This window comes from Streptomyces sp. NPDC051909 (assembly GCF_040681095.1).
Taxonomy (GTDB): Bacteria; Actinomycetota; Actinomycetes; order Streptomycetales; family Streptomycetaceae; genus Streptomyces.
The window spans coordinates 1-54283 of sequence record NZ_JBFAYA010000001.1; the positions used below are offsets into that span (position 1 = coordinate 1).

The 54283-nt window shown below is 72.0% G+C and carries 58 protein-coding genes and 2 pseudogenes (1 of these 60 cut by a window edge); 31 read left to right on the forward strand and 29 right to left on the reverse strand.

Annotation, left to right across the window (positions count from 1 at the left end):
• The 5 genes from metF to AB0M18_RS00025 all read left to right on the forward strand — a co-directional run.
• Positions 1–794: methylenetetrahydrofolate reductase [NAD(P)H] (metF, locus tag AB0M18_RS00005; RefSeq protein WP_365754132.1), on the forward strand; the 794-nt coding region annotated here is incomplete at its 5' end.
• 13 nt (positions 795–807) lie between these two features.
• A complete protein-coding gene (gene ahcY, locus AB0M18_RS00010; RefSeq protein WP_365754134.1) occupies positions 808–2208 on the forward strand; it encodes an adenosylhomocysteinase in 1401 nt (466 codons plus the stop codon).
• Entirely contained in the window at positions 2208–2873 is a 666-nt protein-coding gene (locus tag AB0M18_RS00015) for a maleylpyruvate isomerase family mycothiol-dependent enzyme (protein ID WP_365754135.1), read from the forward strand. Before ahcY ends, AB0M18_RS00015 begins: the two co-directional genes overlap by 1 nt.
• 99 nt (positions 2874–2972) lie before the next feature.
• Positions 2973–3254 carry an antibiotic biosynthesis monooxygenase gene (locus tag AB0M18_RS00020; RefSeq protein WP_365754136.1) on the forward strand — a complete coding sequence of 94 codons (282 nt, stop codon included), beginning with the start codon at positions 2973–2975 and terminating at the stop codon, positions 3252–3254.
• A 206-nt stretch (positions 3255–3460) separates the two neighbouring features.
• Positions 3461–4087, forward strand: a complete 627-nt coding sequence (locus tag AB0M18_RS00025; protein WP_365754137.1) for a LysE family transporter — start codon at positions 3461–3463, stop codon at positions 4085–4087.
• Between the two features lie 51 nt (positions 4088–4138).
• On the opposite strand, the gene AB0M18_RS00030 is transcribed toward AB0M18_RS00025, so the two are convergent.
• A complete protein-coding gene (locus AB0M18_RS00030) occupies positions 4139–4711 on the reverse strand; it encodes a dihydrofolate reductase family protein (RefSeq protein ID WP_365754139.1) in 573 nt (190 codons plus the stop codon).
• Between the two features lie 124 nt (positions 4712–4835).
• Positions 4836–6227, reverse strand: a complete 1392-nt coding sequence (locus AB0M18_RS00035) for an FAD-binding oxidoreductase (RefSeq protein ID WP_365754996.1) — start codon at positions 6225–6227, stop codon at positions 4836–4838.
• Positions 6228–6243: 16 nt separating this feature from the next.
• Here AB0M18_RS00035 and AB0M18_RS00040 point away from each other — a divergent pair, with 16 nt between their 5' ends.
• Positions 6244–6918, forward strand: a complete 675-nt coding sequence (locus AB0M18_RS00040) for a hypothetical protein (RefSeq protein ID WP_365754140.1) — start codon at positions 6244–6246, stop codon at positions 6916–6918.
• Positions 6915–7163, forward strand: coding sequence for a hypothetical protein (locus tag AB0M18_RS00045; protein WP_365754142.1), 249 nt, complete (start codon positions 6915–6917; stop codon positions 7161–7163). Before AB0M18_RS00040 ends, AB0M18_RS00045 begins: the two co-directional genes overlap by 4 nt.
• Before the next feature lie 80 nt (positions 7164–7243).
• Here the strand turns inward: AB0M18_RS00045 and tpx are convergent, their stop codons facing one another.
• Entirely contained in the window at positions 7244–7744 is a 501-nt protein-coding gene (gene tpx / locus AB0M18_RS00050) for a thiol peroxidase (protein WP_365754144.1), read from the reverse strand.
• Positions 7745–7957: 213 nt separating this feature from the next.
• Between tpx and AB0M18_RS00055 the strand changes: the two genes are divergently transcribed.
• The 3 genes from AB0M18_RS00055 (at position 7958) to AB0M18_RS00065 (ending at position 10268) form a co-directional block, all read left to right on the forward strand.
• On the forward strand, positions 7958–8746 hold the full coding sequence (locus AB0M18_RS00055) for an MBL fold metallo-hydrolase (RefSeq protein WP_365754146.1): 789 nt from the start codon (positions 7958–7960) through the stop codon (positions 8744–8746).
• A gap of 25 nt (positions 8747–8771) precedes the next feature.
• Complete coding sequence (locus AB0M18_RS00060; RefSeq protein WP_365754148.1) at positions 8772–9572, forward strand: class I SAM-dependent methyltransferase; 801 nt, start codon at positions 8772–8774, stop codon at positions 9570–9572.
• A 66-nt stretch (positions 9573–9638) separates the two neighbouring features.
• Entirely contained in the window at positions 9639–10268 is a 630-nt protein-coding gene (locus tag AB0M18_RS00065; RefSeq protein ID WP_365754150.1) for an SMI1/KNR4 family protein, read from the forward strand.
• Positions 10269–10343: 75 nt separating this feature from the next.
• Here the strand turns inward: AB0M18_RS00065 and AB0M18_RS00070 are convergent, their stop codons facing one another.
• From AB0M18_RS00070 to AB0M18_RS00080, 3 genes are all read right to left on the reverse strand, one after another.
• The gene (locus AB0M18_RS00070) at positions 10344–10967 is read right to left on the reverse strand and encodes a histidine phosphatase family protein (protein ID WP_365754151.1); all 624 of its coding nucleotides are present in this window, start codon (positions 10965–10967) and stop codon (positions 10344–10346) included.
• Between the two features lie 199 nt (positions 10968–11166).
• Positions 11167–11721, reverse strand: a complete 555-nt coding sequence (locus AB0M18_RS00075; protein WP_365754153.1) for a GNAT family N-acetyltransferase — start codon at positions 11719–11721, stop codon at positions 11167–11169.
• Positions 11722–11807: 86 nt separating this feature from the next.
• On the reverse strand, positions 11808–12176 hold the full coding sequence (locus tag AB0M18_RS00080; RefSeq protein ID WP_365754155.1) for a hypothetical protein: 369 nt from the start codon (positions 12174–12176) through the stop codon (positions 11808–11810).
• A 112-nt stretch (positions 12177–12288) separates the two neighbouring features.
• Between AB0M18_RS00080 and AB0M18_RS00085 the strand changes: the two genes are divergently transcribed.
• Positions 12289–12705: a hypothetical protein gene (locus tag AB0M18_RS00085; RefSeq protein ID WP_365754157.1), complete on the forward strand. Its 417-nt coding sequence runs from the start codon at positions 12289–12291 to the stop codon at positions 12703–12705.
• Between the two features lie 12 nt (positions 12706–12717).
• Here AB0M18_RS00085 and AB0M18_RS00090 read toward each other — a convergent pair.
• Positions 12718–12819: pseudogene (locus tag AB0M18_RS00090) on the reverse strand (DUF397 domain-containing protein); the annotation flags it as partial.
• Between the two features lie 82 nt (positions 12820–12901).
• On the opposite strand from AB0M18_RS00090, the gene AB0M18_RS00095 reads away from it, so the two are divergent.
• On the forward strand, positions 12902–13258 hold the full coding sequence (locus tag AB0M18_RS00095; RefSeq protein ID WP_365754159.1) for a hypothetical protein: 357 nt from the start codon (positions 12902–12904) through the stop codon (positions 13256–13258).
• Positions 13259–13609: 351 nt separating this feature from the next.
• On the opposite strand, the gene AB0M18_RS00100 is transcribed toward AB0M18_RS00095, so the two are convergent.
• On the reverse strand, positions 13610–14005 hold the full coding sequence (locus AB0M18_RS00100) for a DUF302 domain-containing protein (RefSeq protein ID WP_365754160.1): 396 nt from the start codon (positions 14003–14005) through the stop codon (positions 13610–13612).
• Between the two features lie 144 nt (positions 14006–14149).
• On the opposite strand from AB0M18_RS00100, the gene AB0M18_RS00105 reads away from it, so the two are divergent.
• A complete protein-coding gene (locus AB0M18_RS00105; RefSeq protein ID WP_365754161.1) occupies positions 14150–14824 on the forward strand; it encodes a hypothetical protein in 675 nt (224 codons plus the stop codon).
• Between the two features lie 55 nt (positions 14825–14879).
• On the opposite strand, the gene AB0M18_RS00110 is transcribed toward AB0M18_RS00105, so the two are convergent.
• A complete protein-coding gene (locus AB0M18_RS00110) occupies positions 14880–15620 on the reverse strand; it encodes a PIG-L deacetylase family protein (RefSeq protein WP_365754163.1) in 741 nt (246 codons plus the stop codon).
• 161 nt (positions 15621–15781) lie between these two features.
• On the opposite strand from AB0M18_RS00110, the gene asnB reads away from it, so the two are divergent.
• The 6 genes from asnB to AB0M18_RS00140 all read left to right on the forward strand — a co-directional run bounded on the left by asnB (position 15782) and on the right by AB0M18_RS00140 (position 22948).
• A complete protein-coding gene (gene asnB, locus AB0M18_RS00115; protein WP_365754165.1) occupies positions 15782–17587 on the forward strand; it encodes an asparagine synthase (glutamine-hydrolyzing) in 1806 nt (601 codons plus the stop codon).
• 67 nt (positions 17588–17654) lie between these two features.
• Positions 17655–18566, forward strand: a complete 912-nt coding sequence (locus tag AB0M18_RS00120) for a hypothetical protein (protein WP_365754166.1) — start codon at positions 17655–17657, stop codon at positions 18564–18566.
• A 143-nt stretch (positions 18567–18709) separates the two neighbouring features.
• Positions 18710–19456 carry an SDR family oxidoreductase gene (locus AB0M18_RS00125; protein ID WP_365754168.1) on the forward strand — a complete coding sequence of 249 codons (747 nt, stop codon included), beginning with the start codon at positions 18710–18712 and terminating at the stop codon, positions 19454–19456.
• An 18-nt stretch (positions 19457–19474) separates the two neighbouring features.
• A complete protein-coding gene (locus tag AB0M18_RS00130; protein WP_365754170.1) occupies positions 19475–21040 on the forward strand; it encodes a class I tRNA ligase family protein in 1566 nt (521 codons plus the stop codon).
• Positions 21041–21273: 233 nt separating this feature from the next.
• Positions 21274–22563, forward strand: coding sequence for a D-inositol-3-phosphate glycosyltransferase (gene mshA / locus AB0M18_RS00135; protein WP_365754998.1), 1290 nt, complete (start codon positions 21274–21276; stop codon positions 22561–22563).
• A 217-nt stretch (positions 22564–22780) separates the two neighbouring features.
• Positions 22781–22948: a hypothetical protein gene (locus AB0M18_RS00140; protein WP_365754171.1), complete on the forward strand. Its 168-nt coding sequence runs from the start codon at positions 22781–22783 to the stop codon at positions 22946–22948.
• 102 nt (positions 22949–23050) lie between these two features.
• On the opposite strand, the gene AB0M18_RS00145 is transcribed toward AB0M18_RS00140, so the two are convergent.
• From AB0M18_RS00145 to AB0M18_RS00175, 7 genes are all read right to left on the reverse strand, one after another.
• Entirely contained in the window at positions 23051–24190 is a 1140-nt protein-coding gene (locus tag AB0M18_RS00145) for a LuxR C-terminal-related transcriptional regulator (protein ID WP_365754172.1), read from the reverse strand.
• Positions 24191–24469: 279 nt separating this feature from the next.
• A complete protein-coding gene (locus AB0M18_RS00150) occupies positions 24470–25528 on the reverse strand; it encodes a helix-turn-helix domain-containing protein (RefSeq protein WP_365754174.1) in 1059 nt (352 codons plus the stop codon).
• A 97-nt stretch (positions 25529–25625) separates the two neighbouring features.
• The gene (locus AB0M18_RS00155; RefSeq protein ID WP_365754176.1) at positions 25626–26069 is read right to left on the reverse strand and encodes a transcriptional repressor; all 444 of its coding nucleotides are present in this window, start codon (positions 26067–26069) and stop codon (positions 25626–25628) included.
• Between the two features lie 134 nt (positions 26070–26203).
• On the reverse strand, positions 26204–27061 hold the full coding sequence (locus tag AB0M18_RS00160; RefSeq protein WP_365754177.1) for a class I SAM-dependent methyltransferase: 858 nt from the start codon (positions 27059–27061) through the stop codon (positions 26204–26206).
• A gap of 271 nt (positions 27062–27332) precedes the next feature.
• On the reverse strand, positions 27333–27692 hold the full coding sequence (locus tag AB0M18_RS00165) for a GNAT family N-acetyltransferase (RefSeq protein ID WP_365754179.1): 360 nt from the start codon (positions 27690–27692) through the stop codon (positions 27333–27335).
• Positions 27693–27920: 228 nt separating this feature from the next.
• Positions 27921–28832, reverse strand: a complete 912-nt coding sequence (locus AB0M18_RS00170; protein WP_365754181.1) for a M56 family metallopeptidase — start codon at positions 28830–28832, stop codon at positions 27921–27923.
• Positions 28829–29203: a BlaI/MecI/CopY family transcriptional regulator gene (locus tag AB0M18_RS00175; protein WP_365754182.1), complete on the reverse strand. Its 375-nt coding sequence runs from the start codon at positions 29201–29203 to the stop codon at positions 28829–28831. Before AB0M18_RS00175 ends, AB0M18_RS00170 begins: the two co-directional genes overlap by 4 nt.
• A gap of 84 nt (positions 29204–29287) precedes the next feature.
• Here AB0M18_RS00175 and AB0M18_RS00180 point away from each other — a divergent pair, with 84 nt between their 5' ends.
• Positions 29288–29455: a hypothetical protein gene (locus AB0M18_RS00180; protein WP_365754184.1), complete on the forward strand. Its 168-nt coding sequence runs from the start codon at positions 29288–29290 to the stop codon at positions 29453–29455.
• Positions 29456–29522: 67 nt separating this feature from the next.
• On the opposite strand, the gene AB0M18_RS00185 is transcribed toward AB0M18_RS00180, so the two are convergent.
• The 3 genes from AB0M18_RS00185 to AB0M18_RS00195 all read right to left on the reverse strand — a co-directional run bounded on the left by AB0M18_RS00185 (position 29523) and on the right by AB0M18_RS00195 (position 32584).
• On the reverse strand, positions 29523–29804 hold the full coding sequence (locus AB0M18_RS00185; protein WP_365754185.1) for a metal-sensitive transcriptional regulator: 282 nt from the start codon (positions 29802–29804) through the stop codon (positions 29523–29525).
• Between the two features lie 25 nt (positions 29805–29829).
• The gene (locus AB0M18_RS00190) at positions 29830–32097 is read right to left on the reverse strand and encodes a heavy metal translocating P-type ATPase (protein WP_365754187.1); all 2268 of its coding nucleotides are present in this window, start codon (positions 32095–32097) and stop codon (positions 29830–29832) included.
• A gap of 196 nt (positions 32098–32293) precedes the next feature.
• Positions 32294–32584 carry a cation transporter gene (locus AB0M18_RS00195; protein ID WP_365754188.1) on the reverse strand — a complete coding sequence of 97 codons (291 nt, stop codon included), beginning with the start codon at positions 32582–32584 and terminating at the stop codon, positions 32294–32296.
• A 183-nt stretch (positions 32585–32767) separates the two neighbouring features.
• Here AB0M18_RS00195 and AB0M18_RS00200 point away from each other — a divergent pair, with 183 nt between their 5' ends.
• Together AB0M18_RS00200 and AB0M18_RS00205 are read left to right on the forward strand one after the other, a co-directional pair.
• Positions 32768–33754, forward strand: a complete 987-nt coding sequence (locus tag AB0M18_RS00200; RefSeq protein ID WP_365754190.1) for a hypothetical protein — start codon at positions 32768–32770, stop codon at positions 33752–33754.
• A gap of 59 nt (positions 33755–33813) precedes the next feature.
• A complete protein-coding gene (locus AB0M18_RS00205; RefSeq protein ID WP_365754192.1) occupies positions 33814–34518 on the forward strand; it encodes a copper homeostasis protein CutC in 705 nt (234 codons plus the stop codon).
• A gap of 80 nt (positions 34519–34598) precedes the next feature.
• On the opposite strand, the gene AB0M18_RS00210 is transcribed toward AB0M18_RS00205, so the two are convergent.
• The 5 genes and pseudogenes from AB0M18_RS00210 to AB0M18_RS00230 form a co-directional block, all read right to left on the reverse strand.
• Complete coding sequence (locus AB0M18_RS00210) at positions 34599–35357, reverse strand: alpha/beta fold hydrolase (RefSeq protein ID WP_365754194.1); 759 nt, start codon at positions 35355–35357, stop codon at positions 34599–34601.
• Positions 35358–35379: 22 nt separating this feature from the next.
• On the reverse strand, positions 35380–35886 hold the full coding sequence (locus AB0M18_RS00215) for a DinB family protein (RefSeq protein ID WP_365754196.1): 507 nt from the start codon (positions 35884–35886) through the stop codon (positions 35380–35382).
• Between the two features lie 54 nt (positions 35887–35940).
• Positions 35941–36651, reverse strand: coding sequence for a helix-turn-helix domain-containing protein (locus AB0M18_RS00220; protein WP_365754198.1), 711 nt, complete (start codon positions 36649–36651; stop codon positions 35941–35943).
• A 378-nt stretch (positions 36652–37029) separates the two neighbouring features.
• A pseudogene (locus AB0M18_RS00225) lies at positions 37030–37609 on the reverse strand (HD domain-containing protein).
• A gap of 25 nt (positions 37610–37634) precedes the next feature.
• A complete protein-coding gene (locus AB0M18_RS00230) occupies positions 37635–38972 on the reverse strand; it encodes a tetratricopeptide repeat protein (RefSeq protein WP_365754199.1) in 1338 nt (445 codons plus the stop codon).
• A gap of 111 nt (positions 38973–39083) precedes the next feature.
• Here AB0M18_RS00230 and AB0M18_RS00235 point away from each other — a divergent pair, with 111 nt between their 5' ends.
• Entirely contained in the window at positions 39084–40361 is a 1278-nt protein-coding gene (locus AB0M18_RS00235; protein WP_365754201.1) for a TauD/TfdA family dioxygenase, read from the forward strand.
• A 60-nt stretch (positions 40362–40421) separates the two neighbouring features.
• Here the strand turns inward: AB0M18_RS00235 and AB0M18_RS00240 are convergent, their stop codons facing one another.
• Entirely contained in the window at positions 40422–41195 is a 774-nt protein-coding gene (locus AB0M18_RS00240) for a glycosyltransferase family 2 protein (RefSeq protein ID WP_365754203.1), read from the reverse strand.
• 66 nt (positions 41196–41261) lie between these two features.
• Between AB0M18_RS00240 and AB0M18_RS00245 the strand changes: the two genes are divergently transcribed.
• From AB0M18_RS00245 to AB0M18_RS00255, 3 genes are read left to right on the forward strand one after another with little or no spacing between them, the layout of a single operon-like run.
• Entirely contained in the window at positions 41262–42518 is a 1257-nt protein-coding gene (locus AB0M18_RS00245; RefSeq protein WP_365754204.1) for a nucleotide sugar dehydrogenase, read from the forward strand.
• 53 nt (positions 42519–42571) lie between these two features.
• Positions 42572–43945, forward strand: coding sequence for a hypothetical protein (locus AB0M18_RS00250; RefSeq protein WP_365754206.1), 1374 nt, complete (start codon positions 42572–42574; stop codon positions 43943–43945).
• Entirely contained in the window at positions 43942–45078 is a 1137-nt protein-coding gene (locus AB0M18_RS00255; protein WP_365754208.1) for a glycosyltransferase family 4 protein, read from the forward strand. The genes AB0M18_RS00250 and AB0M18_RS00255 overlap by 4 nt, the downstream gene beginning before the upstream one ends.
• Before the next feature lie 114 nt (positions 45079–45192).
• On the opposite strand, the gene AB0M18_RS00260 is transcribed toward AB0M18_RS00255, so the two are convergent.
• Together AB0M18_RS00260 and AB0M18_RS00265 are read right to left on the reverse strand one after the other, a co-directional pair.
• On the reverse strand, positions 45193–45612 hold the full coding sequence (locus tag AB0M18_RS00260; protein ID WP_365754210.1) for a hypothetical protein: 420 nt from the start codon (positions 45610–45612) through the stop codon (positions 45193–45195).
• A 600-nt stretch (positions 45613–46212) separates the two neighbouring features.
• A complete protein-coding gene (locus tag AB0M18_RS00265) occupies positions 46213–46866 on the reverse strand; it encodes a DUF4232 domain-containing protein (RefSeq protein ID WP_365754212.1) in 654 nt (217 codons plus the stop codon).
• A 304-nt stretch (positions 46867–47170) separates the two neighbouring features.
• Here AB0M18_RS00265 and AB0M18_RS00270 point away from each other — a divergent pair, with 304 nt between their 5' ends.
• From AB0M18_RS00270 to AB0M18_RS00280, 3 genes are read left to right on the forward strand one after another with little or no spacing between them, the layout of a single operon-like run.
• A complete protein-coding gene (locus AB0M18_RS00270; protein ID WP_365755000.1) occupies positions 47171–47758 on the forward strand; it encodes a GNAT family N-acetyltransferase in 588 nt (195 codons plus the stop codon).
• A 45-nt stretch (positions 47759–47803) separates the two neighbouring features.
• Entirely contained in the window at positions 47804–48382 is a 579-nt protein-coding gene (locus tag AB0M18_RS00275) for a GNAT family N-acetyltransferase (protein ID WP_365754214.1), read from the forward strand.
• Positions 48379–49275, forward strand: a complete 897-nt coding sequence (locus AB0M18_RS00280) for an aminoglycoside phosphotransferase family protein (protein WP_365754215.1) — start codon at positions 48379–48381, stop codon at positions 49273–49275. The genes AB0M18_RS00275 and AB0M18_RS00280 overlap by 4 nt, the downstream gene beginning before the upstream one ends.
• 102 nt (positions 49276–49377) lie before the next feature.
• Here the strand turns inward: AB0M18_RS00280 and AB0M18_RS00285 are convergent, their stop codons facing one another.
• A complete protein-coding gene (locus tag AB0M18_RS00285) occupies positions 49378–51456 on the reverse strand; it encodes a UvrD-helicase domain-containing protein (protein WP_365754217.1) in 2079 nt (692 codons plus the stop codon).
• Between the two features lie 282 nt (positions 51457–51738).
• Between AB0M18_RS00285 and AB0M18_RS00290 the strand changes: the two genes are divergently transcribed.
• Positions 51739–51933: a hypothetical protein gene (locus tag AB0M18_RS00290; RefSeq protein WP_365754219.1), complete on the forward strand. Its 195-nt coding sequence runs from the start codon at positions 51739–51741 to the stop codon at positions 51931–51933.
• Positions 51934–51996: 63 nt separating this feature from the next.
• Positions 51997–53358: a hypothetical protein gene (locus AB0M18_RS00295; protein ID WP_365754220.1), complete on the forward strand. Its 1362-nt coding sequence runs from the start codon at positions 51997–51999 to the stop codon at positions 53356–53358.
• 90 nt (positions 53359–53448) lie between these two features.
• Here AB0M18_RS00295 and AB0M18_RS00300 read toward each other — a convergent pair whose 3' ends face one another.
• On the reverse strand, positions 53449–54283 hold the 3' portion of the coding sequence (locus AB0M18_RS00300) for a DNA repair helicase XPB (protein ID WP_365754221.1). Its footprint extends 812 nt past the window's final position; 835 of the gene's 1647 nt are visible here — the last part of the coding sequence; its start codon lies off the right edge, out of view; the stop codon is at positions 53449–53451.

Below are 54283 nucleotides of genomic sequence, written 5' to 3' on the forward strand. Positions count from 1 at the left end.
AGGCGATCCGGCGCGTGGAGGCGCTCGCCCCGGACTTCGTCTCCGTGACGTACGGCGCCGGCGGCTCCTCCCGGGACCGCACCATCGACGTCACCCAGCGCATCGTCCGCGAGACCACCCTGCGACCCGTCGCGCACCTGACGGCCGTCGGGCACTCGGTGGCCGAGCTGCGCGCCATCATCGGCGCCTACGCGGACGCCGGTGTCCGGGACGTCCTCGTCCTGCGCGGCGACCCGCCCGGCGACCCGCGCGGGGAGTGGACCCCGCACCCGGACGGCTTCACCCACGCGTACGAACTCGTCGAGCTCGTACGGTCGTTGGGGGAGTTCCGGATCGGCGTGGCGGCCTTCCCGGAGGGCCATCCGCGCTCCCCGGACGCCGTGAGCGACCTGGAGCACTTCGTCGCCAAGTGCCGGGCCGGCGCCGACTACGCGATCACCCAGATGTTCTTCGACCCCGAGGACTATCTGCGGCTGCGCGACCGGGTCGCCGCGGCCGGCTGCGACACCCCGATCATCCCCGAGATCATGCCGGCCACCGACGTGCGCCAGATCCGGCGCTTCGCCGAACTGTCGGACGCCGCCTTCCCCGAGGACCTGGCGCACCGCCTGGAGGCGGCGAAGGACGACCCGGCCGCCGCGTACCGGACCGGCGTGGAGCACGCGACGGCGATGGGCCTGCGGCTGCTCGCCGAGGGTGCGCCCGGACTGCACTACATCACGCTCAACAAGAGCACCGCGGCCCTCGAAATCCACCGATCGATCCAAGCCTCAAGGAGCTTCGCACGTGTCTGACTTCACCGATGCTGTGTTTTCTGACTACAAGGTCGCCGACATCGGTCTGGCGGAGTTCGGCCGCAAGGAGATCACGCTCGCCGAGCACGAGATGCCGGGTCTGATGTCGATCCGCCGCGAGTACGCGGCCGCCCAGCCGCTGGCGGGCGCCCGTATCACCGGCTCCCTGCACATGACCGTGCAGACCGCCGTCCTCATCGAGACGCTGGTCGCCCTCGGCGCCGAGGTCCGCTGGGTGTCCTGCAACATCTACTCGACCCAGGACCACGCCGCCGCGGCGATCGCCGCCGCCGGTATCCCGGTCTTCGCCTGGAAGGGCGAGACGCTGGAGGAGTACTGGTGGTGCACGGAGCAGGCGCTGACCTGGCCGGGCGCGCAGGGCGGCCCCAACATGATCCTGGACGACGGCGGCGACGCCACGCTCCTCGTCCACAAGGGTGTGGAGTACCAGAAGGCGGGCGCCGTGCCGGACCCGTCGACCGCCGACAACGACGAGTTCCGGATCGTCCTGGAGCTGCTCGGCCGCTCGACGATCGACTGGGCCTCGCTGGCGGCCGGCATCCGGGGCGTCACGGAGGAGACCACGACCGGTGTCCACCGTCTGTACGAGATGCACCGCGACGGCGCGCTCCTCTTCCCCGCCATCAACGTGAACGACGCCGTGACGAAGTCGAAGTTCGACAACAAGTACGGCTGCCGGCACTCGCTCGTGGACGGCATCAACCGTGCGACGGACGTCCTGATCGGCGGCAAGACGGCCGTGGTGTGCGGCTACGGCGACGTCGGCAAGGGCTCGGCGGAGTCGCTGCGCGGCCAGGGCGCCCGCGTCATCGTCACCGAGATCGACCCGATCTGCGCGCTCCAGGCCGCCATGGACGGCTACCAGGTCGCCACCCTCGACGACGTCGTCGAGACCGCCGACATCTTCATCACCACCACGGGCAACAAGGACATCATCATGGCGTCCGACATCGCCCGCATGAAGCACCAGGCCATCGTCGGCAACATCGGCCACTTCGACAACGAGATCGACATGGCGGGTCTCGCGAAGATCCCGGGCATCGTCAAGGACGAGGTCAAGCCGCAGGTCCACACCTGGACCTTCCCCGACGGCAAGGTCGTCATCGTCCTGTCCGAGGGCCGGCTCCTCAACCTCGGCAACGCCACCGGACACCCCTCCTTCGTGATGTCCAACTCCTTCGCGGACCAGACCCTGGCCCAGATCGAGCTCTTCACGAAGACCGCCGACTACCCCACCGGCGTCTACACCCTCCCCAAACACCTCGACGAGAAGGTCGCCCGCCTCCACCTCGACGCCCTCGGCGTGCGCCTCACCACCCTCCGCCCCGAGCAGGCCGCCTACATCGGCGTCCCCGTCGACGGCCCGTACAAGCCGGACCACTACCGCTACTGATGTGTACCGAGTACGTACGTGATCCGTGGCTCCCGGACCGTCTGCTCACGACGGAGCGGGACCTGCTGATGCCGCTGCTCCGGCGTACGCCCGAGGAGGCGTACGCCAACCGCACCGCGTGCCCCGGCTGGACCGCGCGGCAGGTGCTCGCCCACTGCGGGGCCGCGCTCGTCAGGATCGTCGAGGGACGCCTTGAGGAGGGCGTGTTCCTGCCCGAGGCCAACGCCTGCGACGTGGCCGAGCGCGAGGAATGGCCGCTCGGCCGGGTCCTCGACGAACTGGAGCGCGGCCTCAGCGAGGCCGGCCCGGTGATCGCCGAGCGGGAGGACGGCCGGCTCGACGCGGTCGCCCTCGGCGAGTGGGTGCACGCCGGGGACGTACGGGAGGCCTTCGGCGAACCCGGCGCGTACTGCGGCGAGGCGCTCGACCTGGCCCTGCCGCTGCTCTCCGTCACCAGCCGCAAGCGGGAGACCCCCCGCCTGGTCGGCGTCCTGGCGGACCGGGGCGGCGAGGTCGACCTCGGCAACGCCGTCGAGGGCCGCGCCCCGGCCCGCTTCCACGGCGACGCGGCCACCTTGATCCGCATCTACTCGGGACGCCCGCTGGTCAGGACGCGTTACGAACTGACCGGCGCGACGGAGCAGGAACTTCTCATCTACCGCTGAGGGCGGTAGTTCGTTCGGCGGACGTGGCGGTGCGGGGTGGGGGCCGGGCTGGTGTGCTGGTGTCGCCACCCCGCCCCTTCCCCTCTCACGGGAGCACCCATGGCTGTCATCGTCACCATCGAGATCCCCGGCGGCACCGAGGAGAACTACCGCCGCACCACCGAGCAGATCACCGCCGCCCCCTGGTTCCCGATGCCGGGCTTCCTCGCCCACGCGGCCGGCCCGGACGGGACGGGTGGCTGGCGGGTGGTGGATTTCTGGGAGGCGGAGGCGGCGTTCCAGGCCTTCGTGGAGAAGGCGACGCCGATCTTCCAGGAGATGGGGACGCCGCCGCTGGTGCCGCGGGTCGACGAGGCGGTGAACGTGATCCTGAAGCCGTAGCCGTAGCCGTAGCCGTAGCCGTAGCCGTAGCCCGCCTGGCGTGCGGCCCGGCCGCGCGTAAACCGATTGCGGCGGGGCGGCGGGCGGCGTCACCCTACGGGCATGACCACGACCCCCGTACGTACCGCTGCCGCCCTCCACGTCGCCGCCGCCACGCGCCGACAGCAGCAGCCCGGCACCCCCGGAGGCGCGACCCCACCCGTCGCGTGATCACCGCGGCGGTCGCCGGCCTGCTCGCCGGCTACGGCATCGCGATCCCCGTCGGCGCGGTCGGCGCCTACCTCGTCGCCGTCACGGCCCGTACGGGCTGGCGCACCGGCGCGGCGGCCGCGCTCGGCGTCGCCACCGCGGACGGCGTGTACGCGCTGCTCGCGGTCGCGGGCGGCTCGGTCCTCGTCCCGCTGCTCACCCCGGTGATGACCCCGCTGCGCCGGCTCTCCGCCGTGGTCCTGGTGTTCCTCGCGGTCCGTGCCGCCTGGACGGCCGTCCGCGCCCACCGCGCCGGCGCGCTCGCCTCCCGCGACGACGGCGCCCCCGGCCCCGGCCCGGCCCGCGCCTACCTCACCTTCCTGGGCGTCACGATCCTCAACCCCATGACGGTGATCTACTTCGCGGCCCTGATCCTGGCGACCGGCCCGGCCGCCCCGTCCTCCGCCCCCGAACGCACCGCCTTCGTCCTCGCCGCCCTCCTCGCCTCCGCCAGCTGGCAACTCCTCCTCACCACCGGCGGCACCCTCCTCGGCCGCACCCTGACCGGCCCCCGAGGCCGCCTGACCACGGCGCTGGCGTCGAGCACGCTGATCGTGGTCCTGGCGGTGCGGCCGGTGGGGTGAGACCCGATCCGGTCGTGCGTGCGGGTCACCGCACGCACGACCGCGTGCGGGTCACCGCACCACGTCGAAGACCTGCTTCTGGATGCCGTTCGCGTACGCCTCGTGCTCCACGAGCTCCAGCTTCTGCGCGTCCTTGTCCGTCGTGCTGAAGAGACGCTTGCCCGCGCCGAGGAGGAGCGGGAAGACGAGCAGGTGGTAGCGGTCGATCAGGTCCGCGTCCGCGAGGGCGCGGACCAGGGTCGCGCTGCCGTGGACGATGATCGGGCCGCCCTCGGTCTCCTTCAGCGCGGCGACCTCGTCGAGGGAGCGCAGGATCGTCGTCTCGCCCCAGTTCGACACCAGGTCGTCCGCGTCGAGGGTGGTGGACACCACGTACTTCGGCATCTCCTTGTACTCCGCGAAGTCCGCCATGTCCGGCCACACCGGGCTGAACGCCTCGTAGCTCGTGCGGCCCAGCAGCATCGCCGTGGCCTCCTGCTGCTCCCGGCCCTTCAGCTCGTAGGCCTCGGGCAGGAACTCGGTGTGCTTGAAGGTCCAGCCGGAGTTGCGGTAGCCGGGCTCGCCGCCCGGGGCCTCGACGACGCCGTCGAGCGAGACGAAGGCGGTGGCGATGAGCTTGCGCATGGCGTGTGTCCTCGGGATCTCGGTGATGTCTGCGGTCTGCGGTCTGCGGTCCGCGGTCCGCGGTCCGCGGTCCGCGGTCCGCGGTCCTACGTACACCTACTACGACCCATGATCACCGGGAAACTCATCGGTCCGCCGGACGGATGTTCTGGTTGTGGTGGAAGACGTTCTCCGGGTCGTACGTCTTCTTCACCTCCGCGAGCCGTTCGTAGTGCCCGCGGTACGTCGCCTTCACCCGGTCCCGCGACTCGTCCTGGCCGATGAAGTTGACGTACGCGCCGCCCATCGACTGGGGGTGCAGCGCCTCCCAGTAGTTCACCGCCCAGTCGCGGATCGCGCCGGCGTCGGACGCCTCGGGACTGATGCCCGCGATCACGCCGGACCAGACCGCGTCGCGGTAGGCCCACGCCGTGTCCACCGGGCCGAGCCGGTGGGCCGCGCCGTCGACCGGGTACAGGTGCATGGTCGACAGTTCGGTCGGCATGTTCTCCAGGAACGAGCGGTGCGTGTCGATCGCGTCGTCCGTGATCCGGTCGAAGAAGTCGCCGCGCCAGTACCACTGGAGACCCTTGGGGATCAGCTCGTCGAACATCGTCTGGATCCCGGGGTACGGGATCGGCGTCGCGAAGTGGAAGGCGGGCGGGGCGGGATCGGAGACCGGCACGAACAGCTTCGCCAGGCTCTCCTCGTCCGTCGGCCCGGTCGTGCACCACACCACGCCGCACATCTTCCTGTGGTGGATCTCCTCCGGGAACGGCGGCCCCGGCGCCACCGTCAGCGTGGCGAAGAAGCCGTTCAGGTCCTCGGCCGCGGCCGGCAGGAACTCCCGGTACCAGCGCAGCACCGCCCCGATGTGCTCCGGCTCCCACAGCGTCACGGCGAGCCCGACCGTGTCCACCGGGTGCAGCGCGAAGCGGAAGGAGGTGACGACGCCGAAGTTGCCCCCGCCGCCGCGCAACGCCCAGAAGAGATCCGGGTGTTCCTCGGCGGAGGCGGTGACGGTGCTGCCGTCGGCGAGCACCACGTCCGCCGCGAGGAGGTTGTCGATGGTGAGCCCGTACGCCCGGGTCAGATGCCCGTGCCCGCCGCCCAGCGTGAGCCCGCCGACGCCGGTCGTCGACATCACCCCGGCGGGCGTGGCGAGGCCGTGGCCGTGCGCCTCGTGGTCCAGGTCGCCGAGCTGGCTGCCGCCGCCGACCAGCGCGGTCCGGGACCGGGGGTCGACCCGTACCCAGCGCAGCCCGTGCGACAGGTCCACGACCAGCGCGTCGTCGACCATGCAGAGCCCGCCGCCGCTGTGTCCGCCGCCGTAGACGGAGAGGTCGATGCCGTTCTCGCGGGCGAAGCGCACCGCCGCCCGTACGTCCGTCTGGTCCGCGCACCGCGCGATCACCGCCGGCCGGCGGTCGACCATCGCGTTGTAGACCGTCCGGGCCTCGTCGTACCCCGCGTCCTGCGGGCCGATCACCTCGCCCCGCAGCCGCTCGCGCAAGGTCTCCAACGCTGTGCCGCTCATGCCGCCCGTGCCGCCCATGACATTCCTCCAGGGCACCCCTGCCTGGCGGCCGCGCTACTCCTTCAGTCTCTCCCCCGGCGTGGCACTCCGCCTGCCGACGCCGGGCCTCGGCATCCTGGCGCCCATGACCGACGACAGTGACGAGGCGACCGGCGGCGGCACACAAGGGGGCCCGGGGCGCGAGATCCAGGCCGCGGCGCGGGGCTGGCTGACGCTCCAGCTGGCCGCGCTGGGGTTCGTCGGCCTGTGCGGCGCGCTGAAAGCCGCCGGTTCCGGTTCCCCGGCACCCCGGGGCGTCGAGGCCGCGGCCGGCGTCCTGGTCCTCCTCGCGCTGCTGCTCGCCTGCCTGGCCGTGTATCTCGTCGGCCGCACCGCCTGGCCCCACTCCGGAGCCCCCGACGTCCCCGCGCGCGCGGCCTTCCGCCTGCGTACCGGACTCGTCCTCACCTTCGTCACGGTCCTCCTGACGGCGCTCGCCGCCACGAGCTCCTGGTGGCCCGCCCCGGACGCGCCCGCGGCCGCCGGACGGGCCGGCTCGGTGGAGGTGACGACGTCCACCGGCCGCTGGTGCGGGGAACTCACCCGCGGCGGCGGCGCCCTCGCCCTGACCCTTCAGGACGGCCGCACGGTCGACATCCCGGTCACAGACGTGCTGTCGGTGACCCCGGTCGCCGACTGCGCGAGCTCATGACCGCGCACGTCGACCGCCACGACATGACGGCGAGGAGGGAGCGGGCGGAGAGCAGCGACCCGACGCTCAGGAAGGACCCGACGGACCCGATCGAGAACGACGAGCCGACCGAGCCGATGGACATGAAGGAGCCCACGGACCCGATGGAGAGGAAGGAGTTCTTCGACCAGAGGGAGAGGCACGAGCCCTTGCCGTTGCCGTTGCAGGAGCCGTTGCGTGTGTGTGAGGGCATGCTCCGAGCGTAGGCCGGTACGCACCCCGGGCCCACCCGGCGCGACGGTGCTGCGCCGGGTGGGCCCGGGGTGGTGTGCTCGGTGGCGAGGGCCTACTTCAGGGCGGCGAGGGCGGCCTCGTAGTTCGGCTCCTGGGAGATCTCGTTGACGAGCTCCGTGTGGAGGACCTTGTCGTCCTCGTCGAGGACGACGACCGCGCGGGCGGTCAGGCCGGCCAGCGGGCCGTCGGCGATCGAGACGCCGTAGTCGGTGTGGAACTCGCGGCCGCGGAGGGTGGAGAGGTTCTGCACGTTCTCCAGACCCTCGGCGCCGCAGAAGCGGGCCTGCGCGAAGGGCAGGTCCGCGGAGATGCAGAGCACCACGGTGTTGTCGAGGTCGGCGGCGCTGGCGTTGAAGGCGCGGACCGACGCGGCGCAGGTGGGGGTGTCCACGCTCGGGAAGATGTTGAGGACCTTGCGCCTGCCCGCGAAGTCCTTCAGCGACTTGTCCGCGAGACCCTCGCCGACCAGGGTGAACGCGGGAGCCTGGCCGCCCGCGGCGGGCAGGGTGCCGTCGACCGTAACGGGGTTGCCCTTGAGCGTGACCTGCGCCATGAGGCATGTCTCCTTCGACTGGGTACTGGGTACTGGGTACTGGGTGCTGAGTGCGGACTGCTGTGATCAGCCTCCGACGGCCCGATCGTATTCCGCCCGGCGGCGGCCACCGGTAAACAACTGCTGAACTGCTAGGTTCAGTTGACGAACCGAGACCGATCGGTCTAGTTTCCTGGCGTCGAGTCGAACTCCCGTTCCAGGAGGTGCAAGACCATGACCGCCGTCCCCGTCACCGCCACGTACATCGGTACGGCCACCGTGCTGCTGCGCATCGGCGAGCTGACCGTCCTCACCGACCCCGCCTTCGACCAGGCCCCCGCCGACTACCCGGCGGCCCGGCCCCTCCACCGGACCACGGGGCCCGCCCTCGCCGCCGACGCGCTGCCGCCGATCGACCTCGTCCTGCTCTCGCACGACCAGCACGCCGACAACCTCGACCGCGCCGGCCGCGAGGTGCTCGGCCGCGCCGGGCTCGTCCTCACGACGCCGGAGGCCGCGGCCCGCCTCGGCGGCGCGGGCCTCGGCAGCCGGGTGGAGGGACTGGCGTCCTGGGAGAGCCGTACCGTCACCGCCGGCGCCACGACCGTCACCGTCACCGCGACCCCGGCCCGGCACGGCCCGGAGGGCACCGAGCAGGCCACCGGCCCGGTCACCGGCTTCGTCGTCACGACGGGGAACAGGACGCTGTACGTCTCCGGGGACACCGTCCGCCATGACGCGCTCGCCGAGATCGGCGCGCGCTTCGCCCTCGACACGGCCTTCCTGCACTTCGGCGACGCGCACTTCCCGTCCACCGGCGACCTGGCCTTCTCGCTCAGCGCCGCCGAGGGCGCCGCCGTCGCCCGCACCCTCGGCGCCCGCCGGGTGATCCCCCTGCACTTCGACTCCTGGACCCACCTCGCCGAGGACCCGGCCCGCATCACCGCCGCCTTCGCCGCCGACCCGGACCTCGCGGACCGTCTGCGCTGGCTCGCGCCGGGCAGGGAGGAGACGCTGGACTGAGGGACGGAGCGGGAGAGGTGGTGGCATGCGCGGCTTGGACGTGTGGGAGACCGGCGCGGCGTACGAGCGGTACATGGGCCGCTGGAGCCGGCTCGTCGCCGCCCGGTTCACGGAATGGCTCGGCCGTCCCGAAGGGCTGCGCTGGCTGGACGTGGGCTGCGGCACCGGCGCCCTCTCGGCCACGGTGACGGACCGCTGCCGGCCCCGCGCGCTCCTGGGCGTCGACCTGTCGGAGCCCTTCGTCCGCACGGCCCGGGCCCAGGTCCCGGGCGGCGGGTTCGCCGTCGCCGACGCGACGGCGCTGCCCGTGCCCGACGGCGCGTACGACGTGGCCGTCAGCGGCCTCGCCCTGAACTTCCTGCCCGCACCGGCCACCGGCGCCACCGAGCTGGCCCGCGCGGTCCGCCCCGGCGACGGCCTGGCCGCCGCGTACGTCTGGGACTACGCCGAGACCCCGGGCTTCCTGCGCCGCTTCTGGGACGCCGTCGCCACCGTCGACCCGGCCTCGGCCGTCGCCCTCGACGAGGGCCGGCGCTTCCCGCTCTGCCGCCCCGAACGCCTGCACAGCCTGTGGACGGACGCGGGCCTGACCGACGTCACCACCGCCCCGATCGACGTCCCCACCGTCTTCACCGGTTTCGCCGACCTGTGGGACCCCTTCCTGGCGGGCCAGGGCCCGGCCCCCGCCTACGTCACCTCCCTCACCCCGGGCGACCGCGACCGCGTCCGTACGGCATACGCCGAGTCCGTCCCCCTCGAACGGGACGGCTCGATCACGCTCACGGCACGAGCCTGGGCGGTCCGGGGCCGGAGGCCGGCCGGCTGAGCCCGGCGGCCTGTGAGGTGTCCTTAAGATCGACCGGTGAGCACGGACAGGGGCAGGGGTAGGGGCATGAACGCGGACGCGGACTCCGGCGCCGACTGGACGGCCGAGTACCACCGTCTGGCGTGCGGCCACCGCTACGACCCGTACACCGGCCCCGCGTGGCAGCAGTACGGGAAGCCCGCGTCGCCGCCGCTGACCTCGGCCGAAGTCGGCGAGGCCGAGGGGGAGTTGGGGATCCGATTCCCGGACGAGTACCGGAAGTACCTGCTCCACGTCAGCGCCGGCGGCCGGGGCGTCAACCGGCTCTGGCGCGGGCCGGACGGGTGGGGCTGGTGGGGGGACCGGGACACCAACTACGACCTGCTCACCGAGCCGTTCCCGCACCCCGACTCGTACGCCGCCTACGACGACGAGCTGGGCGACCGCGAGCCGCCGCGCGAGGACGCGGAGGCCTGGGCGGTCTGGGACGACGAGTGCGGGGTGCTACAGGAGCGGAAGACGGCCGGGGCCGTCTACATCCGGGAGGGCGGCTGCGGGTTCAACCACCTCCTGGTCGTCACCGGACCGCATAGGGGCGAGGTGTGGTACGACGCCCGCGCCACCTGCGACCTGATCGTGCCGCTGTCGTGCGGCGGCCGCCCGGCGACCTTCGAGGACCTGACGGACCGCCCCGGCAAGATCGTCACCCACTGGTAGAGCGGTCCGCGTGTCGTTCGCCCGTCCGCCGTCCGCCGTCCGCCGTCCGCCGTCCACCGTCCACCGTCCGCCGTCTCAGACGTGGAGCTCCGGCGGGAAGCCCGTCCAGCGCAGTTCGGGCGGCAGGTGGCCGGTGTCGTTGAAGAGGAGCAGCGCGGGCGCGCGGCCGGGGGCGTAACGGATGACCGTGAGCGCCGCGTTGGCGTGGTTGAGGCCCATCCAGCGCGCCTCCGGCGCGTCGAGCGCGGCCCGGACCAGCCAGCCGATCAGGAAGTTGTGCGTCACGACGAGCTCGTGGCGCGGCTCGTCCCCGGCCACGGGCCCGGTGAACCGCGCGAGCGCCGCCGCCGCGAGCCCCGGCCCCTGCTCCCGCTCCTCCGCCGGGAACCCGGCGAGGAAGCCGAGCATCGCGTCCGCCGACTCCGCGGGCAGCTCCTCGCGCTTCGGCAGGTACGGCACGTAGTCCCCGGCCGCCTCGTCGCGCTTCAGCGGTACGCCGTCCAGTCGCTCCGCCACCAGCCGCGCGGTCTCCTCGGCCCGCGCCAGCGGCCCGTGATGGACCGCCGCCAGCGGCACCCCGCGCAACCGCTCCCCGAGCAGCCCGGCCTGCCGCCGCCCCGCCTCCGTCAGCGCGCTCTCGTCGTCCGTCGCCTGTCCGTGCCGGGCCAGGTAGAGGTAGCGGGCGGCGGTAGCGGTCATGCGGGGGCCTCCGGAGGTGCGGTGGATCAGGCGTACTCCGGCACGGACGCGCCGCCTGCCGAAAGGGTTCCGTGGCGGGTGGCGGGTGGTGGGTGGCGCGGGGGGCGTTCCGGTGGCCGCATTCGGGACTGCATGATTTACGGCGCGGCCGGGCCCGACCGGTCCTGGAGGCCCCTCACCCCGCGCCACAAATCACGCTTCACGTCCCGAACGCGACCCCCTGCACGCCCCCCGCTCCCGTGCGTCCCTCCCGCACGCCGAGCCACTGCTCGGCGCCGTACTCCTCGTACCGCTTCACCTCCGTGAACCCCAGCCTCGCCGCGAGCCGCATCGAGGGCTCGTTGGCGGACCGGGTGCGGAGCAGCGCGGACGTGCCGGGCAGGGAGGCCGCGAGCCAGTCGAGCGCGGCGGCGCAGGCCTCGGCGGCGTACCCGTGGCCCCAGGCCTCCGGCAGGAACAGGTAGCCGAGTTCGGCCTCGGGCTGCCCCGGGTCGGGCCGGTCGAGGGTCGTGACCACGCCGATCATCGCCCCGGCGCGCTCGACCACGAACAGGCCGGGCCGCTGCCCCGGCACCTCGGGCATCGCGCGTTCCACCTCCTCGCGGGGCTGCGCGCCGCCGATGTACGTGCCCACCTCGGGCGACGCGAACAGCTCGACGAACGCCGCCCGGTCCCGAGCCTCCGAGGCGCGGAGCACCAGCCGGTCGGTACGTATCGGCGCGGGGGGCCAGGCGTCGGCCGCGAGTGTCGTCATGGCCCGCAACTTACCTCGTACGCACGTGCGTTGATCGGTTGCGGCTGACCCACGTCCGCCCCCGATCGAGCGCCTCTTCCGGCGCGTCAGCCGCGCACCAGCCGCTCGAACCAGTCCGCCGCCCGTTCCGCACACGCCGTCGCGGAACCGGACGCCCGGAACGTACCCGCCGACGAGCCGTGCAGCGGCAGATACATCTGGTCGTGCAGCTCGCTCGCGTACACCCCGCCCTGTACGTCGAACAGCGCCCCGAACACCCCGTCCCGCCCCCGCACCACCACCAGCAGATGCGCGAACCCCGTCTCCTCCGGCCGCAACACGAACGTGTCGTCCGCATCCCCGACCCACGTCACGGCCCGCTCCCGCAACCCCCGCACAAACCGCCGATCCGCGTCCCCGAGCTCCGCGAACCCATCCACCTCGCCGGACTCCCCGACCCAGAACCACGTGTTCATCCCGGCTCCTCTCCGACGTCGCCCCCCGCCGGCCTGGCCCATCATCGTCGAGCTCTTCGCGGCTCCGGAAGACGCGTCAGTCCCGGAGGCCGGGGCATGCCATCATCGGCAGATGGTGCTCGTAGGAGAGTTCTTCCTCGCCGGAGGCGACGAGTCCGCCGTTCGGGTAGGGCCGCGCAAGAGCCACGACTTTCCCGCCGCGCGATGTGACGGCATCTATCCGGATGACGCGGTTCCGAGGTGGGAGGTTCTGCTGACGGGGGCGGAAAGTCCCCTCCGGCATGTGGTGCCCATGGCCAACGACGGCTTCACTGTCTTCGCTGTTCCACAGCCGCTCTGCGCCGCGTTGATCGACGCAGGAACGGAACGGCTCCGAACCACAGCCCTCACCTGGGCCGAGATCGCCAACGGGATGGGCGACGAGGTCTCTCCCGAGAGCGCGGTCGACCTCCTGGAGCGCCTGGCGGCCTTGGCCGGCAGGCGCGCGGAGGAGGGCCTGAGCCTGTACTGCTGGTACTGGGCGCCCTGACCCCCTCATGCCTCAGATCCCGCGCCAGACCGCCTCGACGAAGGGCGCCCAGGCGGCGGTAGTGAGGACGGGCCCGGCGGGGCGCTTGGAGTCGCGGACGGGGACGAGGCCGGGGGTGTTGGTCAAGGGCGTTGCTGGGCATGTCGGTAGTCACGGACGGCCGCATCACGGCCAGACGATCGACGATCCGGCCCTCGTGAAGCAGCAGCGCTCGAAGAAGCCGCCCGTGCAGGCCGAGGCGATCCGTTCCGCACTCGCCCAGGTTGCCCCCCACCTCCTTCCGCAGTTCGATCAGGATCGGGCGACCGCCACCGCGCGCGCCCGCGCGGAGACATCGGCGACACCGCTGCGGGTGTTCGCAGAGGCCTGGGCCGTCGAGGTCGCCATCGCCCGGCACCCCGAGACTGCGGCCCGGCTGCGCGAGTTGGAGGCGGCCGCCGAGGAAGCGGCCGAACCGCCCGCCGCTCTCGGTATCGCCGCTGAGATCAGCGGTATCCGCCGTGTTGCCGTGGTCGAGGCCGGCCTCGCCACAGGCGGTGGATCCGACTGGTGACCGATGAGCCCTCGCTGACCAGATCGTCGACCTTGCCAACCTCGGCATAGACCCCTCCGAGCTCGGTGAGCGCCCCCGGCACCGCCCATAGGCACATGCTGCCCTTCCCCGACTGCGGCCGCGCTTGATCGCCGTGGTGCTGGTCGTGCCGCCGCCGCACCTGCTCTGAAACGGATCGCGGGGGCCGTACGGGAGCGGGGGACGTGCAGGGGGGGCGCGTTCGGGACGTGAAGCGTGATTTGTGGCGCGGGGTGGAGGGCCTTCAGGGCTGCCAGGGCCCGGCCGCGCCGTAAATCATGCAGTCCCGAATGCGGCCACCGGAACGACCCCCGCGCCACCCACCACCGACCCTCACCCCGCCAGCGAACCGAGCGCCGCGCGCAGTCGCGTCCCCGCCTCCTCCGCGACCGGGGCCAGCTCGGGGCGGCCCGTCACGGAGACCATCAGCTGGGGGTCCATCGCCTCGACGACGGTGCGGCCCGGCTCGGTGTCGGCGCGGACGACGACGTTGCACGGCAGGAGGAGGCCGATGTGGCGGTCCGCCTCCAGGGCGCGGTGGGCGAGCGGCGGGTTGCAGGCGCCGAGGATGAGGTAGTCCTCCATCTCCGCGCCGATCTTCGCCTTCAGGGTCGCCTGGACGTCGATCTCGGTGAGGATGCCGAAGCCCTGCTCGGCGAGTGCCGCCCGTACGCGGTCGACGGCCTCGGCGAAGGGGAGGTCGAGGGTGACGGGGATGCCGTACTCCATGGTGTGCGCTCCAGTCGTTCCAGTAGCCCGTGAGATACCCCCGTGGGTATCGAGGGTACTGCACGCCCGCTCGCGCTCGGCCATGTGGCAGAGGGGCGGCGTGTCCGGGGGCCGGGGGTTCGGCGGGCCGGTCATCCTCGCCGCATGACACAGCTCAGAACCGGCCGCGGAGCCCGTCTCCGTCTCGCCGCCGCGTCCGTCGCCTCCGCCGCACTCGCCCTGGTCGTGGCGCTGCCCGGCAGCGCCGGCGCCCAGCCTCAGCCCGAAGCCCAGGCCCAGGCCCCGGCGCAGCCTCCCGCCGAGCACGTCTGCTTCTTCGAGGGGCACGACCTGAACGTGTTCCTCGGCGTCACCCAGCGGCTCATCGGCCCGCCCCCCTGCCGCGAGGCGTTCGTCGGCGAGCAGTGGGTCAGGACCTTCCCCTCCTGGGGTACGGCGCCGAGCGCCGCAGGCGCCGTGTATCCCGCGGGCTACACGCCCCAGCGTCCCGCGCCCATGGACGACTTCCTCGCGAAGTTCCTCGGCGTCCGCGTCGTCAACGACATCGACACGGTCCGGGAGCGGAGCTTCACCTTCGGCCCCGAGACCGTTCGCTTCACCGAGATCGACAGCGAGTCGGGGCTCCCCTTCACCTACTTCGCCACCGCGCCCCTGCGCCCGCTGAGCGCCGGGGAGCACACGAGCACGGTGTTCATGCGGCTGAGTGCGGCACACTGCGACGGCCTCGGCACCGTGGAGGGCGAGAACTGTCTGCCCGGCGGCGAGTTCCCGTACACCGGCGACAACCGCGTCACGTTCTTCCCGCGCGACCCCGCATGACCCCGTAGCCGGCGGGGCTCCGGGCGCCCGGTCGGTCGGTCGACCGGGTGCCCGGTCAGTCGATGTGCACGATCTGGAACGCCTCCGCCATCCGCCCCGCCGGCAGCCCGCCCGCCCGCGCGTGTTCGCTCAGCCAGTCCCGTAGCAGCCCCGCCAGGTCGTCGAAGTGGGCGGTCTGGGAGGTGTGGATGCGCAGGGCCTCGACCTTGCGGTCGAAGACGGGGGTGACGTCGACGTACTGGTTCGGGGTCGGGCCCGTCATCAGCCACAGCTCGTGGACGATCCAGGGCTCCAGGCCCTCCTCCCTCAGCAGTTCGGCGTGGGCGAAGGGGTTGCGGGCCTCGGGGTAGACCGCGCGCAGGCAGGCCTCGCCGACGGCGCGGTGGTCGGGGTGGAGGTCGGCCGCGCGGGCCCAGTTGATCTCGGGGGAGGGGACGATGCAGCGCTGCGGCCGCACCTCGCGGATGACCCGGCACAGGTCGCGCCGCAGCCGTACGTCCGCCTCGACGAAGCTGTCGGGGTAGCCGAGGAAGCGCACGTCCGCGACGCCGCTGAGCTTGGCGGAGTGCATCTGCTCGGCGCGGCGCAGGTCCGCCATGGCCTGGCGGGGGAGCAGGGGGTCGTAACCGCCGGCGCCGCCGTCCGTGACGATGCAGTACGTGACGCGGGTGCCGCGCTCGATCCACTGCATGACCGTGCCGCTCACGCAGAACTCGATGTCGTCCGGGTGCGCGGCCACCACCAGCAGCGATTCCGGTGCACTCCGAGCGTTCGGGTCGATCTCCAAGTCCTCCATGGGGCCAGCCTCTTGGTGCGGCGGGGGCGTCGCAAGGCCAAGTCCTGGCGTGAACCGGACATGGCACTTACGCGCCACTCAAAAACTTGGTAGATTCAAATCATTGGGTGCAGCAAGTTGACAAGTGGTCAAGTGGTCAAGTGATCCGGAGGCGACCGGCAATGTGCAGGATTCTCGGCTCCTTCGCCGCGGGCACGGACGCGGCCCGTCCCGACCCGGCCGAACTCGCCGCGGTCTCGGCCCGCCAGCGGCACGGCGGGCCCGACGAGCACCAGGTGCTCAGCGGCCCCGGCTGGTCGCTCGGCTGCGACCGGCTCGCCGTCACCGACCCGTGCGGCGGCACACAGCCGTACCGGCTGCCGCACCTCCCCGGCATCCTCGCCGTGCTCAACGGCGAGATCTACAACCACGTCGAGCTGCGCCGCCGCCTCGCCGCCCGCGGCCACCGCTTCCCCGACCGCTGCGACGGCACGCTGCTGCCCGCGCTGTACGCCGAGTACGGGCCGGCCTTCGCCGAGCACCTGGACGGCATGTTCGCGGTGGCCGTCCTCGACCTGCGGCCCGGCAGCGTCCAACTCGTGCTCGCCGTCGACGACATGGGCATGAAGCCGATCCACCTCCACCACGACCCGTACGACGGGGCGACCCGCTTCGCGTCCGAGATCCCGGCGCTGCTGGCGTTCGAGGGGGTGCGGATCGCGCCGCGCGAGGACGCGCTCGACACGGTGCTCGCGACCCGTACCCCGTACGCCTCGCAGACCGCCCTCGACGGCATCAGCGTCCTGCCGCCCGGCGCGACGGCGCTCGTACGGCCGGGGCGCGCGCCCGTCGTACGGCGGCGTGCCCCGTACGCGGCGGCGAGGCCGGTCGGCGACACGCAGGACGTGCTGCGGCACGAGGTGCGGCGGCTCGCCACCGCCGACGCGCCGGTGTGCGCGATCACCAGCGGCGGGCTCGACTCCGGACTCGTCACCGCGCTCGCCGCCGAGCACGCGCGCGAGACGGACGCGCCGCCGCTGCACACCTTCCACCTCACCTACCGGGGCAAGTGGCCCGACTCGGAGGCGGCGTACGCCCGTTCCGTCGCGAGGCGGGCCCGGACCGTGCACCACGAGGTGACCGTCGACCCCACCGAGATCCCGTCCCTGCTCACCCGCACGGTCCGGCACCTCGGGCAGCCCAACGCCGACCCGATCACCCTCTCCACCTACGCCCTCTTCCGGGCGGTGCGCGAGAGCGGTTTCACCGTCGCGCTCTCCGGGGACGGCGCGGACGAGCTCTTCGGGGGGTACGACCGGATGCGGGCCGCGCTGACGGCACCGGCCGGCGTGGACTGGGCGGGCGCGTACGCGGACGCGCTGTCGGCGGCGCCGCGGCTGCTGCGGGAGCATCTGTACACGTCCTCGTACGCCGCCTTCATCGCCGACCAGGGGTCGGCGGCCGACCGGATCGAGCAGGAGCTCAGGTCCGCGGAGGGCGACCGGGCGTCGGTCATGTCCGCCTTCGAGACGCGCTGGCGGCTGCCCGCGTACCACCTGCGGCGGGTGGACCACCTGTCGATGGCGTGGGCGGTGGAGGCGCGGATGCCGTTCTGCCAGCCGGCCGTCGTCGCGCACGCGCGCGAACTGCCGGCGGCGGCGCGGCACGGGAAGCGGGCGCTGTACGAGGCGGGGGCGGAGCTGCTTCCGGCGGGCGTCCTGAACCGGCCCAAGCAGCCGTTCACGCTCCCGATCGCGGCGATGATCGCGCCGGGCGGGCCGCTCCTCGAGACGGTGCGGGAGCTCCTCTCGCCGGCGCGGCTCGTGCTGGGAGGGAAGGTGCGGGCGGACCGGGTGAACCGGCTGCTGGCGCGGCACCTGGAGCGGCCGAACCAGCACATCGCGCTGGCGCTGTGGGCGCTGGCGGTGCATGAGCTGTGGGCGGAGGTCGTGCAGGGGATGCGGATTCCGGTGGGTTGTGCGGCGTGAGGCCCACCCTCCCCCTGACTTCGTCGGGGGGACCCCCACCGCACGCGGGACGATTGCCCACACGGGGGTGGGGGAGCGGGGAGCGGGGCCCCGCCCACAACGGGACGGCACCGTACCCGCTCACGTCGTCCTCGCCCACCACGCCCCCGGGCCCACCCTCGTCCTCCGGGTCGACCAGCTGCCCCCCGGCGCACTCGGGCTCGGCTCCGAGCTCGGCCACCTTCGGCGGGCCCTCGCCGCGACTCCCTACGCGCACCTCAACAAGATCGCGCTCTATCGGCCTTCGGGTCCTCACCGCCTCGACTACCGCTTCGTCCAGGCCCTCCCCGGCCACGGCCCCGGCGGGTTCGACTTCCGGGCCGGGTGCGGGCATTCGCTGCTCGCCTGTGTCGTGGCCCAGGGGGGAGGCGGGGCGACCGTGCGGGCGGTCACGACCGGAGACACCGTGTGGTGCCGCCAGGGTGCCGACGGGGCGTACACGCTGGAGTTCCGGGGAGCCCCCGACGCGCCCGGCACCCTGCCCACCGGCCGGCCCGTCGACGTACTCGACGGCGTGCCCGTGACGCTCGTGCGGTACGGGAATCCGTACGTCCTCGTCGACGCCCGCCACCTCCCGCCGACAGGTCGGGAACAGGCCCTGCTGGCGCTGCGCGCCCGTGCCGCCCGTCTCCTCGGGTACGCGCCGCACTCGCCGCTCCCCAAGATCGCCGTGTTCCGGCAGACGGCCGACGGAGGAATCACCGCCCGGGCGCTGACCGTGGGGGGCTGGCATCCGCGGCTGGCGCTGACCGGGGCCGCCGCCTTCGCCGCGGCCGGGGCGATCGAAGGGACCGTCGTCCGAGGCCCGGTGACCCGGATCGGGACGCCCGGCGGGCCGGTGCGGGTCTCGGTCACGGCCACCACCGTGCGGGTCCACGACAAGCGCGCCCATGTCCTCGCGCGGCTCGAACTCCCCTGGCGTATCCACGCAAAGGCGTGAACGCGCACCCCTCCGGCCAGGGCTTTCGCCTTTCGCCTCTGCCACGCTGAAGGGCGAGACGACCAGCCACAGCGCAACCAGCCACAGCGCAAGCCGTTCCCGTTCCCGTTCCCGTGCCGTATCCGTGGGGAGAGCAGACACACATGAAATTCGAGAATCTGCGTGTCGTCGTGACCGGGGCGAGCCGTTACTTCGGCCGCGCGCTCGCCGTCGGATTCGCCCATCTCGGGGCCGAGGTCTACGTGTCGGCCCGCACCGTCGAGGCCGCCGAACGGACCAGAACCGAGGTCATGGGCTCGGCCCGCGACCGTATCCACGCCTTCGGCTGCGACCTGAGCCGGCCGGCCGAGATCCGGGAGTTCGCGGCCCGGGTCGGCGAGCGCACCGACCGGGTGGACCTGCTGGTCAACAACGGGGCGCGCTGGCTGGACGGGATGGACCTGGAGGCGGCGAGCGACGACCAGATCGTGGAGACGATCGAGTCGACGGCCGGCGGCACGGTCCTGATGGTGAAGCACTTCCTGCCGCTGCTGCGCGGCTCGTTGCGGCCCGACATCGTGAACATGGTCGCGGTGCGCGACGCGGAGGGCGCCTCGGCCGCCGCGGCCGGCGCCGCGCACGAGGCGTTCTGGGCGGCGAAGAGCGCCCAGGCCGGATTCGCCGACATTCTCTCCCGCCGGCTCCGCCCCTCCGGCGTCCGCGTCTTCTCCCTCTTCCCGCCGGACTTCTCGACCTCCGACCCGCGCCACGCGGAATGGGACGGCGCCGATCCGGACGGAATCGCGCCCGACGAGAAGCTGACGACCCAGGCGCTCTTCGAATGCATCGTCTACGCCGTCGAGCAGCCCCGCGACTGCTTCATCCGCTCCTTCCATTTCGAACCTCGCTGACCGCGTCAAGGAGGTCCCATGAACACGCCCGTCTGGATCACCGCGACTCCTCCGGCCACCCACGGCGAACTGCACATCGGCCATCTGGCGGGACCGTACGTCGCGGCCGACGTCCTCACCCGCTTCCTGCGGGCCGAGGGCGAGCCCGTCCGCTTCACCACCGGTACCGCCGACCACGCCAGCTCGGTGGAGGTCAGAGCGCTGCGCCACAACCGCAAGCCCGAGGAGGTCGCCGAGGGCTACCGCGCCGCGATCACCGCGGACTGGCTGCGCTCGGGCGTCGCGTTCGACCACATCGTGAAGCCGCGCAAGGACCGCGGGTACGCGCGCTGGGTGCAGGACCTCTTCAGCCGGCTGTACGCGCAGGGGGTCATCGCCCCGCGCACCCGCCTCCTGCCGTACTGCGAGCCGTGCGAGCGCTGGCTGTACGGGGCGCACGTGACGGGCACCTGCCCGCACTGCGGGGCGTCGAGCGACGGCGGGATGTGTCACGAGTGCGCCCGGCCGAACGACGACGGGGACCTGATCGCGCCGCGCTGCTCGATGTGCGACACCCCGGCGCTCGCCCGCCGCTGCCGGCGCCTGTACGTGCCCCTGGAGCCGTTCCGCGACCAGCTGTCCGACTACTGGGCGATGGTCGAACTCCCGCCTCGGCTCGCCGCGTTGTGCGAGTCGCTGGTGGAGGACGGGCTGCCGGACATCGCCGTCGGGCATCCGGCGGAGTGGGGGCTCGACGTGCCCGTGGAGGGCTTCCCGGAGCACCGGATCGACGCCTGCTTCGAGGCGGCGGCGATGCACCTCTTCGGCTACGACCCCAAGGGCCCGCTGCCGCGCCGCACCATCCACTTCTGCGGCTTCGGGCACTCCTTCTGCCATGCCGTGCTGCTGCCGGTGCTGCTGCTCGCGCAGGACATCAAGCTGCCGCAGGAGTTCAACGTCAACGAGTCGTACGTGGTGGAGGAGGGCGTCCACGAGGGCAATGTGTGGGCGCTCGACCTGCTCACCGAGTACGGCTCCGACACCCTGCGCCGGCACGTCCTGCAGGCGCGGCCGACCGGCCGCCGCACCGTGCACCAGCGCGACCGGCTGGCCGCCGCCCGGCAGGAGCTGGACGAGAACTGGAACAGCTGGCTGTCCCGGCTGTTCGCGGCCGTCCGCGAGGAGTGCGACGGGGTGGCGCCGCAGGCCATGCCCGGCGGCACCGGCTGGGCGATCCTGGAGCGCCGGCTGCACCGGGGCGTGGACGACCTGCGCGAGGCGTACGGGCCGGACGCCTTCGACCCGCGGCGGGCGGTGGCCGTGCTCGACGAGATGGTCCGCTCGGTCGCCGACTTCGGCTACGTCAACGCGCACGAGCGCTGCCGGCCGACCACCAACTGCCGTCATCTGCCCGTGCTGGCCGCACAGTTGGCGGTTGCATCGGCCCTCGCCGCCTGGGCGCGGCCGGCGATGCCGGAGGGCGCGGACCGGCTCGCGGCGGCGCTCCAGGTGGAGCCGGGGCGGCCGGTGGACTGGTCGGCGCTGATCGCTCCGCTGCCGGGGACGCGGCTCGCGCCGCCGTCCGGTCCGGTCTTCGGGTTCTGAGCCCCCATCCGTACGGACCCGAACCCGCACTCCCTCCCGAACCCGTACCCGTACCCCCTCCCGTACCCGTACCCCCTCCCGCACCCGTACAGCTCCTCACTTCTAAGCCCCTAAGAAGTCACGTACTTGCCCCAAGGAACAGATATCCCCTCCCCTGCCGCGTGACCGTGCGCGCCACGCGCGGGGGCACGCGGCCCTCCCCACAGGAGCCCCTCGTGTCCCTGCGCGTCGCCATGCTCAGCGTCCACACCTCCCCGCTCCACCAGCCCGGAACCGGGGACGCCGGCGGGATGAACGTCTACATGGTCGAGCTGTCCCGTGCCCTGGCCGAACAGGGCGTCGAGGTCGACCTGTTCACCCGCTGCCGCGGGGAGGGCCTGCCCGGTCTGGTCGACCTGGAGCCCGGCATCCGGGTCCGGCACCTGCCGGCCGGGCCGCGCCGGCCGCTGCCGAAGGAGGCCATGCCCGATCTGGTCGTGCCCTTCTCGCTCGCCCTGCTGAAGGAGGGCCGAAGGTGCGGCCGCCCCTACGACCTGGTCCACTCGCACTACTGGCTGTCCGGGCAGGCCGGGCGGATCGCCTCGTTCGGCTGGGGGATACCGCTGGTGCACACCGCGCACACCCTCGCCCTGGTGAAGAACGCGCACCTCGCGGACGGTGACACCCCGGAGCCCGAGCTGCGGATCCGCGGCGAGCACCAGGTGGTGGAGGACGCCGACCGGCTGATCGCGAACACGGGCGACGAGGCGGAGGCGCTGCGCACGCTGTACGGGGCGGATCCGGCGCGCACGGAGGTGGTACGGCCCGGGGTGGACCTGCGCACCTTCGCCCCCGCTCACGGCAGGGCGGCCGCCCGCGCGCGCCTCGGGCTGCCGGCGGACGCGTTCGTGCCGTTGTACGCGGGGCGGATCCAGCCGCTGAAGGGCCCGGACGTGCTGGTCCGGGCGGTGGCGGAACTGCTCGGCATGGCTCCGGAGTTGCGCCGAAGGCTGCTCGTACCCGTCGTGGGCGGGCACTCGGGGGCGACCGAGCAGGGCTCGGTGTGGCGGCTCGCGGCGGAACTCGGTGTGGACGACGTCCTGAGGCCCTGCCCGCCGGTGCCGCAGGAGCGGCTCGCGGACTACTACCGGGCGGCGGACGTGCTCGTCGTGCCCTCGCGCTCGGAGTCGTTCGGCCTGGTGGCCCTGGAGGCGCAGGCCTGCGGGACGCCGGTGCTCGCTGCGGCGGTCGGCGGGCTGCCGACGGCGGTGTGGGACGGGGTGTCGGGGCTGCTCGTACGGGGGCACGATCCGGTCGAGTACGCGCGGCGGCTGCTGTGGCTGGTCCGCAACCCCGAGGCGCGGGTCACGATGGGGGAGGCGGCGGCCCGGCATGCCCGGGGGATGAGCTGGCGGACCTCCGCCACGCGGACGATCGACGTCTACGAGGACGCGGCGGCCCGGGTGGGGCAAGGGCGGCGGCACGCCCCTGCCCCGGCGGCCTCTCTCTCCTGGAGGAACGAGAAGGCCGTAGCACGAGTCTAGCATCTCTTTTGGTTCGACCAAAGGTTAGGGGCGGCCAGGATGCGCCAATTCCGTTCCCGCAATGGCGGATTGACGCACTCACGCCATGGCGAGTCCACGCATGGAGAATCCCTGGATTCGCCCTGGAGCGGCCGACAGAATGGAGATGTCTTCAGGGAGCGCCCGGCGGCACGGGCCCCCAGAAGCCGGAATTCACATTCCAACTCCTGGAGGAATCATGAACAAGACCATCCGTCAGTTCGCCCTCGCCCTGGTCGCCTGCCTCGCCGTCGCGGGTGGTGCGACGATCGCCGCCACCAGCAGCGACTCCGGCGCCACCCACCAGCCCGCGTCGGCCGGCGACGAGTGGCCGGTTCCGCCCGCCACCTCCGCGCCCATCAACTGACGCATATTCCCGGGGGAATTCCCCTGGCAATTGCACCGGAATTTTCAGGCCCCGCGATCGTCCTGCCACGATCGCGGGGCTTTTCGTGCCCGCTCGGTCCCCTCAGTCGAGCCAGCCCAGGCGCACCGCGCGCACCCCGGCCTCGAATCGGCTCGACGCCCCCAATTCCTGCATGAGTTCCGAGAGCATGCGGCTCACGGTGCGCAGCGAGACGCCGAGGTTCCGGGCGATCTTCTCGTCCTTCATGCCGGTGGCGAGCATGCGCAGGGCCGCCTGCTGCTGCTCTGACAGGCCGTCCCCGCCCCGCTCCGGCACCACGTCGTCACCGTACGGGGTGGCCGCGTGCCAGCAGTGCTCGTACAGGTTCAGGAACGAGCGGACGAGCAGCCGTCCGCGGGCGAGGATCGCGCCCTCGCGCGGGGTGGCCGGGTGCAGCGGCACCAGCGCGAACTGCTCGTCGGAGATCACCATGTTGAGCGGGATGGTCGGCGCGATGCGGATCTCGACGCCCAGCTCGACCCGGCGGTTCAGCAGCTCGGCGACCTCCGGACGGGCCGCGTCGTTGCTGTGGTAGATGCCCCGGACCCGCACCCCGTGGTCCAGCTTGCGGCGGTCCCGCTCCAGGAGCCGCTCGGGCACCTGCCGGGTCGGGCCGCTCGGGTACATCGCGCAGGAGGCCTCCCGGGTGACGTCGTTGAAGTCCTCCAGGGCCTGCTGGATGCGCCGGTAGTCGGTGATCGCCTCGACCGCGATCTCGGACCGGGTCAGCGAACCGGGCCGCAGGAAGCTGCCGGCCAGTGTCTCCAGGGTGCTGTAGGCCTGGTCGGCCTCGGCCAGATGCTCCCGCAGCCGGGCCCGCTCGCGGTCGAGGACCCGCAGCAGCGCGATCTCCGGGTCGACCGAGGCGACCGTGTCGCCGTTCGGCTGCCACGCGGCGTCGTGGAGGTCGGCGTTGGAGGCGTGTGCGCTCGTGGTGGGCACGATCAGGCCGAGGGCGATCAGTTCGGCCCGACATCGCTCGTACTCCTCGCCGGTCAGCCCGAGTTCGGAGGTCGCCTCGGCGAAGTCGGACACGCCGCGCCGGCGTAACTCCTGGTAGACGGAGACGAGTCGGCTCTGCCGCGCGGAGTCCGGGCGGCGGGCGTGGTCGGCGTGATCGGGCTGGTCGGCGTGATCGGGCTGGTGGGCGGGCACGGCGCCGCCGGTCGTGGCGCCGCTCGTGGTGTCGTCGGTCGCAGCCATGGCGCGTCTTCCCCCTCGTCGTCGTGGTTCCACCGTCGGAATCGTCAGGCTATGTGCCGCGCGCGGGCGCCAGTCGGCGTCGTCGGCGTCGCCGCGGGGGGAGCGGGCGGAACGAGGGGGGTGGGCGGGGCGGGGTTCCGGGGCCGAGGGCGGTTCGGGCGTGCGGGTGTCCGCCGTGGTCATGCCGTCCCCCTCGTCGTCGACTCGGCCTTCCGGTCCGTCCACGCCGTGTTCGCCTGCGCTGTGGTGTCTGTGCTCGCCTGCGTCCTCGTGAGCAGGCTACGTCGTGTGCTCGTACGGTTCGCCGTCGAGGAGGCCGAGCCGGGCGGCCTTCACACCGGCCTCGAAACGGCTCGCGGCGTCGAGTTCCTGCATGACCTCGGAGATGAGGCGGCTGACCGTGCGCAGTGAGACGCCCAGGTTGCGGGCCACCTGCTCGTCCTTGATGCCGGAGGCGAGCATCCGCAGGGCGGCGCGCTGCTGTTCGGAGAGGCCGTCGCCGCCCGGCTCGGCCGGTTCCTCGTGGCCGTACGGGGTGGCGGCGTGCCAGCAGTAGTCGTAGAGGGCGCGGTAGGAGCGCACGAGGCCCGGGCCGCGGGCCAGGATGACGGCCGAGTCCGGGTCGTGCGGATCGGTGGGCAGCAGGGCGAAGTTCTCGTCGGCGAGGACCATGTTCATGGGGACGACGGCGGACAGGCGCACCTCGACGCCGAGCGCGGTCCGCTCGGCGAGGTGCTGCACCATCTCCGGGACCTGGCCCACCCGATGGCTGTACATGGCCTGGACGAGCACGCCGCGGGTCACCCGGTCGCGGTCCCGGGCCAGTTCGAGGGACATCTCCTCGCGGCGCACGGATCCGGTGTGCATGGAATGGACGGAGGTTCGCACCGTGTTCGTCAGGTCGGCCAGTTCCCGGCCGATTCTGGCCGGATCCTCCACGATCTCGACCTCGACCTCGGAGCCGGGCTCCATGCCGGCCCGCAGGAACGGTCCGGCGAGGGTCTCCAGGGTGGTGTGCGCGCGGTTGGTCTCGGCGAGCCGGCTCTCCAGGCGCTCGCGCTCGTGCTGGAGGAGGCGGAGCAGGGCGACGTCGGGGGCGACGACGGCGGGAGCGGCGGCGGAGGTCTCGCATCCGGCTTCGCCCCGGGTGCCGTCCTTCGTCCCGTCGATCAGGCCGAGGGCGACCAACTCCTCGTGGCAGCGGTCGCGTTCGGCCTGGGTGAGGTCCAGGCGGTTCGCCGCGTCGTCGAGGGACTCGCCGGTCGTGCTGCGCAACTCCTGGTAGAGCGCGAGGGTCTGCTCGTTCCCCGTACGCGCTCCGGCGGCGTTTTTGGACACGACGCAGCAGACTCCCCTCGGATCGCGCGGATCCTGTTGAAACGCCCCGCTAGACCCTGCCACAGAATCGAACGGGTCGCATGGTGTTCCCGTGCTTTCAGCGCGCGGGGGCGGTGTCCTCGGAGGCGGTCCGGCAGTCGGGGCAGACGCCCTTGAAGACCACCTCGGCGTCGCTGACCTTCCACTCGGGCAGGCTGCCGCGCGGCGGGGCGGGGGCGGTGGCCGCCACGTTCTCCACGCGGCCGCACGTCAGGCACAGGGCGTGCTGGTGTGCGGGGCCGGAGATCTCGAAGACGGCGGGCAGGCCCGGGCGGTCGAACTTGCTGACCAGGCCGGTCTCCTGGAAGTGCCGCAGCATCTCGTAGACGGCCTGGCTGGTGAGGGTGCCGAGGCGCTCGCGGGCGGTCGCGGTGATCGCCTCCACGTCGAGATGGCCGCCGGCGGCGAGCACCGTGAGCACCTCCAGGCGCGGACCGGTGACCCGCAGGCCGACGTCGCGCAGGCGCTGGATCACCGCCTCGCGGCCCTTCAGCTCTTCCACGACTGCCATCTTCTCCGCCCGCCGCCTGCCATCCGGACCGCTGCCCGGCCGCTATCTGGTCGACCCAAACCTTTGTGGGCATCGTACCTCTTGGCGACCCTTGTCGTCAGTCGTCAGTCGTCAGTCGTCAGTCGTCAGTCGTCGGTACGGCAGACCAGCAGCACGCTCTCGGTCCGGTCGTCGATGCGGTGCCGGCGGCGGCCCTCGATGTGCAGGCCGGCGGAGTGCAGTTCGGCGGCCAGGCGCTCGCCGTCCACGATCCACTTGTCCGTGCTGAGCACGACCCGCTCGGTCGACAGCTTCCCGGTACGGGCCGAGTAGTAGGTGATCCGCTCGCTCATCGTGCGCAGGTCGAAGGTCTGCCGGGCCACCACCCACTCGTCGATGCCGTCGAACCGCGGCACCTGGAAGGCCCAGGTGCGCTGCGGCTCGGCGACCAGGCCGGGCGCCAGGTGGGCCGTGTAGTCGAGCGCGAGCGCTCCGCCCGCCCCCAGGTGCGAGGCGATCTCGCGCAGCAGCCGGGGCCGTGCCTGCGGCGGTACGGCGGAGACCATCGCGCCGGCGAGCAGCGCGAGCCGGTAGTCGCCGTCGAGCCGCAGCTCCGTGAGGTCGGCCCGGGTGGTCACGATGAGCCCGGCGACCTGCGGACCGATGCGTCGGGCCCAGTTCTCGAGGCGTTCCAGGGCGGGGCCGTCCCGGTCCACGGCCTCCACGGCGAAGCCGTGCCGGGCGAAGGGGACGGCGAGCCGTCCGGCGCCGGAGCCGAGATCGAGAACGGGGCCGCCGGTGGACCGGGCGAGACCGAGGTACCGGACGATGTCGGCGCTGTGCGGGCCGAGGAGCGCGTCGTGGAGCCAGACCGAGTCCTCGTCGCCGGGGGAGACGGATTCCAGTCCGGGAAGGGTGTCGGACGGGAGCCGGATCCCGGCGCCGGGGGCGGGCAGGTCGTATCGGGACGGCCGGACCGGCGCGAGCGGTGCGGGCACAGGCACGACGGGCAGGGAAGTGCCGCTCGATGTGTGCATCGCTCCTCCAGGGGCTCGCTCGGTCCGTGCCGTCCGGGCAGGGCACCCGTGCCGCCGGGGCCGCGCCGCTGGGCTCCATCCTGACCTGCGGCGGATGGCCGGTTCCAGCGGATCCGGGGGCGTGAACACGCGATGGCGTGTGTCTGCCACGGGGGCGCGCGGAGGAGCCGTACGAGCCGCGGAGCCGTATCCGGGCTCGGAGCGGGCGGCTCGGAGTGAGCGGCTGGGAGCGGGTGGCTCAGAGCGGGCGGCTCCGGCGGGTCGTGCCGTCGAGTGCCACGAAGCCGCTGTGCTCGTAGAAGGGGAGCGCGGGGTCGGGGTCGGCGGGGAGCGTAAGGCGTTGTTCGGTGGCGCCGTAGGCCCGCATCCGCCCGCTGGTCGCGGCGAGCAGGGCCGTACCGATGCCGGCGCGGCGGGCGCCGGGCAGGACCGCGAGCGCGTACAGCTCGCCCTCGCCCGGTACGGGCACGCCGCCGGCCACCGCGCCGAGCAGGGCGCCGTCCGGTGCCGCCGCCACCAGCCAGCCGAGCCAGCCGGGCGCACCGCCGGGAATTTCAATTTCCGCGCGGATACGGGGGAGTGCGCATTGCGCGGACACGAGCCGTCGGGTGGGGATTTCGCCGAGTATTTCTGCGTAACTGTCCCGAATGCACTCCGCAAGCAGCCTGGATATCGTCGTCGCGTCGGCGGCTTCCGCCGCCCGCACGTCCGCCAGCTGCATTGGTTCGTACCCTTCGACGTGCCGAGCTGAACGCCAACGTACCCACAATAGCCGGGAATTCACACGGAGTGTGACCGATGTGAAATCTACGAATTCCCTTAGTAATTAATTCGGGAAGGAACAGCAGGCGATGATCAGCGGGGCGGCCGCCAGGCCGGCCGCCGCGATCGTCGCGAGGCCGCGCAGCACCGGGTGCCCGGCGCTGTGCGGGGTGAGGATGCGCCGCATGCGCAGCGCGGCCGAGGGGCCGCCCGCGCCGAAGGCCTGTCGGGGTGCCCGTCCCGAGGCCAGCGCGTACAGCGCGGTGGCCAGCGCGTCGCGCGAGCAACGGCGCAACGCCCGGTCGTCCGCGGCCATTTCGAGCAGCAGAGGTACGGCGGTGCCGCCGTGCCGGGCCAGCGGCAGATGCCGGAACACCGCCGCGAACGCCTCCGCCGCCGCGACCAGGAGGTGGTGCCGGCCCGCGATGTGTGCCCGCTCGTGCGCGAGGGCGGCGGCCAACTGCGGGCCGGTGAGGGTGTCCAGGGCGCCGGAGGAGACCACGACGCGGCGCGAGCGGCCGGGCAGGCAGTAGACGACCGGCCGTTCGTGCTCCAGGACCGTGACGCCGAGCCCCGCGTCGTAACGCCCCACCAGGCGCAGCGTCTCGGCGTGCCGGCAGCGCTGCCGGCGGGCCCGCAGCAGGACCCGTACGAAGCCGGTGGCCGGGACGGCGAACACGGCGAGAGCGATGCCGAGGGAGGCGTACTCGACGGCGGTGAACTCCTGGAACTCCCCGGCGGTCGGCAGCCGGAGCGCGAACAGCGCGTCGCTGAGCCGGTGGCCGGTCGTGCTCGGCAGGATCAGCTGGGCGGGCAGCAGCGCGGCCGAGCCGGTGAACAGCGCGCCGCTCGCCACCCACACCGCGAGCGCGAGTCGCGGCACCTGCTGCGCCCAGCGGGCCCGTACGAGCAGCCACGGGACGAGGAAGCCCGTACAGAGGAGAAGGCCGAGCGGCGGCAGGGTGTGGTGGTTCATCCGTCCACGCCCTGGGTGCGGCGGGCGGTGCGCAGTGCCGTGTCGAGGGCCGCCATGTCCTCGTCGGAGATGGTCTCCACGAAGCGCAGCAGCGCCGCCGGCCGGTCCTGGCTGTCGCCGAGCGCGTCCTGCATGAGCCCGGCGGTGTACTCCTCGCGGCTGCGCACCGGTTCGTACAGCCAGGCCCGGCCCGACTTCTCGCGGCGCAGCCAGCCCTTGCGGTGGAGTATGTCCGCGACGGTCATCACCGTCGTGTAGGCGACCCGGCGCCCCAGATTGATGTCGTCCACGATCTCGCGGACCGTGGCGGGCCGCTGCCAGGCCCACAGCCGGTCCATGATCTCGGCCTCCAGCTCTCCCAGCCGGCGCACGTGCATCCCCTCCCCGCTCCGGGCGGCTCATCGTACGGGCCGCCTCACCCGCTCAGGTATACCCCCCAGGGGTACGATGGCGAGATGACGACCCTCATGAACGGCCTCATGAAGAGCCGCCCCTGCGCGAAGGTCTGCGTCCCCGGACTGCCGGGCTCGGCGGAACTGGTGGTGCTCCGCCAGGTGCTCGGCCTGTGTCTCAGGCTGAGCGTCCGTCTGACCGCTGACTGCCCTTCGCACAAGGGCGGCTGACTCTTTTCTGTTGTCTTGTCGCACGCTCAGTGCGTCAGGTCCGGATCAGGTCGGGATCAGGTCCGGATCAGGTCCGGATCAGGCGCGCGATCGCCTTCGACGCCTCGCCGACCTTGACCCTGGCCTGGTCCCCGCCGGCCTCGATGGCCTCCGTGACGCAGCAGCTGAGGTGCTCGTCGAGGAGGGCCACGGCGCAGGACTGGAGGGCCGCGTTGATCGCGGAGACCTGGGTCAGGACGTCGATGCAGTAGACGTCCTCGTCGACCATCCGCTGCACCCCCCGGACCTGTCCCTCGATGCGCCGGAGGCGTCTGATGATGTCTTCCTTCTGCTGTGCGTAACCGGCCACGGCCGTCTCCCGTCAGAGCGTCGCATCACTTGTCGGCGGCCTGGAAACCGCGCAGGCGCAGGCTGTTGCCCACCACGAAGACCGAGGAGAAGGCCATGGCCGCGCCCGCGATCATCGGGTTGAGCAGTCCGGCCGCGGCGAGCGGCAGGGCGGCCACGTTGTAGGCGAAGGCCCAGAAGAGGTTCGAGCGGATGGTGCCGAGGGTCTTGCGGGAGAGCCGGATGGCGTCGGCCGCGGCCCGCAGGTCGCCCCGTACGAGGGTCAGGTCGCCGGCCTCGATGGCCGCGTCCGTACCGGTGCCCATCGCCAGGCCCAGGTCGGCCTGGGCGAGCGCGGCGGCGTCGTTGACGCCGTCGCCGACCATGGCGACCGAACGGCCCTCGCCCTGAAGCTTCTTGACGACGTCGACCTTGTCCTGCGGCATGACCTCGGCGATCACCTCGTCGATGCCCACCTCGGCGGCGACGGCCTCGGCGACCGCCTTGTTGTCGCCGGTGAGGAGGATCGGGGTGAGGCCGAGCGCGCGGAGCCGCTTGACGGCCTCGGCGCTGGTCTCCTTGATGGCGTCGGCGACCTCCAGGACAGCGCGGGCCTGGCCGTCCCAGGCGACCGCGATGGCGGTCTTGCCGGCGGCCTCGGCGGCCTCCTTGGCGGCCCGGAGGGAGGGGGTGAGCTCCATGGCCCACTCCTGGAGCAGCTTCTCGCGGCCGACGAGTACGGCGTGGCCGTCGACGACGCCCTGGACGCCGAGCCCGGGGATGTTGGCGAAGTCCTCGGGGGTCGGCAGGGTGCCGACCTTGGCGGCGGCGCCGGTGGCGACGGCCTGGGCGATCGGGTGCTCGGAGGAGTGCTCCAGGGCGCCGGCGAGACGCAGCACGTCGGTCTCGTCCGTACCGGCGGCGGTGTGGACCTTGATGAGGGTCATCCGGCCGGTGGTGACGGTGCCGGTCTTGTCCAGGACGATGGTGTCGACCTTGCGGGTGGTCTCCAGGACCTCGGGGCCCTTGATCAGGATGCCGAGCTGGGCGCCGCGGCCGGTGCCGACCATGAGGGCGGTCGGGGTGGCGAGGCCCAGGGCGCAGGGGCAGGCGATGATCAGCACGGCGACGGCGGCGGTGAAGGCGGCGGTGAGGCCCTGCCCGGTGCCGAGCCAGAAGCCGAGGGTGCCGAGCGAGAGCGCGATGACGATCGGCACGAACACGGCGGAGATCTTGTCGGCGAGGCGCTGGGCGGCGGCCTTGCCGTTCTGGGCGTCCTCGACGAGCTTGGCCATGCGGGCGAGCTGGGTGTCGGAGCCGACGCGGGTGGCCTCGACGACCAGGCGGCCGCCGGCGTTCAGGGTGGCGCCGGTGACGGCGTCGCCGGCGGAGACCTCGACCGGCACGGACTCGCCGGTGAGCATGGAGGCGTCGACGGCGGAGGAGCCCTCGACGACGATGCCGTCGGTGGCGATCTTCTCGCCGGGGCGGACCAGGAAGCGCATCCCGACCTGGAGTTCGGCGGTCGGCATGGTGATCTCGCGGCCGTCCTTGATGACGGTGACTTCCTTCGCGCCCAGCTGCATCAGCGCCTTGAGCGCGGCGCCCGCCTTGCGCTTCGAGCGGGCCTCGAAGTAGCGGCCGGCCAGGATGAAGGCGGTGACGCCGGCCGCGGCCTCCAGGTAGATGTTCCCGGCGCCGTCGGTGCGGGCGATGGTGAACTCGAACGGGTGCGTCATGCCGGGGGTGCCGGCGGTGCCGAAGAACAGCGCCCACAGCGACCACAGGAACGCGGCGATGGTGCCGACCGAGATCAGCGTGTCCATCGTGGCGGCGCCGTGCTTGGCGTTGGTCCAGGCGGCCCGGTGGAAGGGCCAGGCGGCGTAGACGACGACCGGCGCGGCGAGCGTGAGGCTCAGCCACTGCCAGTACTCGATCTGCAGGGCGGGGACCATCGCCATGGCGATGACGGGTACGGCGAGGGCGACGGCGGTGATCAGGCGCTGCTTCAGCGGCCGCAGCTCGGCGTCGGCCTTCTCCTCGTCGGTGGGGCCGTCGGCGGCGCCGGGGGTCTCGGCCCTCGGCGGCTCGGGCTCCTGGGCGGTGTAGCCGGTGGCCTCGACGGTGGCGATGAGGTCGGCGACGGCGATGTCGGCGTCGAACGTGACCTTCGCCTTCTCGGTCGCGTAGTTGACGGTGGCCTCGACCCCGTCCATGCGGTTGAGCTTCTTCTCGATCCGGGCCGCGCACGAGGCGCAGGTCATGCCGCCGATGGCGAGCTCGACCTGGGCGGTGCCCGGAGTGGTCGTGGTCATTTCCTGCTCCTCTTTTCTGGAGGCTCGGTTCTCCTCCGGGCGCTTCGAGCCCTTCGGTTCACTCGCCTTCGTGCGGCACGCGCCGTGACGCCGTGACGCCGTGACGCCGTGGCGCGGGTTCGGGGGCCGGGGCCCGGGCGTGGTGGGCGAGCCCCGGCGGCCGGTGGGCGCGGTCGGCGCCGGTCGAGCCGGTCGGTCAGGCGCGGCCGGTCAGCTCGTAGCCGGCGTCGTCGACCGCCGCGGCGATGGCGGCGTCGTCGGGCGCGCCGCCGGTGGTGACGGTCACCAGGCCGCCGGCCACGTCGACATCCACGGAGATGACGCCGTCGAGCGCGCTGACGGAGGTGGTGATGGCGGTCTTGCAGTGGCCGCAGGTCATGCCGGTGACGGCGTAGACCGTGGTGGTGGCGTCGGCGACGGCGGTGGCCGTGGTCGCCTCGGCGGCGTTGGTGTGGCAGCTGTTGTCGGGGGTGCAGCAGGAACCCATGTCGTCCTCCGTCGATCGATGTCGGATACCCTCGGGGGGTATCGGTGTGAGTCCATGTATACCCCCCTCCCGTATCCCGTGCAAGTGTGGATCGACGTGACTTTGATACCCCCCAGGGGTATGGTGAAGTGCGTTGAAGGGCATCGGAGCCACCCCATGTGCAGGAGATACGGGAGAGCAGCCATGAACACCGGAGTGAAGATCACCGCCTTTGCCGCCGCGCTCGCCGCGACCTTCGGGACCGCGTACGGGGTCGGCAAGGGCGTCGGACCGGTCGACGAGCCGAAGAAGGCCGAGCACAGCGGGCATGCCGAGCACAGCGGGCACGCGGAGGCGGCGCCGCAGGAGTCGTCGAAGAAACAGGGAGGTGGCCACGCGGGTCACGAGGCCGGCGCGGCGAACGCGCCCGCCGCCGGCGGCCTCCAGGTCTCCGAGGGCGGCTACACCCTCGCCCTCGACACGCCGACCCCGGCCGCCGGCCGCAGCACCCTGAAGTTCTCCATCAAGGACGCGAACGGCAGGAAGGTCACCGCGTTCACCACGGAGCACGGCAAGGAACTGCACTTCATCGTCGCCTCGCGTGACCTCACCGTCTTCCGCCACCTGCACCCGGTGAAGGCCGCCGACGGCACCTGGTCGGTGGACGCGGACCTGCCGGTGGCGGGCGCGTACAAGGCGTTCGCCGACTTCAAGCCCGCCGCGGCGGGTGCGAAGGGGGTCACGCTCGGCGTGGACCTGTCCGTGCCCGGCGCGTACGCCCCGAAGCCCATGCCGCCGGTGGCCCCGGCCGCCGACGTCGACGGCTACCAGGTGCGCCTCGGCGGCACCCTCGACCCGGGCAGGGCGGGCGAGCTGCGGCTGACCGTCACCAAGGCGGGCAGGCCGGTGACGGACCTGGAGCCGTACCTCGGCGCCTACGGTCACCTGGTCGCGCTGCGCGAGGGCGACCTCGCCTACCTGCACGTCCACCCGAACGAGGGCGGCCCCGGCCCCGACGTCTCCTTCACCGCGACCGCGCCGAGCTCCGGCACGTACCGCCTCTTCCTCGACTTCCAGCACGAGGGGAAGGTCCGTACGGCGGCCTTCACCGTACGGGCGGGGAGCGCGGGTGCCGTTCCGTCGGTGCCGTCCGAGGCGGGACACGGTGCGGGCGGCCACTCCCACGGCTAGTCTGGTCTCGAACATTGGACTAGACCTGTAGGCGTGCGAGCGGTGGAGGAACGGACTCGATGAGCAACCGTGCAGTGCTGGAGGTGATCGCCCTCGACGAGGAGGACGCGGTCGCTGCCCAGGCCGGTGGGGCGGACCGTCTCGAGCTGGTCACCGACATGGCGGCGGACGGGCTCACCCCGTCCACGACCGGCTTCGCGGCGATCCGCGCCGCGGTGGACATCCCGCTGCGCGTGATGCTCAGACTGACGGACGGGTTCGAGGCGGGCGACGCCGGGCAGGTGGACGCGCTCGTACGCCGGGCCGCCGAGCTCCGCGAGGCGGGCGCGACCGAGTTCGTCCTCGGCTTCCTCACCCCCGACGGCGAACCGGACCTGGTCGCGGTCGAGCGGCTGCTCACCGTCATCGACGGCTGCCGCTGGACCTTCCACCGGGCCGTCGACCGGGCCGCCGACCGCGACGCGCTGCGCAAGCAGCTCGCGGACCTGCCCGGCCTCGACACGTACCTCACGGCGGGCGCGGCCACCGGCGTCGACGACGGCCTCGCCACCCTCAAGGCCGAGGCCGCCCGCTCCGGCTCCGGAGACCCCGGCTACGAGCCGCAGATCCTCGTCGGCGGCGGCCTCCGCCTCGACCACCTCCCCGAGCTGCGCGCCGCCGGCCTCGACGCCTTCCACATCGGCGGCGCGGCCCGCCCCCGCGGCTGGACGGCCCCGGTCTCGGCGGACGCGGTACGGGAGTGGCGCGCGGCCCTGGACGCGTAGGCGACACGGACCCCGGACGGAAGCAGCCCCAGGTCATCGACCTGGGGCTGGGCAGCAGGAAGCCGTCCTCGGCGCCGCACTCACCTGCTGGAGGAAGCTCGTCGCGTGACGCTCTCACGCAGGAAGGTCTCAAGGCGTTCGGCGAAGCCCGGTGCCGCGGCGACGAAGTGACCGGCGCCTGGATGCACGGTGCGCTCGCCACCGAGCGCGCCCGCGAGAGCGTCGCAGATCCGCTCGTGTGCGGCCGCGTGGTCTCCGGACGCGACGAGCACCGGGACGCCGGCGTCCCGGATCGCATCGAGCCGTGGGCGCGCCTCGCTGGTCGGCCGAGTACCGCGCGCCCGCCGAACGGCAGCGACCACGCCTTCGGGGAGCGGGCCGTCGCCGATGGACGCGCCCACGAGACCGAGGAACTCGCGCAGCTCGATCGGGTCCGCATCCATCCCGTGGGTGAGGACCGCATCGCCGATGCGTTCGAGCCGCGCCACCTCGGGATCGTCGGGGACAAGGTAGTTGAGCGGCGGCTCGATCAGGGTGAGCGAGCGCACGCTGCCCGCCGCCGCACCGGCCGCGGTCAACGTCCCGAGGACGCCGTAGGAGTGGGCGACGACGTGCGGGCGGCCGACGAGCAGCGGCGCCAGGTCCAGGGCGTCCACCTCGAAGTCCTGGCGCTCCCGCGGTGGCGGGCTCGGCGGGTAGCCACGGCGATGGACGTGGGCCAGTGTCCACCGATCGGCCAGCGGAGCGAGAGGGCCCCACGTCGTCCGCGGGCCCGCACCCCCGTGCACGAGCAGGACCTCGGGCCCGGAGCCATGGCGCACCACCACGATCTCGCTCACGAGGCGAGCGTAGCGGCGGTTCTCAGTCGCCGGTCGTGCCGTCCAGCATCTCGCGCAGGATGTCCAGATGGCCGTTGTGGCGGGCGGTCTCCTCGGTGAGGTGGAGCAGGATCCACCGCAGATCGACAGGGATCCCGTCGCGGCGGGCCCGCTCGGCCTTGTCGTCCAGGCCGCTCCCGGCGACCAGTTCGCGGTAGCGGGCGCTCTGTCCGGCGTACTCGTCGAGGAGCTGCGCGAGCGGGAAGTCCACGGCGATCCGCATCTCCCGGTCGGGGTCCTCCGCCGTCCACGGCCCCTGGTCCTCCTCGCCGAGGAAGACCACCTGGAACCAGTAGTACTCGACCCAGCGGAGGTGGTTCACCAACCCGCTCATGGTCATCAGCGGCGACCCCGGCAGGAGCGCCTTGCGGGCGTTCTCCTCGGAGAGGCCCTCGCACTTGGCGCGGACGGTGTCGCGGGCGTAGTCGAGAAACGTGGTGAGCTGCGTGCGCTCGTCCCACGCGGACGGCATGTCGTCGATTCTGGTCATCGGGCGAAGGGTCCCCGATGACCGCGCCCGGTGTCGAGGCGATTTACCGGCGGCTCAGGCCGCAGACCTGCACTCCGCGCACAGCGGATTGGCCTCGTAGGTTCTGATCGCCCGCTCGCAACCGTCACAGCTCACGAGGGGCGGGCGCGTCGACGATGGCGTCGGTGGTGCCGCCGGTGGTGCCGCCGGTGGTGCTTCGGCGGGCAGCGGCGGCGGCAGTTGGGCGGCCAGCCGGTAGGCGAGGAACCGGGCCGGGTGGTGAATGGGTACGTGCGCGGGCGGCAGGGCCGCGGTGAGCGTCCGCGTGATCTGCGCGCCGTCGATCCCGGCCGCGAGCCATCCGTCCACGGCGGGCGCCAGCCGCTCCACGTCGCGGCAGGACAGCAGCAGCCGGGAATCGACCGTCCGCAGCCGCGCGAGCACCGCGGCGGCGGGCCCGGAGGGCGGTGCCGACGGTGCCGAAGGCGGCGGCGGAGGCGGCGGGGGTGGCGGCGCTTCGGTCTGTACGGGGGCGGCGCCGGGCTTGTCGTACCAGACCAGCCGCGTGGCGAACCGCCCACCTCCGAGCGCCACCCGCCTCCGCTCCAAGTACCCCTCCTCCGCAAGCTCGTTGAGCGCCCGCCGGATCGAGATCTCGCCCTCGCGGAAGCGCAGCGTCAGCCGCTTCACCGACGCGTCGGCACCGTCCGGCAGCGACTGGATGTGCGCCCCGAGACCGATCGCGAGCCCTGAGAGCCTCGGATGCTGGAGGAGGTCGTTGCCCACGACCGTGAACCGTTCGCGGTGCCGGTGCCGTACGTGGATCACTCCTGAGCGTGGCGCGTCGGCGGGGATCTCGAACGGAGCGGGGGACGCGGACGTGGCCGCGTTAGACTGCGTAACAGCCATTGGGAAGGTCTCGACTTCCTGATCGGTAGGCCCTCGTCAGGATTGCCGTCCTGCCGGGGGCCGAGTTGCATATGCCGTTGTTGCGGCCGACCGTACCGCACCTGTCCGAGTTCCGGACAATCTGTCACCCGATCGTGTGAGCAGGCCGGTTGGGGGACGGAGGGGGTGGTTTGGAGGGTTCTCTCCCGCCGTCCTTTACAGGGCGTCGAGCAATCCCGCGACGTGGCCGACCACGCCCCGGCCGGGGCCGGGCGCTCAGCTCAGGAAGGTCTGCCGCCACTCCAGCGGGGACATCGTCAGCGCCGCCTCGGCGAGTTCCCGCGCGGACGCCGTCTTCAGGCTGTTCAGGGACGTGTCGATCCAGTCCTGGACCAGCGTGTTCCCCTGCGCGCGGTACTCGACGGCCTGCACCAGGCACTCCAGCTTGTCCGCGTCCCTGGCCACGACCGCCTCGGCCGACTCCTTCGCCTCGTACTCCTCGACCACGCGCTGCACCCCGTCCCGTACCGCCGGATGAGCGGCGGACACCTGGTCGGCGGTGACGGTCTGGTTGGCGGCGGCGTCGAGGTAGCGGCGGCCGATGTGGGGGATGTCGCCGATCCGCGTCTCCTGCGTGTCGTGGAACAGACACATCAGAGCGACCTTCGCCGGGTCCACCCCTTCCATCATGGCCAGCACAGCCCCCGATGATCCCCACGCGGAACGAGTGCTCGGCGATCGACTCGGGATTGTTGTTCCCGGTGAACCACCACCCGGTGCGCTTCGCGTTCTTGAGCACGCCCATCTCGAAGAGGAACCCGGCCGTGCCCTCGGCGTACGCGGTCTCGTCTGCCATGCGGTGACCTCCGGTGTCAGTCTGATCACACAGCGCCTGCGCGCAGCATAGGCCGCCCCCGCTCGTAGACCTCGCGTGCGTGCGCGTTGCCGAGGTGCGGGCGGAGGGCGGTCAGCATGACGCGGATGCGGTCGTCGCATCGGCCGGACTGTACGTGCGGGTACTCGTCCAGGACGCGGTTCCAGTCGGCGCAGGCCTCTTCCAAACGCCCGACGCGCAGCTTCCGTTCCGCGAGCATCGCGCCGTAGCGCACGCGGGTGCGGCGGTAGGCGGGCTCCCGCAACCGATCGGCGAGTTCGAGGGACTCAACGGCGCCGGCGACGTCGCCGAGCTCGTAACGGACTTGACCGACGTGGTAGTTGAGAGCCGACGGATCGTACGAACCGAACGCCTTCGCCCTCGACTCGGCCTTGTCCATCGCCGCCTCCGCCTCCTTGATCCGGAGCAGGGCGCCCGCCCGGTCTCCCGTCTGCGCGGCGGCGTGCGCCTGCTGGCCCGCGAGGAACGCGAGCATCCGCGGCCCGGCCTGAGGCGAGGCGGCGGCAGCCGCGTCGGCGAGTCGGAGGGCGAGCTGCCCGTGGTCGAGGTCGACGGCCTGCACGCTCATGCCCCGCAGGGTGGTGCAGTACGTGAGGTGGTCGCCGGCCGCGCCCGCGAGTTCGAGCGCCTTGGTGTAGTAGCGCTGGGCCAGGCCGTCCCGGCGCTCGTCCATCGCCATGTAGCCGGTCAGATAGCAGTGGTCGGCCGCCGCCGACCGCAGGGCGTTCTTCACGTCGTCCGAGGCCGTGGCCCTGAGCGCGGGGACGATGGTGTTCACCAGGAAGGCCGCCGCCATCGGCCGCGCCATCCGTCCGCCGAACTTGTCGTCGAGATCGCTGATGTGCTCGGTCATGGCGATGATTGCCTCGACCTCGGCCCGCCCGATCCGCGTGTGCGGATCGCTCTGCACCCGCTCCAGCCGGTCCCGTACGTCCGGCCACCCGGGAATGACCGCCGCGGCAGAGTACAGCCCGGCGCCGAGCACGCTCCTCCGCGATGGATCCATGTCCGCGCTCCCGAGGTCGACCAGCCCTGCCACGGTATCCGGCGCCTCGTCGGACGTGTCGGGAGTTTTCGTGAAGCCCGCCGCGTACGCGCTGACGGGCCGCCCGAGCCGTCGCGCGAGGGCCTCCAGGATCAGTGGCCGGACGGCCTTCCTCGGCACGCTGCCCGCGAGCCAGTGCGGCACGGCCGACTCGTCGTATCCGAATGGGATGCCGACCTCGGTGCCCACGCGAGCGATGGCGCGGATGAACTGGCCCCGAGACCACCCGGTCTCCTCGAAGAGCGCCGCTAAGGCGGTGTTCGGTGTGCGTGCCGTCATGGCTGGCCCCCTGAACTTTCACGGCATTCACGATCCCGTGCTGCTCCAACGGTACTCACGTTCCGTGTCCGTCGGTTGACTGAACATCACGTCCGCCGAGAGGAGCAGCGCATGCCCACCCCCGAACATTCCCGCCGCACGTCTCCCGCTTCGGACCCTTCGCCTCCCGGCGCCCCCAGCCGGGCCCTGCGCATGCGGGCCGCGTCCGGGTGGGTGCGGTTCATGCGGCGGGCCGAGGCGGTGGGGTCGTATCCGGTCGGGCCGGACGGGTACGAGCGGCATCCGCTGGTGGGCGCCCGGGTACGGGACACGGCCAGCGGGGCTGAGGGGGAGCTCACCGCCGTCACGCGCGAACTGCACGGCGACGGACGGGAGGTGCGCATCGCGCACATCCGCGGTGAGAACGGCGTCGAGTGGACGGCCTCCGCCGACAACATCCAGGCCGCGCCGTTTACCGCCCACGTTGCCTGGGCCGCACCATCAGACAGGAGAGCCGACTTGTTCATCGACATCCCGAGCGAACTCGAAGCCGCTCTGATCGACCTTCCCCTCCCTGCTTGGAGGATGGACGGCTCGTTTCTGGCGAAGTCCACCACGGAGGAGTACCGGACCGAGTTGACGGCCACCCCGCGGTTCGAGGAGACCGCAGCGACGCTGCGCCATGCGCTGACCGGGGAGGGCGGCGGATGCGCCGTGTTGCGCCTGGGCAACATCGCCGAGGCCATGGGAATCGGCGACCGATTCCTGCGGCTGGCGACGGGCTTCGCAGCCGAAGTGGCCGTCCCCTTCTCGCCCTTCCCGCGATGGCCCCTCTGGAAGGACATCGGGGTCAAGATCGACAAGGACCCTGGCAAGTCCTCCGGCATCGGGTACAACGCGTTCCACATGGACCTTGTGAACGCGACCCTGCCCCCGGACTACACGACGCTCCTGTGTGTTCGCCCCGACCCGCTCGGAGGCGGCCACAGCATTCTCTCCGACGCTCACGCGGCGGTGGCTCGGCTGCCGGAGGACAGCCGCTCCCTCCTGGCCGAGACGGCCTACCACTACGGGACCTTCTTCGACCTGCACGGCGTCGGCGAGGAGTACAAGCCGTTCCCGGTCCTGGGCGGGGGCGACGGGTTCGTCCGGTTCACTGCCAAGATGCTGGAGAGGTCCGAGCTTGGCCGGGCGCACGCCGAAGCAGCCCGGGAACTCGCTGAAGAGCTCGTCCGGGGACAGGTCTCCTTCATGCTCAAGCCCGGGGACTACCTCATCGTGGCCCAGCGCCGATTCCTGCACGGCCGCGAGGCGCTCGCCGGGGGCCAACACCAGGTCGAGCCCGATCGCCGCCGCCTGCTGCTCCAGTTGTTCCTGCGCGCGTCGGCCAGCGACGGCCCGACCGCGTAGCCGGCCGACGGTCACCACCGGAATCGCTCGGGCACCGAGTCCCCGAGCCCGCGCACCGACCTAAATGCGCGAGTTGCGCAGTGACTGCCACACAGCCCCGGCCAGGGCCTGCGTCGCCCGTGGGACCGACAGGTGCTCGTGTCGGCGGTAGAGGTCCCAGTTGTACGGGACGAGCCCCAGCTTGTTGGAGGACAGCGATGCCGCCTGGTGGGCCCGGTACACGGCGAGCGGTGCAGCCAGGCCCCGGGCCTCGGCGCCGCCTCGCAGGATGCTGAGCCACAGCGCGTAGTCCTGGCGCTTGCGCATCTCCGGCATCAGCCTCGTGCCCAGGGCACGGCGGTCGTACATGGCGGTCAAGGCGCCGATGTAGTCGCGGCGCAGCATCACGCGGTAGTCCACGTGCTCCCGCGCTCGGATCACCCGACCGTTCGGGACCCAGTCGGTGCTCTCGCCGGCGTAGTCGGCGTCCATCTTGAAGTACGAGGTGAACGTCAAGGGCGCATCGGCCTCCGCGGCGAAGGCGAGCTGCTTCTCGGTCTTCTCTGGAAGCCACATGTCGTCGCTGTCGAGAAAGGCAATGTAGTCCCCGCGGGCTCGCTCGATCGCGAGGTTGCGGGCGCGACCGGCACCGCCCTGTTCGGGTGCCGACTGAGGCAGGACGCGCTCGTCCTGCTCGGCGAACTCGCGGAGCAGGTCCATGGAGCCATCGGAGGACTGGTCGTCGGTGACCAGCAGCTCCAGGTCACTGTGGGTCTGTGTGAGCACCGATCGGACGGCCGCACCGAGGGTGGCTGATGCGTTGTACACGGGCATCACGACAGACACCAGGGGCACAGCACTTCTCCTTGCCAGACCAGGAACGACGGTCCATTCAAGCACCGCAATCGAGTAGGAGCTGCCATGCAGATAGTTGTCGCAGGTCAGGGCTATGTGGGGCTTCCCCTGGCCGTACGCGCCGCCGAGGTCGGGCATCGTGTTGTCGGCTACGACGTGGACACGGAGCGCATCAAGCTGCTCACCGCCGGCCAGTCGTACGTGGAGGACGTGGCCTCCTCGCGGCTCCGCGCGGTGCTGGACACCGGCGCCTACTCCGCGACCGACGACGCCGATGCGCTGGCCGGCTTCGACATCGCGGTGATCACCGTGCCGACCCCGCTGCGGGACGGCGTGCCCGACCTCACCTACATCGAGACCTGCGCCCGGACCCTCGGCGAGCACCTTCGCCCCGGCGCGACGGTGGTCCTGGAGTCCACGACCTACCCCGGTACCACTGAGGAACTGCTGCTGCCGATCCTGGAGGAGACCTCGGTTCTCAAGGCCGGGGTGGACTTCCTGGCCGGCTTCAGTCCCGAGCGCATCGCGCCAGGGAACAAGCGGTTCTCGTTCGAGGGGACGCCGAAGCTGGTGTCTGGGATCGATGCCGCGTCCCTCGATGTGATCAAGGGGTTCTATGACGGCATCTTCCAGACCACGGTTCCGGTGTCCGGGCCCAAGGTCGCCGAGATGGCCAAGCTGATCGAGAACACCTTCCGGCTGGTGAACATCTCCCTGGTCAACGAGCTGGCGACGCTGGCCAAGCCGCTCGGCGTGCCCATCTGGGAGGCGATCGACGCCGCCGCGACCAAGCCCTTCGGCTTCATGCGGTTCACCCCGGGGCCGGGAGTCGGCGGCCACTGCCTGCCCATCGATCCGCGGTTCCTCGCCTGGAAGGTCCGGCAGGAGCTCGGCGTCCCCTTCCGTTTCGTGGAACTCGCTGCCGACGTGAACCGCCGCATGCCCGATTACGTCGTGCAGCGTCTCGCCGCAGCCCTCGACGAGCGCGGCATATCCGTCAGCGGGTCCCGGATCCTGCTGCTCGGCCTGACCTACAAGATCAACGCCACCGACCTCCGCGAGTCGCCCTCGACACGCGTCGCCGAACTTCTGATCAGCCTCGGCGCCAAGGTCCGCGGCGCCGACCCCAACATCCCGGACGGCGACCGCGCCAAGCTGACGCTGCCGCTGGTGGACGAGACCGTGGAGGAGATCGCCTCCGCCGACGCCGTAGTGCTCCTCATGGACCACGCACGATTCGACCTCGCGATGATCCAGGAAGCCGCGCCATACGTGCTCGACTGCCGAAACCGCCTGTCCGGGCCGAACGTAGAAACCCTCTAGCTCCTCGCCATCACGCTGCCGCGCTGCCGGCCTTCCCCTCCCAAGGAGCTCTCTTGCGCGCCGACTGGGAACACGCCCACACGGACCACACCATGCCCGCGCACCGCCGCTCTCCTGCCTCGCTGGCCGAGAGCGAAAGCGACTGGCGCCGCCACCTGGAATGCTCTACCCCTAACGGGTGGCTGATCCGGGACAACGCCATGACAGCCGCGCTCGTCAGCGGACAGCCGATGTACCTGCTGCACGTCACCAGGGACATCGACGCCATCCGCACCAGCCGGCAGCTACACGTCTCCACCGGCTGCCTGGTCGGGGCCTTGTACTGCTCGCCGCTCGCCAGGCAGCGTGAGGGACTGCGCCCCCACAATCTCGGCGCGTACCTGATGACGACTAAGCGCGACACCAAGCCCCTGATCTTCGAGGTCACCCCGGATGCCCCGATCCGGCCCAAGGGCGTCGACTACCTGCACCTCGGTCCCATCCACCTGCGCACCTACCTGCGGTACCAGAGCTTCCTCACCCCGGCCGAGAACGACCGGCTCGACCGCGCCGTGCCGGCCGGGCTGCGCGCCGCGGCCGGATTCCTCGACGTCGCGCTGCGCAACGCCGCTGGCCGGGTCACTCCGGCAGCCGAGTTCATCGATCAGCTGTCCGGCGCCGTCGCCCACGTGCCGTTCCTCGGCTACCTGTACTTCGAGGTGCTGTCCGAGTACCTGATGCTCCACTCCACCGCCCGGCAGACCAAGGCCTACGCCCAGGCGGGCGAGCTGAACAACTGGCTCCCCAAGCGTCTCGCCCACACCGCCGTGGACGGCATGGACCAGCTGTTCGACCTGGCCCGCTTCAACCCGCGCCACCACAGGCTCATCCAGCTCATCGAAGGCATCGAGCCGGCTCTTGCTCCGGGAGCAGCCGAGTACGTCCGGCGACGTCTGTCCCACCTGTTCGCCCGCACCGCGCTCCACGCGTCCCAGGACACGGCATCCTTCACCTTCCAGGGCGCCGATCTCAGCGAGCTGCAGAGGGATGCGCCCGGACTGATCGGCCAGATGATCTTCCGCGAGATCCGGTGCCTGCCCCGCTACCACCAGCTGTACCACTCGTTCGAGAAGGCCAAGGCTCTTGAGGCATGGGACTACTGGAACCACGAAGGAATCCCCACCCCGGTCAACGGAGTCATCCCCAAGGGAGAGATCGGGATCAATCCCGCCTACCCCCGGTCAGCAGTCCGAGTATGGACGGCGCGACAAGACAGCGAGGGCTACCTGCACCCAGGCGAGGAGATCGAGGCCGTTCTCACCCCGCACCTGGCGTCGTGGTGGGCGCCATCCCGCCGGCGTGAAGCGCGCAACTCCACCGCCGAATCACGAGTCGAGTCGGCCTCGATCTCCTTCCAGCGGTCACCCCAGAACGGCGTATCCGCATGACTCCACTCCTGAACATCCTGACGGGCATCAACCGCACCTCCGAACCCTCGTCCGGGAGCATGCTCCTCGCCGGCGACCTGTACCGCGCCATGTCCGGAACCCACACGACCTTCCTGGGCAGAGAACCGGTCGACCAGGGATGGAGCGGCGCGTTTGATCGCCTGATCACCCTCTCCACGACCAAACGACCCCAAGGTCCGGGCTTCGACTCCTATGTCGACGAGCTGACACGTGAGGTCGGTGCGCTCATCGAGAAGATCCGGCCCCATGCCATCCACGCCCAGTATCTCGGGTTCGCCCTCAGCCTGGCCTTCACCCGAAGCGCCGGCAGCATCCCGATCATCTCCGTCGCCCACGGCCCCGACGTGATGGCGGCCGAGCACGACGAGCAGGAGCGCGACACCCTGCACGAAGTCGCCGCCGCAAGCACCGCGATCGTCGCTCCGACCGCCGCCCTCGCTGACCGTATCGACCGACTTACCGGACGCCGTTTCACCGATCGGCTCACCGTCATCCCATGGGGTATCCGTCTGAGCGATGCCCGGGTACGCGATCGACCGTCTCCAGGGCCCGGACCACTGTCCCTCGTGCACGCCGGTCGTCTGGACGACAACAAGTCCACGATCACCGCAGTCGAAGCCCTCGCCCTGAGCGGTCAGCCGCACCACTTGACCGTGCTCGGTAGCGGCACTCTCCGGGAGCACTTGGAGCAGCGGGCCATCGAACTCGGATTGCGGGACCGGGTTCACTTCGATCAGTTTCTGCCCCGTGCCGAACTGTGGCGTCGCCTGCCGAACTTCGACGCCTTCGTCTTCACGACCAAGGATCTGGAGGCATTCGGGCTCGTCCTCATCGAGGCCCAGGCCCATGGCCTTCCCGTTGCCTACGCCGATCTCCCCGGCGCGAGGGAAATCCTCGGGAACACCGGCGTCCCCTACGCTCCTAGCGACCCGTCCTCGCTGGCCGCGGTGCTAGACGAGATGGGCCGGGATATCCAGTGGCGCACGGCTCTGAGCGCGGCGGCCCTCGACAACGCCCGCCGATACGACATCACCACCGCTGGCCGCCGGATGTGCGAACTCACGCTCCGAGTCACCTCGGGCCGAGGGGGAGCTCACCGCCGTCACGCGTGAACTGCACGGCGACGGACGGGAGGTGCGCATCGCGCACCTCAGGGGTGGGAACGGGGTGGAGTGGACGGCGTCCGCCGACAACATCCAGGCGGCGCTGTGACCGTCCGCGCCGCCCTAGTCCGCGGTGCAGCCCCAGTAGGCGATCTCGGCTGGTCGGCCGTCCCGGTACAGCACTGTGCACCGGCCGATTCCACGGCCGACCGGGTCGAGCAGCTGACGTATCGCGGCGTCCCACTGGGCGCGTGTGGGCCGGCCGTCGGGGGCCCAGTTGCGGATCTCGGTCTCGGTCAACGGGCGCATCATGGCGAACTCGTCGCCTGCGTCGGCGTCGATCAGCGCGTAGAAGTCGAGCACCGTGCAGGTGCCGCCGGTCAGGATGTACTCCCGCCAGTCCTCGTCCTCCCACAGTTCGACGATGTTCCGCCCCGGAAAGCCGTGGTCGTCCTTCGCCAACTCATGGCTTTGGGCCCGCCGGAACGCCGCCGCCAGATCCTCCTGGTACGGACCGGTCGCCGTCCATTCGTTGCCACCCACAGCTGAACCTCCCTGGTCTCCGAGTTCTCCGACCTTCGGCTGCGGCGCAGGCTAACCGCCGCCTCTGACAGAGGTCGCGACGGCGGGGTGAGGTGCGGCGTTTGCTTCTGGTGTGGCCGGGGGCGGGGCCGCGCGGACCGGCCCGGGTAGCCATCCCCGCCGTAGGCGGATGGCGGGCCGGTGGTGGGTGAGACCGGGTATCGCTCCCGGCGGAGATTCCTTGTAGGTCGGTCGGTGGGGACTCGGTCGTGGCAGGTGTGAGTGGGGCCGTTTCCATTGTCGGGGGTGCGTGGACGTGGAACGCTGGTCGCCCTCCGTGAGCGAGAAAAGTCCGCGATTCCGTGACCGGATTGGTGCGCGTGTGAACTCGTGTGACAGCTGGGGCGATTCAGCCGCCCTCTGGGAGCCGCGAGGAGCGGGAATTCGCGGCGCGGCGGCGCATCTTGCGGGCGTACGGATCGGGCTGGAGCAGCGGGGCGATCTCGCGCAGGCGCTGGTGGGCGAGCCGGGGATCACTGCTGCTGTTCTCCGGGGTGGCGGAGGGGTGGGGCGCACGCGTTCGACATCATGGTGGCGCCCCGCAGCAGTTCCTGAGCGGGGTCAGCCGGCCGGTGAGTCGCTGACCTTGCTCACCGGGCTGATCTCCATCTTCCCGTCGCCCTCGCCGTCGGTGACGGCGAGGGTGCCCGCCGGCCACCTCAGGGTGAAGGGCTCGGTCTCGTTCGGGGGCGTCACCACCATGTCGGTCAGCCGCACGCCGGAGCCGCCGGTGTTGTTGACCGGGAACGTGATGTTGAAGGCGGCGGTCTCGCCTTCCTTGAGGATCTGCGGTACAGCCTGCTCGCCGTTGCGGTCCACGGAGAAGGTGTCGCCCAGGGACGTCTTGAGATCGACCCCCGGGAAGCCGCTGATGCGGCAGTCGGCGCTGCCGAAGTTCTTGAAGGTGACGGTGACGACGCCGTTCGTCTCGTCCGTGGTGTTGTTGGCGGCGGTGGCGTCGAGCACGCCGGAGCGGCACATGTCGACCTTGCCCTCGCTGGTGTCACCGGTGCCGGTACCGGCGCCGGCGCTCTGGTCCGCCTTGCCCGCCCCGCCGGTGCCGCCCGCCTTGTCCGCCGACGCGGTGGGGCTGGCCTGCGTGCTGCCCGACGCGTTGTCGTCGCCGTTGCAGGCGGTGAGGGCGAGGGCGAGGACGGCGGTGAGTGCTGCGCCGATGGTGGCGGTGCGCTTGCGGGAGTGGAGCGTCGTACGCATGTGGATTCCCCGAATACATGGCGGTCGAGTACAGAGGTGCAGTCGCGGCCCGGAACGCGCGGCGAGCCGCTACCCCGCTTGGCCTGCTGACACTTGAAGCATCCCGCCCACCGCTCATGATTGGCTAACGCCTCGCATACGTCCTACTGCCGTCCCTCGACACGGCGGCACCCGCCCTTCCTCTGGTCCGCACGATGATTCAGACGACAGACCCTAGTGCCGTGGTCCATCCAGGTTCACCGGGGTGAAGCCGCCGCGTCGAGCGACCGGCTTTGCCGGGCCGGGGCTGTGGCAGGATGCCGAGATGATCTCCAGCTCGGGCATACCACCGGTCGTTCCTGCGGGGCGGATGGCCGGGAGGGATCAGCCGGTTCTCGGCCTTCCGTGTGGTCTGGAGCTGCGTCCCTGGCGTGTGTCCGACGCCGACGTCCTGGTGGCGGCGAGCCGGGATCCCGGGGTTCGCCAGTGGAACCGTCTGGTCGTGGAGACACCGGAAGACGCGCGGCGGAGGATTGAACGCATGCGCGAGCGTTGGGACGCCGAGGTGAGCGCGATCTGGGCCATCGCGCGGCCGGGTGGGAAGGCCCTGGGGCTGATCGGGTGCGGCGACATCGACCTCGGCGGCGGGAGCGCCGAGATCGTCTACTGGATACTTCCCTCGGTTCGCGGTGGCGGCGTCGTGGCCGAGGCCACGAGGCGCGTCAGCGAGTGGGCTCTGAGCGACCTCGGTCTCCATCGCCTGCGCCTGTGTCACTCGGTCGCCAACCCGGCGTCCTGCCGTGTGGCGGAGAAGGCCGGGTACGCCCTCGAAGGCACCATGCGCAGCGCGCTGCTGCACGCGGACGGATGGCATGACCAGCACCTGCACGCGCGGGTCCAGGGCGACATCTGAGCAAAACCGGTCGACGAGGGCGAGGGCGTCCGGTTCGCTGGGGAGATGGCTGGACTTGAGCTGAGGACCGGGCGGTTGGTGTTGCGGCCGTGGCGGGAGAGCGATCTGCCGCCGTGGGCGGCGATGAACGCCGATCCCGAGATCCGGAGGCATCTGGGGGAGTTGCTGAGCCGGGCGGAGAGCGATGACACCGTGGCGCGGATGCGGGAGGAGTTCGCGGCGCGTGGGTACGGGTGGTGGGCGCTGGAGTCGCGGGAGACCGGGGAGTTCCTGGGGCGGGCCGGGCTGGACCGGGTGATGGAGGGGCTGCCGTACGGCGGGGTCGATGTCGGGTGGCGGCTGAAGCGGGCGGCGTGGGGGTACGGGTACGCCACCGAGGCCGGGCGGGCCTGTCTGGAGTTCGGGTTCGACGTGCTCGGGCTGCCGGAGATCGTCGCGTCGACGACCGTGCGCAACGTCCGGTCCCAGGCCGTGATGCGGCGGCTCGGCATGACCCGCGATCCGGCCGACGACTTCGAGGATCCGGGCGCGCCCGAGGGGCCGCTGCGGGCTTGCGTTCTGTATCGCATCCGCCCGGAAACCCGTGGCGGGGCAGGGCCCGGGGACGTAGCCTCCGGCGCATGACCACCACGGATACCGCGCCTGCCGTCGACGCCGATCTCGTCCGCCGGCTCGTCGCCGCCCAGTTCCCGCAGTGGGCCGGGCTGCCCGTACGGGAGATGGCGACGGCCGGGACCGACAACGCGATGTTCCGGCTCGGGGACGGGCATGTCGTGCGGCTGCCGAAGGCCACGTGGGCGGCGGGGGACGCCGAGAAGGAGCAGCGGTGGCTGCCGCGGCTCGCGCCCGGGCTTCCGCTCGACGTGCCGGTGCCCGTGGGGTGCGGGGTGCCGGGCGAGGGGTACGGGCAGGTGTGGTCCGTGTGCGAGTGGCTGGACGGGCAGGACGCGTACGCCGCGCCGGTCACCGATCTCGCGCACGCCGCACGGGAGTTGGGGCGGTTCGGGGTCGCGCTGCGGGCCGCCGACACGAGCGGCGGGCCGAGGTCGTACCGGGGCGGGCCGGTCACCGACTGGGAGGACGGCAACATGCCCGGGGCGATCCGGGGACTCGCGGATCGAGGTCTCCTCGATGCCCGACGCGCCACCGCCGCCTGGGAGTCGGTGCTCCGGCTCCCCGCGTACGACGGCCCGCCCGTCTGGGTGCACGGCGACCTGCTGCCCGGCAACCTCCTCACCCGCGACGGCCGGCTCAGCGCCGTCATCGACTTCGGTGGCCTCGGCACCGGCGACCCGGCCATCGACACCATGGCCGCCTGGAGCCTCTTCACCCCCGACGCCCGCCCCCTCTTCCGCGAGGCGGCCCAGGTCGACGACGCGACCTGGGCGCGCGGCCGCGGCTGGGCCCTGTGCTGGGGCATCGTGACCGAGGACTACTACGGCGGCGGCCGTAACCCGGTCCTCGCCGCCGTCGCCCACCGGACATGGACCCAGGCCCTGCCCGAATTCACGGACTAGGCCGTTTCTTTCGGATCAGGGACGGACGGGCCGTGCTGGGGGCACCACCCAGGCGAAGCTCTGGGGGAGTCGCGGACCCGGCCACGGTCCGGAAGAGACGGACTAGGGAGCCAGCTGCTCCGGCAGGTCCGTCGCGTGCACCACCGCCAGGCCCGAGACCGCACGCGTCAGCGCCACGTACAGGCGGCGCAGGCCGGTCCGCTCGTCCGGCTCGCCGTCGACCACGGCCGACGGCTCGTCCAGGACCACGTAGTCGTACTCCAGACCCTTCGCCAGCGAGGCCGGGACCAGGGTGAGCCGGGACTCGGCCGTCGTCTCCTCACCCGGGGAGAGGTACGCCATCCCGGCGGCGTCCAGCGCCTCCGCCAGCGGCGCGATCCGCGCGTCGGCGGCGATCAGGCCGATCGAGCCCTCGTGCGTCAGGGCCTCGACGCAGGCTGCGACCACGCTCGCGTCCAGCGCCTCCGGCGCCGACCGCAGGATCTCCAGCGAACCCGGGTTCTCCCGCACCGACTCCACCGGCGCCAGGCCCGGCGACATGTGCGGCAGCAGCCGCGAGGCGTACGCGATGACCTCGCGCGGCACACGGAAACCGGCCGTCAGCTCCTCCACCACCGCCTCCGGCTTGCCGAGGTGTGCGAGCGCCTGCGCCCAGCTCTCCGTCGCCCACGGCGTGGTGCCCTGCGCCAGGTCGCCGAGGACCGTCGCCGAGCCGGTCGTACACCGCCGGCCGATCGCCCGGTACTGCATCGGCGACAGGTCCTGTGCCTCGTCGACCACCACATGCCCGAGCGAGTGGGTGCGCTCCACCAGGTCGGTCGTCTCGTCGACGAGGACCGCGTCCGCCGCCGACCACTTCGCCGTCTTCACTCCCCTGGCCTTCGGCATGGGGGACCCCAGGGCGTGCTTCGCCCACAGCAGCAGTTTCTGCTCGTCCTCGCTCAGGACACCGGCGGCGTGCTCCGCCAGGAAGTCCGGGTCGCTCAGCAGCCGCAGCACGAGCTTCGCCGGGTCGACCGCCGGCCAGCACTCCTTCACCACTGCCTTGACCGCCGCGTTGCGCGCGACCGCGTTCTGCACCCGGTCGTCCGGCGCCTCGCCCGCCTGCTCCATCCGTACGAGCACGGCGTGCGCGATGCGCTGCGGCAGGGCCTCACGGGCCGCCCCGTAACGAATGTCACGGTCCGTCAGCTCCCGTACGATCTCCTCCAGTTCGTACGCCGGGACGCGCCAGCGCCGCGAGCCGCGCACCACCATCAGCGGCTCCGTCGGCAGCGACACGTGCGACCAGACCGCCCGCCGCAGCACCTCCGCCATCCGGGCGTCGCCCTTGACGACTGCGGTCGCCGCCTCGTCCGTACCGCGCACCTCCACGTGCGCGACCAGGTCGTCCACGGTCGCCTGCTTCACCTCCAGCTCGCCGAGCGCCGGGAGCACCTGCTCGATGTAGTGGAGGAAGGACCGGTTCGGCCCGATGACGAGGGTGCCGGTGCGGGCGAGCCGCTCCCGGTGCGCGTAGAGGAGGTAGGCGACACGGTGCAGACCGACGGCGGTCTTTCCGGTGCCGGGGCCGCCCTGCACGCAGACCGTGCCGGACAGGTCGGAGCGGACGATCTCGTCCTGCTCGGGCTGGATGGTCGCGACGATGTCGCGCATCGGGCCGACGCGCGGCCGCTCGATCTCCGCCTGGAGGAGGCGGCTGGTGTGTGACCCCTCGGCGGAGCCGAAGAATGTCTCAGCCGCCGGGTCGGAGAGGTGCTCGTCCTCGTACGCGGTGAGGTCGCCGCCCGTGTACCCGAAGCGCCGGCGCAGTCCGACGTCCTGCGGGTTCTTCTTCGACGCCTGGTAGTACGGCTGCGAGACCGGCGCACGCCAGTCGATCACCATCGGGTCGCCGTCCGCGTCGTGCACGTGCCGGCGCCCGATGTAGAAGCGCTGGCCCTCCTGCGTGGTGTGCAGGTAGTCGAGCCGGCCGAAGAAGAGCGGGGTGTCGGCGAGGTCGGCGAGGGCCTTGACGCGGTCCTCGATCTGGCGCGTCAGGACGACGGCGTTGACCCAGTTCGCGGTGACGTCCTTGATGTCGAGCGACTCGACGTCCTCGCGCATGGCGCGCAGTGCGGCGCGGGACGCGGAGAGGTGGGCGCGCTCGCGCGCGAGCGGATCGTCGACGTCGACGGACATGCTGAGGCCTCCGGTGGGTACTGCGCGGACACATCACGGTGGCCGCCGGTTTCCGACCGGACGGCGGCGCTCCACGTACGGTTGCGACGGAGTCGTGCACGGGAGGCGGGGAAGCCGTCGAGTGTAACGCCGGGTCGGTGCGGGGCGCGAACGGTTTTGGCCCGGGGGGGCGTACGACGGGACCCCTGGGGGACCCGTAGGGGGCGGGGTCCGACTCACGGGGGACATGGGTTCGACCCCTGGGCCGATGTGTTCGGAATGTCCGTTTCGGATGATGGATGCATGACCACGACGACCCTCACCCCCGTGACCGGAATCCCCCACCGCCTCGCCTTCGGCCTCCGTGCGATACGTGCGATACGGGCCGTCGGCGCCGCCGCCGTCGGCGTCGTCCTGCTCGGCTCGTACGGCGACGAGGAGGCGGGCGTACGCGACCCCCGCCCCGAACGCCTGGCCGCCGATCGCACGGCTGGCTGAGCGCAACCTTCGCCCGCCCTCGCAGGTCTCCTCTTCGCACCGCCGTCGACGAACGAGGAGAACATGAAGAAGCCTTCCACCGGCCGCGTCACGCGGCTCGGTGCCTGTGCCGCCGTGGCCGGTCTGGTGACCGTCGGACTGACCGCCGCCCCGGCCCTCGCCGACAGCGACCAGCTGTGGGTCAACGCTTCGCCCTGGCAGCTGGTGCTGCCCAAGGCGAGCGACGCGGGGCCGCAGCCCGCGCCCACCACGCTCAGCCTCAGCCTGTCCCACGACAACGTGGCCAACCAGGTCGTCGACGGCCGGCTCACCGTCGACATCTCGGGCCTCGCCGGCATCGCCGAGGTCACCTGGCCGGAGAACTGCGCCCCGGCCGGTACCACCGCCGTCTGCTCCGTCGCCGAGGTCCCGGCCTCCGGCAACGACAGCACCGTCAAGGTGCCGGTGACGGTGCGCGCCGCGGTCGGCGCGGCCGTCGGCGCGAGCGGGCGGATCAGCTATCAGGCGACGGCCACGACGACGACCGGCGAGCAGCTCACGGCCGGCGAGAACTGGACCGACGTCCGGGTCGCCTCCGGCCCCGACCTCTCGGTCGCCGCCCTGCCCCCGTCCACCGGCGTCGCGCCCGGCGCCACCGTGCCGGTGCCGGTCTCCGCCGTCAACAAGGGCGACCAGCCCGCCAACGGCGTCCAGGTCACGTACTACGTCACCCGCGGCCTCACCCTCGACGGTCTCGCGCCGCAGTGCGTCAGCGCCCCGGCCGGCGAGGGCGAGGGCCCGATCCACCCGGTCACGAAGATCGACTGCGCGTACGACGTCGTGGTCGCCCCCGGCGAGACGTTCGCCCTGCCGTCGCCCGTCACCGCCACCGTCGCCGCGTACGGGCTCTACGAGCGCGTGGACGTCGGCGTGCAGGCGCGCGACGGCGCCGAGGACCTCCAGCCCGAGGACAACGGCACGGTCAAGGCCGTCACCGTCACCAACACGGCCGACTTCGCGGTCCGGGGCGCCCGGCTCACCGCCGCGGCCGGCGAGACCGTCACCGCCCAGGTGACCTTCCGCAACCGCGGCCCGGCCTGGGTCGCCAACCTCAGCTCCGGCGAGCCGGTCGGCCGCGTCGACGTGACCGTCCCGCCGGGTGCCACCGCCACCGCCGTACCGGACGCGTGCGAGCCGCGCACGGCGGACGGCGGCTGGTGGGAGAGCGAGGTGCGCACCGGCGCGCCGCGCTACCTGTGCAACCTGCCGATCTGGGTCGCCGAGAAGCAGACGGTGGCCCTGCCCTTCCAGCTGCGGATCGACACCGTCGTGACCGGCGCCAAGGGCGCGGTGGTGCTGACGCCGCCGTACGGCACCGAGCCGCTGCCGTTCGACCCGAACCCCGCCAACGACAAGGCGAGGATCGTCCTGAACCCCGCGGCCTGATCGGCTTGACCGGCTTGACCGGCCTGGCCGGCCTGCGCGACGAAGGGGCCCCGTCCGGGCATTCCGGCCCGGACGGGGCCCCTTGTCGCGTCACTGCTCGGTGGCCAGCAGCTCGCTCGCGTCCACGATCCGGTACGCGTACCCCTGCTCCGCCAGGAAGCGCTGGCGGTGGGCCGCGAAGTCCTGGTCGATGGTGTCGCGGGCGACGACCGAGTAGAAGTGGGCCTGGTGGCCGTCGGCCTTCGGACGCAGCACGCGGCCGAGGCGCTGGGCCTCCTCCTGGCGGGAGCCGAAGGTGCCGGAGACCTGGATGGCGACGGTGGCCTCGGGGAGGTCGATGGAGAAGTTCGCGACCTTCGACACGACGAGGACGCTGATCTCGCCGTTGCGGAAGGCGTCGAAGAGCTTCTCGCGCTGCGCGTTCGAGGTCTCGCCCTTGATCACCGGGGCGTCCAGGTGGGCGCCGAGCTCGTCGAGCTGGTCGATGTACTGGCCGATGACGAGGATCTGCTGCCCGGCGAACTTCTTCACCAGCGCCTCGGTGACCCTGCGTTTGGTCGCGGTCGTGGCGCAGAAGCGGTACTTCTCCTCCGCCTCGGCCGTCGCGTACGCCAGCCGCTCGGAGTCGGTCAGGTCGACCCGTACCTCCACGCAGTCGGCGGGCGCGATGTAGCCCTGCGCCTCGATCTCCTTCCACGGCGCGTCGAAGCGCTTGGGCCCGATGAGCGAGAAGACGTCGGACTCGCGCCCGTCCTCCCGTACGAGCGTGGCGGTGAGGCCGAGGCGGCGGCGGGCCTGGAGGTCGGCGGTGAACTTGAAGACCGGCGCCGGCAGCAGGTGCACCTCGTCGTAGACGATCAGGCCCCAGTCGCGGGAGTCGAAGAGCTCCAGGTGCGGGTAGACACCCTTCCGGCGGGTCGTGAGC

Bases quoted from the DNA above. Each gene is read 5' to 3' on its own strand.
- AB0M18_RS00180 (WP_365754184.1), top strand. From the start codon at position 29,288: ATGACGACCCTCATGAACGGCCTCATGAAGAGCCGCCCCTGCGCGAAG.
- AB0M18_RS00085 (WP_365754157.1), top strand. From the start codon at position 12,289: ATGGTGCTCGTAGGAGAGTTCTTCCTCGCCGGAGGCGACGAGTCCGCC.
- AB0M18_RS00125 (WP_365754168.1), top strand. From the start codon at position 18,710: ATGAAATTCGAGAATCTGCGTGTCGTCGTGACCGGGGCGAGCCGTTAC.
- AB0M18_RS00020 (WP_365754136.1), top strand. From the start codon at position 2,973: ATGGCTGTCATCGTCACCATCGAGATCCCCGGCGGCACCGAGGAGAAC.
- AB0M18_RS00040 (WP_365754140.1), top strand. From the start codon at position 6,244: ATGACATTCCTCCAGGGCACCCCTGCCTGGCGGCCGCGCTACTCCTTC.
- AB0M18_RS00255 (WP_365754208.1), top strand. From the start codon at position 43,942: ATGACTCCACTCCTGAACATCCTGACGGGCATCAACCGCACCTCCGAA.
- AB0M18_RS00280 (WP_365754215.1), top strand. From the start codon at position 48,379: ATGACCACCACGGATACCGCGCCTGCCGTCGACGCCGATCTCGTCCGC.
- AB0M18_RS00285 (WP_365754217.1), bottom strand. From the start codon at position 51,456: ATGTCCGTCGACGTCGACGATCCGCTCGCGCGCGAGCGCGCCCACCTC.
- AB0M18_RS00195 (WP_365754188.1), bottom strand. From the start codon at position 32,584: ATGGGTTCCTGCTGCACCCCCGACAACAGCTGCCACACCAACGCCGCC.
- AB0M18_RS00200 (WP_365754190.1), top strand. From the start codon at position 32,768: ATGAACACCGGAGTGAAGATCACCGCCTTTGCCGCCGCGCTCGCCGCG.
- AB0M18_RS00075 (WP_365754153.1), bottom strand. From the start codon at position 11,721: ATGACGACACTCGCGGCCGACGCCTGGCCCCCCGCGCCGATACGTACC.
- AB0M18_RS00140 (WP_365754171.1), top strand. From the start codon at position 22,781: ATGAACAAGACCATCCGTCAGTTCGCCCTCGCCCTGGTCGCCTGCCTC.
- AB0M18_RS00235 (WP_365754201.1), top strand. From the start codon at position 39,084: ATGCCCACCCCCGAACATTCCCGCCGCACGTCTCCCGCTTCGGACCCT.
- AB0M18_RS00275 (WP_365754214.1), top strand. From the start codon at position 47,804: ATGGCTGGACTTGAGCTGAGGACCGGGCGGTTGGTGTTGCGGCCGTGG.
- AB0M18_RS00230 (WP_365754199.1), bottom strand. From the start codon at position 38,972: ATGACGGCACGCACACCGAACACCGCCTTAGCGGCGCTCTTCGAGGAG.
- AB0M18_RS00045 (WP_365754142.1), top strand. From the start codon at position 6,915: ATGACCGCGCACGTCGACCGCCACGACATGACGGCGAGGAGGGAGCGG.
- AB0M18_RS00030 (WP_365754139.1), bottom strand. From the start codon at position 4,711: ATGCGCAAGCTCATCGCCACCGCCTTCGTCTCGCTCGACGGCGTCGTC.
- AB0M18_RS00245 (WP_365754204.1), top strand. From the start codon at position 41,262: ATGCAGATAGTTGTCGCAGGTCAGGGCTATGTGGGGCTTCCCCTGGCC.
- mshA (WP_365754998.1), top strand. From the start codon at position 21,274: ATGCTCAGCGTCCACACCTCCCCGCTCCACCAGCCCGGAACCGGGGAC.
- AB0M18_RS00080 (WP_365754155.1), bottom strand. From the start codon at position 12,176: ATGAACACGTGGTTCTGGGTCGGGGAGTCCGGCGAGGTGGATGGGTTC.
- AB0M18_RS00035 (WP_365754996.1), bottom strand. From the start codon at position 6,227: ATGAGCGGCACAGCGTTGGAGACCTTGCGCGAGCGGCTGCGGGGCGAG.
- AB0M18_RS00290 (WP_365754219.1), top strand. From the start codon at position 51,739: ATGACCACGACGACCCTCACCCCCGTGACCGGAATCCCCCACCGCCTC.
- AB0M18_RS00070 (WP_365754151.1), bottom strand. From the start codon at position 10,967: ATGACCGCTACCGCCGCCCGCTACCTCTACCTGGCCCGGCACGGACAG.
- AB0M18_RS00055 (WP_365754146.1), top strand. From the start codon at position 7,958: ATGACCGCCGTCCCCGTCACCGCCACGTACATCGGTACGGCCACCGTG.
- AB0M18_RS00145 (WP_365754172.1), bottom strand. From the start codon at position 24,190: ATGGCTGCGACCGACGACACCACGAGCGGCGCCACGACCGGCGGCGCC.
- AB0M18_RS00065 (WP_365754150.1), top strand. From the start codon at position 9,639: ATGAACGCGGACGCGGACTCCGGCGCCGACTGGACGGCCGAGTACCAC.
- AB0M18_RS00130 (WP_365754170.1), top strand. From the start codon at position 19,475: ATGAACACGCCCGTCTGGATCACCGCGACTCCTCCGGCCACCCACGGC.
- AB0M18_RS00265 (WP_365754212.1), bottom strand. From the start codon at position 46,866: ATGCGTACGACGCTCCACTCCCGCAAGCGCACCGCCACCATCGGCGCA.
- AB0M18_RS00170 (WP_365754181.1), bottom strand. From the start codon at position 28,832: ATGAACCACCACACCCTGCCGCCGCTCGGCCTTCTCCTCTGTACGGGC.
- tpx (WP_365754144.1), bottom strand. From the start codon at position 7,744: ATGGCGCAGGTCACGCTCAAGGGCAACCCCGTTACGGTCGACGGCACC.
- AB0M18_RS00015 (WP_365754135.1), top strand. From the start codon at position 2,208: ATGTGTACCGAGTACGTACGTGATCCGTGGCTCCCGGACCGTCTGCTC.
- AB0M18_RS00215 (WP_365754196.1), bottom strand. From the start codon at position 35,886: ATGACCAGAATCGACGACATGCCGTCCGCGTGGGACGAGCGCACGCAG.
- AB0M18_RS00060 (WP_365754148.1), top strand. From the start codon at position 8,772: ATGCGCGGCTTGGACGTGTGGGAGACCGGCGCGGCGTACGAGCGGTAC.
- AB0M18_RS00270 (WP_365755000.1), top strand. From the start codon at position 47,171: ATGATCTCCAGCTCGGGCATACCACCGGTCGTTCCTGCGGGGCGGATG.
- AB0M18_RS00190 (WP_365754187.1), bottom strand. From the start codon at position 32,097: ATGACCACGACCACTCCGGGCACCGCCCAGGTCGAGCTCGCCATCGGC.
- AB0M18_RS00110 (WP_365754163.1), bottom strand. From the start codon at position 15,620: ATGGAGGACTTGGAGATCGACCCGAACGCTCGGAGTGCACCGGAATCG.
- AB0M18_RS00105 (WP_365754161.1), top strand. From the start codon at position 14,150: ATGACACAGCTCAGAACCGGCCGCGGAGCCCGTCTCCGTCTCGCCGCC.
- AB0M18_RS00205 (WP_365754192.1), top strand. From the start codon at position 33,814: ATGAGCAACCGTGCAGTGCTGGAGGTGATCGCCCTCGACGAGGAGGAC.
- asnB (WP_365754165.1), top strand. From the start codon at position 15,782: ATGTGCAGGATTCTCGGCTCCTTCGCCGCGGGCACGGACGCGGCCCGT.
- AB0M18_RS00295 (WP_365754220.1), top strand. From the start codon at position 51,997: ATGAAGAAGCCTTCCACCGGCCGCGTCACGCGGCTCGGTGCCTGTGCC.
- AB0M18_RS00100 (WP_365754160.1), bottom strand. From the start codon at position 14,005: ATGGAGTACGGCATCCCCGTCACCCTCGACCTCCCCTTCGCCGAGGCC.